This is a genomic window from Stenotrophomonas sp., from assembly GCF_032056425.1.
Lineage (GTDB): Bacteria > Pseudomonadota > Gammaproteobacteria > Xanthomonadales > Xanthomonadaceae > Stenotrophomonas.
Window position 1 is genome coordinate 57,282 of record NZ_DAMBCN010000003.1, and the last position, 55,229, is coordinate 112,510.

Annotated in this window: 50 protein-coding genes and 1 riboswitch (1 of these 51 only partly in view); of the genes, 32 read left to right on the forward strand and 18 right to left on the reverse strand. The window is 67.4% G+C overall.

From position 1 onward, the window contains the following. From mraY to lpxC, 9 genes are all read left to right on the forward strand, one after another. On the forward strand, positions 1 to 171 hold the 3' portion of the coding sequence (mraY, locus tag RTY46_RS03055) for a phospho-N-acetylmuramoyl-pentapeptide-transferase (protein WP_108752178.1). 915 nt of this gene lie to the left of the window's left edge; 171 of the gene's 1,086 nt are visible here — the last part of the coding sequence; its start codon lies beyond the left edge, outside the window; it ends in the stop codon at positions 169 to 171. Between the two features lie 2 nt (positions 172 to 173). After that, positions 174 to 1,514 (forward strand): putative lipid II flippase FtsW, encoded by a 1,341-nt coding sequence (gene ftsW, locus RTY46_RS03060; protein ID WP_312706615.1) that lies wholly within the window; start codon positions 174 to 176, stop codon positions 1,512 to 1,514. Next, positions 1,511 to 2,608 carry an undecaprenyldiphospho-muramoylpentapeptide beta-N-acetylglucosaminyltransferase gene (gene murG, locus RTY46_RS03065; RefSeq protein ID WP_312706616.1) on the forward strand — a complete coding sequence of 366 codons (1,098 nt, stop codon included), beginning with the start codon at positions 1,511 to 1,513 and terminating at the stop codon, positions 2,606 to 2,608. Before ftsW ends, murG begins: the two co-directional genes overlap by 4 nt. A gap of 40 nt (positions 2,609 to 2,648) precedes the next feature. Beyond that, the gene (gene murC, locus RTY46_RS03070) at positions 2,649 to 4,085 is read left to right on the forward strand and encodes a UDP-N-acetylmuramate--L-alanine ligase (protein ID WP_312706617.1); all 1,437 of its coding nucleotides are present in this window, start codon (positions 2,649 to 2,651) and stop codon (positions 4,083 to 4,085) included. Next, positions 4,082 to 5,044: a D-alanine--D-alanine ligase gene (locus RTY46_RS03075; protein WP_312706618.1), complete on the forward strand. Its 963-nt coding sequence runs from the start codon at positions 4,082 to 4,084 to the stop codon at positions 5,042 to 5,044. Before murC ends, RTY46_RS03075 begins: the two co-directional genes overlap by 4 nt. Then, a complete protein-coding gene (locus RTY46_RS03080) occupies positions 5,041 to 5,787 on the forward strand; it encodes a cell division protein FtsQ/DivIB (protein WP_312706619.1) in 747 nt (248 codons plus the stop codon). Before RTY46_RS03075 ends, RTY46_RS03080 begins: the two co-directional genes overlap by 4 nt. Beyond that, a complete protein-coding gene (gene ftsA / locus RTY46_RS03085; protein WP_079220634.1) occupies positions 5,784 to 7,019 on the forward strand; it encodes a cell division protein FtsA in 1,236 nt (411 codons plus the stop codon). Before RTY46_RS03080 ends, ftsA begins: the two co-directional genes overlap by 4 nt. Positions 7,020 to 7,186: 167 nt before the next feature. After that, positions 7,187 to 8,422, forward strand: coding sequence for a cell division protein FtsZ (gene ftsZ, locus RTY46_RS03090; RefSeq protein WP_108748533.1), 1,236 nt, complete (start codon positions 7,187 to 7,189; stop codon positions 8,420 to 8,422). A gap of 182 nt (positions 8,423 to 8,604) precedes the next feature. After that, positions 8,605 to 9,516 carry a UDP-3-O-acyl-N-acetylglucosamine deacetylase gene (gene lpxC / locus RTY46_RS03095; protein ID WP_312706620.1) on the forward strand — a complete coding sequence of 304 codons (912 nt, stop codon included), beginning with the start codon at positions 8,605 to 8,607 and terminating at the stop codon, positions 9,514 to 9,516. Positions 9,517 to 9,797: 281 nt separating this feature from the next. On the opposite strand, the gene RTY46_RS03100 is transcribed toward lpxC, so the two are convergent. Further along, positions 9,798 to 10,247, reverse strand: a complete 450-nt coding sequence (locus tag RTY46_RS03100; protein ID WP_312706621.1) for a DUF721 domain-containing protein — start codon at positions 10,245 to 10,247, stop codon at positions 9,798 to 9,800. Positions 10,248 to 10,259: 12 nt separating this feature from the next. On the opposite strand from RTY46_RS03100, the gene RTY46_RS03105 reads away from it, so the two are divergent. From RTY46_RS03105 to RTY46_RS03115, 3 genes are all read left to right on the forward strand, one after another. Continuing rightward, positions 10,260 to 11,213, forward strand: coding sequence for a M23 family metallopeptidase (locus RTY46_RS03105; RefSeq protein WP_312706622.1), 954 nt, complete (start codon positions 10,260 to 10,262; stop codon positions 11,211 to 11,213). 251 nt (positions 11,214 to 11,464) lie between these two features. Next, complete coding sequence (gene secA / locus RTY46_RS03110) at positions 11,465 to 14,197, forward strand: preprotein translocase subunit SecA (RefSeq protein WP_312706623.1); 2,733 nt, start codon at positions 11,465 to 11,467, stop codon at positions 14,195 to 14,197. 111 nt (positions 14,198 to 14,308) lie between these two features. Then, entirely contained in the window at positions 14,309 to 15,265 is a 957-nt protein-coding gene (locus RTY46_RS03115) for a Nudix family hydrolase (protein WP_312706624.1), read from the forward strand. Between the two features lie 45 nt (positions 15,266 to 15,310). Here RTY46_RS03115 and RTY46_RS03120 read toward each other — a convergent pair whose 3' ends face one another. Together RTY46_RS03120 and metF are read right to left on the reverse strand one after the other, a co-directional pair. After that, a complete protein-coding gene (locus RTY46_RS03120) occupies positions 15,311 to 15,907 on the reverse strand; it encodes a DUF4124 domain-containing protein (RefSeq protein WP_312706625.1) in 597 nt (198 codons plus the stop codon). Positions 15,908 to 15,947: 40 nt separating this feature from the next. Then, positions 15,948 to 16,775, reverse strand: coding sequence for a methylenetetrahydrofolate reductase [NAD(P)H] (metF, locus tag RTY46_RS03125; RefSeq protein WP_312706626.1), 828 nt, complete (start codon positions 16,773 to 16,775; stop codon positions 15,948 to 15,950). A 197-nt stretch (positions 16,776 to 16,972) separates the two neighbouring features. On the opposite strand from metF, the gene RTY46_RS03130 reads away from it, so the two are divergent. Genes RTY46_RS03130 through RTY46_RS03145 form a run of 4 tightly spaced genes read left to right on the forward strand, consistent with a single transcriptional unit; the run spans position 16,973 to position 20,273 of the window. Next, entirely contained in the window at positions 16,973 to 17,869 is an 897-nt protein-coding gene (locus RTY46_RS03130; RefSeq protein WP_312706627.1) for an alpha/beta hydrolase, read from the forward strand. A gap of 24 nt (positions 17,870 to 17,893) precedes the next feature. Beyond that, positions 17,894 to 18,940 carry a histidine kinase gene (locus RTY46_RS03135; RefSeq protein WP_312706628.1) on the forward strand — a complete coding sequence of 349 codons (1,047 nt, stop codon included), beginning with the start codon at positions 17,894 to 17,896 and terminating at the stop codon, positions 18,938 to 18,940. Then, complete coding sequence (locus tag RTY46_RS03140) at positions 18,937 to 19,668, forward strand: LytTR family DNA-binding domain-containing protein (protein WP_312706629.1); 732 nt, start codon at positions 18,937 to 18,939, stop codon at positions 19,666 to 19,668. Before RTY46_RS03135 ends, RTY46_RS03140 begins: the two co-directional genes overlap by 4 nt. Before the next feature lie 47 nt (positions 19,669 to 19,715). After that, the gene (locus tag RTY46_RS03145; RefSeq protein WP_108752191.1) at positions 19,716 to 20,273 is read left to right on the forward strand and encodes a DUF3228 family protein; all 558 of its coding nucleotides are present in this window, start codon (positions 19,716 to 19,718) and stop codon (positions 20,271 to 20,273) included. A gap of 130 nt (positions 20,274 to 20,403) precedes the next feature. On the opposite strand, the gene RTY46_RS03150 is transcribed toward RTY46_RS03145, so the two are convergent. Further along, on the reverse strand, positions 20,404 to 20,895 hold the full coding sequence (locus RTY46_RS03150) for a hypothetical protein (protein WP_312706630.1): 492 nt from the start codon (positions 20,893 to 20,895) through the stop codon (positions 20,404 to 20,406). Further along, positions 20,895 to 21,368: a Cys-tRNA(Pro) deacylase gene (gene ybaK / locus RTY46_RS03155; protein WP_312706631.1), complete on the reverse strand. Its 474-nt coding sequence runs from the start codon at positions 21,366 to 21,368 to the stop codon at positions 20,895 to 20,897. The genes RTY46_RS03150 and ybaK overlap by 1 nt, the downstream gene beginning before the upstream one ends. Before the next feature lie 96 nt (positions 21,369 to 21,464). Here ybaK and RTY46_RS03160 point away from each other — a divergent pair, with 96 nt between their 5' ends. Next, positions 21,465 to 22,307 (forward strand): hypothetical protein, encoded by an 843-nt coding sequence (locus RTY46_RS03160; RefSeq protein ID WP_312706632.1) that lies wholly within the window; start codon positions 21,465 to 21,467, stop codon positions 22,305 to 22,307. A 60-nt stretch (positions 22,308 to 22,367) separates the two neighbouring features. Here RTY46_RS03160 and RTY46_RS03165 read toward each other — a convergent pair whose 3' ends face one another. The 3 genes from RTY46_RS03165 to ahcY form a co-directional block, all read right to left on the reverse strand. Beyond that, positions 22,368 to 23,729 carry a peptidoglycan-binding domain-containing protein gene (locus RTY46_RS03165; RefSeq protein WP_312706633.1) on the reverse strand — a complete coding sequence of 454 codons (1,362 nt, stop codon included), beginning with the start codon at positions 23,727 to 23,729 and terminating at the stop codon, positions 22,368 to 22,370. Positions 23,730 to 23,778: 49 nt separating this feature from the next. After that, a complete protein-coding gene (locus RTY46_RS03170) occupies positions 23,779 to 24,546 on the reverse strand; it encodes a lysozyme inhibitor LprI family protein (protein ID WP_312706634.1) in 768 nt (255 codons plus the stop codon). A 302-nt stretch (positions 24,547 to 24,848) separates the two neighbouring features. Beyond that, positions 24,849 to 26,294, reverse strand: coding sequence for an adenosylhomocysteinase (gene ahcY, locus RTY46_RS03175; RefSeq protein WP_312706635.1), 1,446 nt, complete (start codon positions 26,292 to 26,294; stop codon positions 24,849 to 24,851). 36 nt (positions 26,295 to 26,330) lie between these two features. Continuing rightward, a riboswitch (S-adenosyl-L-homocysteine riboswitch) is annotated at positions 26,331 to 26,414 on the reverse strand. Between the two features lie 101 nt (positions 26,415 to 26,515). Between ahcY and RTY46_RS03180 the strand changes: the two genes are divergently transcribed. The 3 genes from RTY46_RS03180 to RTY46_RS03190 all read left to right on the forward strand — a co-directional run bounded on the left by RTY46_RS03180 (position 26,516) and on the right by RTY46_RS03190 (position 32,441). Then, a complete protein-coding gene (locus tag RTY46_RS03180; protein ID WP_312706636.1) occupies positions 26,516 to 29,026 on the forward strand; it encodes a prolyl oligopeptidase family serine peptidase in 2,511 nt (836 codons plus the stop codon). A 176-nt stretch (positions 29,027 to 29,202) separates the two neighbouring features. Then, a complete protein-coding gene (gene ppc / locus RTY46_RS03185; protein WP_312706637.1) occupies positions 29,203 to 31,914 on the forward strand; it encodes a phosphoenolpyruvate carboxylase in 2,712 nt (903 codons plus the stop codon). Positions 31,915 to 31,979: 65 nt separating this feature from the next. After that, positions 31,980 to 32,441 (forward strand): hypothetical protein, encoded by a 462-nt coding sequence (locus RTY46_RS03190; RefSeq protein WP_312706638.1) that lies wholly within the window; start codon positions 31,980 to 31,982, stop codon positions 32,439 to 32,441. A 26-nt stretch (positions 32,442 to 32,467) separates the two neighbouring features. Here RTY46_RS03190 and RTY46_RS03195 read toward each other — a convergent pair whose 3' ends face one another. Both RTY46_RS03195 and metK read right to left on the reverse strand, forming a co-directional pair. Then, positions 32,468 to 32,974, reverse strand: coding sequence for an acyl-CoA thioesterase (locus tag RTY46_RS03195; protein WP_312706639.1), 507 nt, complete (start codon positions 32,972 to 32,974; stop codon positions 32,468 to 32,470). 159 nt (positions 32,975 to 33,133) lie between these two features. After that, complete coding sequence (metK, locus tag RTY46_RS03200) at positions 33,134 to 34,345, reverse strand: methionine adenosyltransferase (protein WP_312706640.1); 1,212 nt, start codon at positions 34,343 to 34,345, stop codon at positions 33,134 to 33,136. 314 nt (positions 34,346 to 34,659) lie between these two features. Here metK and RTY46_RS03205 point away from each other — a divergent pair, with 314 nt between their 5' ends. From RTY46_RS03205 to RTY46_RS03215, 3 genes are all read left to right on the forward strand, one after another. Beyond that, positions 34,660 to 36,357 carry a GNAT family N-acyltransferase gene (locus RTY46_RS03205; protein ID WP_312706641.1) on the forward strand — a complete coding sequence of 566 codons (1,698 nt, stop codon included), beginning with the start codon at positions 34,660 to 34,662 and terminating at the stop codon, positions 36,355 to 36,357. Continuing rightward, positions 36,354 to 37,154, forward strand: coding sequence for a UDP-2,3-diacylglucosamine diphosphatase (locus RTY46_RS03210; RefSeq protein ID WP_312706642.1), 801 nt, complete (start codon positions 36,354 to 36,356; stop codon positions 37,152 to 37,154). Before RTY46_RS03205 ends, RTY46_RS03210 begins: the two co-directional genes overlap by 4 nt. A 108-nt stretch (positions 37,155 to 37,262) precedes the next feature. Continuing rightward, on the forward strand, positions 37,263 to 38,291 hold the full coding sequence (locus RTY46_RS03215) for a metal-dependent hydrolase (protein WP_312706643.1): 1,029 nt from the start codon (positions 37,263 to 37,265) through the stop codon (positions 38,289 to 38,291). Between the two features lie 25 nt (positions 38,292 to 38,316). On the opposite strand, the gene RTY46_RS03220 is transcribed toward RTY46_RS03215, so the two are convergent. The 4 genes from RTY46_RS03220 to RTY46_RS03235 all read right to left on the reverse strand — a co-directional run bounded on the left by RTY46_RS03220 (position 38,317) and on the right by RTY46_RS03235 (position 42,818). After that, entirely contained in the window at positions 38,317 to 39,144 is an 828-nt protein-coding gene (locus RTY46_RS03220) for a class I SAM-dependent methyltransferase (protein ID WP_108748562.1), read from the reverse strand. 108 nt (positions 39,145 to 39,252) lie between these two features. Then, a complete protein-coding gene (dusB, locus tag RTY46_RS03225) occupies positions 39,253 to 40,248 on the reverse strand; it encodes a tRNA dihydrouridine synthase DusB (protein WP_312706644.1) in 996 nt (331 codons plus the stop codon). A 292-nt stretch (positions 40,249 to 40,540) separates the two neighbouring features. Further along, positions 40,541 to 41,494, reverse strand: a complete 954-nt coding sequence (locus RTY46_RS03230; RefSeq protein ID WP_312706645.1) for a ribokinase — start codon at positions 41,492 to 41,494, stop codon at positions 40,541 to 40,543. A gap of 25 nt (positions 41,495 to 41,519) precedes the next feature. Then, positions 41,520 to 42,818, reverse strand: coding sequence for a nucleoside transporter C-terminal domain-containing protein (locus RTY46_RS03235; protein ID WP_312706646.1), 1,299 nt, complete (start codon positions 42,816 to 42,818; stop codon positions 41,520 to 41,522). A gap of 193 nt (positions 42,819 to 43,011) precedes the next feature. Between RTY46_RS03235 and RTY46_RS03240 the strand changes: the two genes are divergently transcribed. The 7 genes from RTY46_RS03240 (at position 43,012) to RTY46_RS03270 (ending at position 49,549) form a co-directional block, all read left to right on the forward strand. Further along, positions 43,012 to 43,983 (forward strand): aldo/keto reductase, encoded by a 972-nt coding sequence (locus RTY46_RS03240; protein WP_312706647.1) that lies wholly within the window; start codon positions 43,012 to 43,014, stop codon positions 43,981 to 43,983. A gap of 267 nt (positions 43,984 to 44,250) precedes the next feature. Next, positions 44,251 to 44,445: a hemin uptake protein HemP gene (locus RTY46_RS03245; protein WP_108748566.1), complete on the forward strand. Its 195-nt coding sequence runs from the start codon at positions 44,251 to 44,253 to the stop codon at positions 44,443 to 44,445. A gap of 150 nt (positions 44,446 to 44,595) precedes the next feature. Continuing rightward, positions 44,596 to 46,788, forward strand: coding sequence for a TonB-dependent hemoglobin/transferrin/lactoferrin family receptor (locus RTY46_RS03250; protein ID WP_312706648.1), 2,193 nt, complete (start codon positions 44,596 to 44,598; stop codon positions 46,786 to 46,788). A 5-nt stretch (positions 46,789 to 46,793) separates the two neighbouring features. Then, positions 46,794 to 47,396, forward strand: a complete 603-nt coding sequence (locus RTY46_RS03255) for a Hemin transport protein (protein ID WP_108771115.1) — start codon at positions 46,794 to 46,796, stop codon at positions 47,394 to 47,396. A gap of 85 nt (positions 47,397 to 47,481) precedes the next feature. Next, on the forward strand, positions 47,482 to 48,411 hold the full coding sequence (locus RTY46_RS03260) for a DUF6607 family protein (RefSeq protein WP_312706649.1): 930 nt from the start codon (positions 47,482 to 47,484) through the stop codon (positions 48,409 to 48,411). 218 nt (positions 48,412 to 48,629) lie between these two features. Continuing rightward, positions 48,630 to 49,160 (forward strand): hypothetical protein, encoded by a 531-nt coding sequence (locus RTY46_RS03265; protein WP_312706650.1) that lies wholly within the window; start codon positions 48,630 to 48,632, stop codon positions 49,158 to 49,160. After that, the gene (locus RTY46_RS03270) at positions 49,160 to 49,549 is read left to right on the forward strand and encodes a hypothetical protein (protein WP_312706651.1); all 390 of its coding nucleotides are present in this window, start codon (positions 49,160 to 49,162) and stop codon (positions 49,547 to 49,549) included. Before RTY46_RS03265 ends, RTY46_RS03270 begins: the two co-directional genes overlap by 1 nt. Before the next feature lie 28 nt (positions 49,550 to 49,577). Here RTY46_RS03270 and RTY46_RS03275 read toward each other — a convergent pair whose 3' ends face one another. The 4 genes from RTY46_RS03275 to RTY46_RS03290 form a co-directional block, all read right to left on the reverse strand. Continuing rightward, entirely contained in the window at positions 49,578 to 50,063 is a 486-nt protein-coding gene (locus tag RTY46_RS03275) for a hypothetical protein (protein WP_312706652.1), read from the reverse strand. Between the two features lie 2 nt (positions 50,064 to 50,065). Further along, positions 50,066 to 50,416 carry a DMT family protein gene (locus tag RTY46_RS03280; RefSeq protein ID WP_312706653.1) on the reverse strand — a complete coding sequence of 117 codons (351 nt, stop codon included), beginning with the start codon at positions 50,414 to 50,416 and terminating at the stop codon, positions 50,066 to 50,068. A gap of 72 nt (positions 50,417 to 50,488) precedes the next feature. Continuing rightward, complete coding sequence (locus tag RTY46_RS03285; protein WP_312706654.1) at positions 50,489 to 52,999, reverse strand: FtsX-like permease family protein; 2,511 nt, start codon at positions 52,997 to 52,999, stop codon at positions 50,489 to 50,491. Then, positions 52,996 to 53,643: an ATP-binding cassette domain-containing protein gene (locus RTY46_RS03290; RefSeq protein ID WP_312706655.1), complete on the reverse strand. Its 648-nt coding sequence runs from the start codon at positions 53,641 to 53,643 to the stop codon at positions 52,996 to 52,998. The genes RTY46_RS03285 and RTY46_RS03290 overlap by 4 nt, the downstream gene beginning before the upstream one ends. Before the next feature lie 75 nt (positions 53,644 to 53,718). Here RTY46_RS03290 and RTY46_RS03295 point away from each other — a divergent pair, with 75 nt between their 5' ends. Together RTY46_RS03295 and RTY46_RS03300 are read left to right on the forward strand one after the other, a co-directional pair. Continuing rightward, positions 53,719 to 54,363: an arylesterase gene (locus RTY46_RS03295; RefSeq protein WP_312706656.1), complete on the forward strand. Its 645-nt coding sequence runs from the start codon at positions 53,719 to 53,721 to the stop codon at positions 54,361 to 54,363. An 87-nt stretch (positions 54,364 to 54,450) separates the two neighbouring features. Next, a complete protein-coding gene (locus RTY46_RS03300; protein ID WP_002811889.1) occupies positions 54,451 to 55,164 on the forward strand; it encodes a response regulator transcription factor in 714 nt (237 codons plus the stop codon). Positions 55,165 to 55,229: the final 65 nt, after the last annotated feature.

The following is a 55,229-nucleotide window of genomic DNA, read 5'->3' on the forward strand; positions in this document are numbered from 1 at the left end:
ATGATCCAGGTCGCCTCGTTCAAGCTGACCGGCAAGCGCGTGTTCCGCATGGCACCCATCCACCACCACTTCGAGCTGAAGGGCTGGCCCGAACCGCGCGTGATCGTGCGCTTCTGGATCATCTCGGTGGTGCTGGTGCTGATCGGCCTGGCCACGTTGAAGGTGCGCTGAGCATGAACGACCTGTCCCGCCAGGCAACCCGCCTTGAGGCCATCGAAGGCAGCTACGACAAGTGGCTGCTGGGCGCGATCATCGCGCTCACGGGCGTGGGCGTGGTGATGGTGGCGTCCAGTTCGATCGCGCTGATGAGCAGCCCGTTCTACTACCTCAATCGCCACCTGATCTTCCTGGCGGTGGGCATCGTGCTGGCGGTCATCGCCGCGCGCACCGAACTGAAGTCGATCGAGCAGTACAACCAGGTGCTGCTGCTGGGCTGCTTCGCGCTGTTGCTGGTGGTGTTCATTCCCGGCCTGGGCAGCAGCGTGAACGGCGCCCGTCGCTGGATCAACCTGGGCATTTCCAAGTTCCAGACCGTCGAAGCAGTGAAGGTGCTGTACATCGTGTGGCTGTCCAGCTACCTGGTGCGCTTCCGCGACGAAGTGAACGCGACCTGGCCGGCCATGCTGAAGCCACTGGGCGTGGCCGGTGCACTGGTGGTGCTGCTGCTGCTGCAGCCCGACTTCGGTTCGTCCACCCTGCTGCTGGCGATCACCGCCGGCATGCTGGTGCTGGGCGGGGTGAACATGCCGCGCATGTCGATGCCGGTGGTGATCGGCCTGGTGGGCATGAGCGCGCTGGCGATCATCGAGCCGTACCGCATGCGCCGCATCACCTCCTTCCTGGACCCGTGGGCCGACCAGCAGGGCGACGGCTATCAGCTGTCCAACGCGCTGATGGCGGTTGGACGCGGTGAGTGGACCGGCGTGGGCCTGGGCAATTCGGTGCAGAAGCTGTACTACCTGCCCGAAGCACATACCGACTTCATCTTCTCGGTCACCGCCGAGGAATTCGGCTTCCTGGGTACCTGCGTGATCATTGCCCTGTATGCACTGCTGGTGGGCCGTACCTTCTGGCTGGGCATGCGCTGCGTGGAAATGAAGCGCCACTTCTCCGGCTACATCGCCTTCGGCATCGGCCTGTGGATCAGCATGCAGACCTTCGTCTCGATCGGCGTGAACCTGGGCATCCTGCCGACCAAGGGCCTGACCCTGCCGCTCATCTCCTCCGGCGGTTCGTCGGTGCTGATGACCTGCGTGGCGATGGGCCTGCTGCTGCGCGTGTCCTATGAACTCAAACGTGCCGAGCGCCGCCAGGCCGTGCGCATCGGCGCGGCCGACGAAGGCGCACCGGTAGCAGCGGCCAGCGCGCCGGCAGCCGCGACCGCACCGGCCGCGACGCCTTCGATGGCCAACGCTGCGGCCAGCACGGCGGCTGCGGCAGCGCCGGCGGCGGCTGCGCGTGGCACCAGCCGCCTGCAGTCGCGCATTGAACCGACCTTCGGGAGGCTGTCATGAGCGCCGCCCCGACCACCACGGCCAACAACCGCCCGGTGATGATCCTGGCCGGTGGTACTGGCGGTCACATCTTCCCCGGCCTGGCCGTGGCCCGCGTGCTGCGCGAGCGTGGCGTGCCGGTGACCTGGATGGGCGCCGACGGCGCCATGGAAACCCGCCTGGTGCCGCAGCACGGCATTCACATCGACACGCTGGCCATCACCGGACTGCGCGGCAAGGGCAAGCTGGCCCTGCTGGCCGCACCGTGGCGGCTGATGCGCGCATTGCGCGCGGCCGGCATGATCATCCGCCAGCGCCAGCCGCGCGCGGTGGTTGCCTTCGGTGGCTTCGCTTCCGGTCCCGGAGGCATGGCCACGCGCCTGCATGGCCTGCCGCTGATCGTGCACGAGCAGAACCGTGCGCCGGGCCTGACCAACCGCATCCTGTCGCGTTATGCGCGCCGCCTGCTGACCGGCTTCCCCGGCACCTTCGCCAAGGGCGAGGAGTTCGTCGGCAACCCGGTGCGCGCGGACATCGCCGCCATCGCACCGCCGGAGCAGCGCTTCGCCGACCGCCACGGTCCGCTGCGCGTGCTGGTGGTCGGTGGCAGCCAGGGCGCACGTGCGCTGAACACCGGCGTGCCGCAGGCCATTGCCGCGCTGGGTGCCGGCGTGGCGGTGCAGGTGCGCCACCAGAGTGGCGAGAAGATGCATGCCGAAGCGGTCGAGGCGTATGCCAAGGCCGGTGTGCAGGCTGAGATCACACCGTTCATCGCCGACATGGCCGACGCCTTCGCCTGGGCCGACCTGGTGGTGTGCCGTTCCGGCGCATCCACCCTGGCCGAGCTGTGCGCGGTGGGCGTGGGCAGTGTGCTGGTGCCATTCCCCGCCGCCGTGGATGACCACCAGACCCGCAACGCGGAATATCTGGTGGAGCGCAACGCGGCCGTGTTGCTGAAGCAGGACGGAACGCTGGCCGACGGCATTGCCGCACTGCTGCGCGAACTGTCCGAAAATCCCGCCCGCCGCATGCAGATGGCGCAAGCCGCGCGTGCTCTGGCCAAGGTCGATGCCGCCGAGCGCATCGCCGATATCATTCTTGAGGAAGCAGTATGAAGAAGGCCTGCCATAGCGCCTGCCACGCGCGAGGCCACGCATGATCCGCCGCCTGCATGACACCAACGATCTGGTGCGCGCGTTCCCGCGCGTGCATTTCGTCGGCATCGGCGGCACCGGCATGAGCGGCATCGCCGAAGTGATGCTGACCCTGGGCTATGAAGTGTCCGGTTCGGACAACGCCGACAATGCGGCCACCCGCCGCCTGGCCGGGCTGGGGGCGCGCATCATGCGCGGCCACTCCGCCGCCAACGTGCTGGGTACCGACTGCGTGGTGGTGTCCAGCGCCATCCGTGAAGACAACCCGGAACTGATGGAAGCGCGCAGCCAGCGCATTCCGATCATGCCCCGCGCGGCCATGCTGGCCGAGCTGATGCGCTTCCGCCGCGGCATCGCCGTGGCCGGCACCCATGGCAAGACCACCACCACCAGCCTGACCGCGGCGGTGCTGAGCGAAGGCGGCCTGGACCCGACGTTCGTGATCGGTGGCCAGCTGCTGGCCGCCGGTGCCAACGCCAAGCTGGGCGGTGGCCAGTGGCTGGTGGCCGAGGCCGACGAAAGCGATGGCAGCTTCCTGCGCCTGAACCCGCTGATGTCGATCATCACGAACATTGATGCCGACCATCTGGAAAACTACGGCAACGACTTTGCCCGCGTGCAGGCCGCGTTCGCCGAATTCCTGCAGCGCCTGCCGTTCTATGGCCTGGCCGTGCTGTGCATCGACGACCCGGAAGTGGCCGCGCTGGCCGCCAAGACCCCGCGCCACGTGATGAGCTACGGCATGAGCCCGCAGGCCGACGTGCGTGCGGAAAACGTGGTGCAGGAAGGTTCGCGCATGCGCTTCACCCTGCGCCTGCCGCAGGGCACCAGCCAGGAAGTGGTGCTGGCCCTGCCGGGCAAGCACAACGTGCTGAACGCACTGGCCGCTGCGGCGGTGGGCTGGCAGCTGGGCGTGGCCCCGGATGCGATCGCCCGCGCGCTGGAAAGCTTCGCCGGCGTGGGCCGCCGCTTCAACGACCTGGGCGAAGTGACCACCGCAAGTGGCGCCAAGGTGCGCATCATCGACGACTACGGTCATCACCCCAGCGAGCTGGAGGCAGTGTTCGCCGCGGCGCGCGGCGGCTGGACCGACAAGCGCCTGGTGGTGGCCTTCCAGCCGCATCGCTACAGCCGCACCCGCGACCAGTTCGACAAGTTCGCGGCGGTGCTGTCCAGCGTGGATGCGCTGGTGCTGAGCGAGGTCTACCCCGCCGGCGAGGAACCGATTGCCGGTGCCGATTCGCATGCGCTGGCCCGCGCCATCCGTGCGCGCGGCCGCAGCGAGCCGGTAGTGGTGGGCAAGGCCGCCGAGCTGGCCAGCGTGCTGCCGGACGTGCTGCAGGACGGTGACCTGCTGCTGATGATGGGTGCCGGCGACATTGGCGCCGTGGCCAGCCAGATCGCGGTGGACGGTTTCAAGGTGGAGGGCCAGGCGTGAGCACGCTGACCTTCCCGCCGCTGCGCAGCACCGACCCGGCCGTGTTCGGCCGCGTGGCCGTGCTGCTGGGCGGCACGTCCAGTGAGCGCGAGGTCTCGCTCGATTCCGGCCGCAACGTGCTCGAAGCGCTGCAGGCACGCGGTGTCGATGCGTTCGCCGTCGATGGCATTCCGGCGCTGGCCAAGGCGCTGGCCGCCGGTGGCATCGACCGCGTGTTCAACATCCTGCATGGCCACAACGGTGGCGGTGAGGACGGCATCGTGCAGGGCCTGATGGACGCCTTCGGCGTGCCGTACACCGGCTCCAGCGTGCTGGGTTCGGCGCTGAGCATGGACAAGATCCGCACCAAGCAGGTGTGGCTGTCGCTGGGCCTGCCGACCCCGCAGTACCGCAAGGTGACCGCAGAAAACGTGCATGCCAACGCGGCCGAGCTGGGCTTGCCGGTGGTGGTGAAGCCGGCCAACGAAGGTTCCAGCGTGGGCATCAGCCGGGTGACCGACGACGCCGGCCTGGACGAAGCGGTGGCCCTGGCCGCGCGCTACGACGGCCAGCTGCTGATGGAACAGATGGTGCTGGGCGACGAACTGACCGTGGCCATCCTGGGCGATGTGGCACTGCCGTCGATCCGCATCGTGCCCAAGGGCCAGTGGTACGACTACAACGCCAAGTACATCGCCGAAGACACCCAGTACCTGTGCCCGGGCCTGGAAGGCGCCGACGAGGAAGAGATCGGCCGCGTCGCGCTGGCCGCATTCCGCGCGGCGGGCTGCCGTGGCTGGGGCCGGGTGGACGTGATGCGTGACCGCGCCAGCGGCCGCTTCTTCCTGCTGGAAGTAAACACCGCCCCGGGCATGACCAGCCATTCGCTGGTGCCCAAGGCCGCCGCACAGGCCGGTATCGGTTTCGAGGAACTGGTGTGGCGCGTGCTGGAACAGACCCTGGAGGCATCGCACGCATGAACGCGGTGCTGCGCATCTTCGTCTGGCTGTTGGCGCTGTCGGTGGTCGCACTGCCGGTGGTGGCCGTGGTCAATGGCTGGGTCGGCGCCGAGCGCTGGCCGCTGGCGAAGCTGCGCGTGCACGGTGAGTTCAAGCGCGTGCCGCCGGAACAGCTGCAGCAGGTGCTGCTGCCGTATGCACACGCTGGTTTCTTCGCGGTGAAGCTGCAGGATGCACAGGACGCGCTGGAAAAGCTGCCTTGGGTGGAAAGCGCGCGCGTGCGCAAGCAGTGGCCGGATGTGCTGGAAGTGACCGTGGTCGAGCACAAGCCGTTCGCACGCTGGGGCAACGACCGCCTGCTGTCCGAGCAGGGCAAGCTGTTCCCCACGCCGAAGAAGCTGGCCGACCTGCAGCTGCCCGAGCTGGACGGCCCGGACAGCCAGACCGAAGAAGTGGTGAAGCTCTACAACGATTCGCGCGCACTGTTCGCACCGGCCGGCGTGGACGTGCGCCGGTTGAGCATGGATGCGCGCGGCAGCTGGTCGCTGCTGCTGAGCAATGGCACCGAAGTGGTGGTGGGCCGCGACGATGCCCGCTCGCGCCTGCAGCGCTTCGTGCGCGTGCTGCCGCAGCTGGCCAACCAGGCCGCACCGATTGAACGGGCGGACCTCCGCTATACCAATGGTTTCACGTTGAGCTGGGGCACCCCGCCCCCGGCCGACGCGCCGGCCACCCCGGCACGAAGGACGCAGGAAAGGACATGAATCGCAAGGGTGACAAATCGCTGATCGTCGGCCTGGATATCGGCACCTCCAAGGTGGTGGCGCTGGTGGGCGAGTATTCGCCGGGCAACCCGATCGAAGTGATCGGCATCGGCTCGCATGAATCGCGCGGCCTGAAGCGCGGCGTGGTGGTGGACATCGAATCGACCGTGCAGTCGATCCAGCGCGCGGTGGAAGAGGCCGAGCTGATGGCCGGCTGCGAGATCCGTTCGGTCTACGCCTCCATTTCCGGCAACCACGTGCAGTGCAAGAACTCGCCGGGCATCGTGCCGATCCGCGACGGTGAAGTGACCTGGGGCGACCTGGATCGCGTGCTGGACGCGGCCAAGGCCGTGGCCATTCCGGCCGACCAGAAGATTCTGCATGCCATTCCGCGCGAGTACGTGCTGGACGATTCGCAGGAAGGCATCCGCAACCCGGTGGGCATGACCGGCGTGCGCCTGGAAGTGCATGCGCACCTGGTGGTGTGCGCACAGTCGGCGGCGGCCAACATCAGCAAGTGCGTGCAGCGCTGCGGCCTGCAGGTGGACGACCTGGTGCTGTCCTCGCTGGCCTCCAGCGTGGCCGTGCTGACCGCCGACGAGAAGGAGCTGGGCGTGGTGCTGGTGGACATGGGCGCGGGCACCACCGATATCGCGGTGTTCGTGCAGGGCGCGATCTGCCACACCGCTTCGCTGCCGATTGCCGGCGACCACGTGACCAACGACATCGCGCACATGCTGCGCACGCCCACCCCGGAAGCCGAGCAGATCAAGGTGCGCTATGCCTGCGCGCTGGCCCAGCTGGCCACAGCCGAGGAAAGCATCCAGGTGCCGTCGGTGGGCGACCGCCCGCCGCGCCGCATGCCGCGCCATTCGCTGGCGCAGGCAGTGCAGGGCCGCTACGAGGAAATCTTCGAGATGGTGCAGGCCGAACTGCGCCGCTCCGGCTTCGAGGAACTGGTGCGCGCCGGCCTGGTGCTGACCGGTGGTGCATCGAAGATGGAAGGCGTGGTCGAACTGGCCGAGGAAATGCTGCAGATGCCGGTACGGGTGGGCATTCCGCAGCACGTGACCGGGCTGGGCGAAGTGGTGGGCAACCCGGTGCATGCCACCGGCGTGGGCCTGCTGCTGATGGGCAGCCAGAACGAACACCCGCGTCGCCCGTCGCTGCCCACCGGGCGCGCCGGCAGCATGTTCAAGAAATTGAAGACCTGGTTCCGCGGCGAGTTCTGACGCGCAACCTGCAGTACCCGGGCATGCCCGGTCGCAACACCCGCAACACCCGCACTACCGCTTCAAGGCAACACACAACCCACACAGCCGCAACGGCAACATGACGCGCAAAGGCAGGAGGCCTGAACGCCCATGCCACCGAAAGCGGATACAACGAGGACACGGACATGGCGCATTTTGAACTGATCGAAAAGATGGCACCCAATGCGGTGATCAAGGTGGTTGGCGTGGGCGGCGGCGGCGGCAATGCCGTGGCGCACATGGTCAACTCGGCAGTGGACGGCGTGGAATTCATCACCGCCAACACCGACTCGCAGGCCATCAAGAATTGCGGTGCCAAGCTGCAGCTGCAGCTGGGTACCAACGTCACCAAGGGCCTGGGCGCAGGCGCGAATCCGGAAGTGGGCCGCCAGGCCGCGCTGGAAGACCGCGAGCGCATCATGGATGCCCTGCAGGGCGCGGACATGGTGTTCATCACCGCCGGCATGGGCGGTGGCACCGGCACCGGCGCAGCACCGGTGGTGGCCCAGCTGGCCAAGGAAATGGGCATCCTGACCGTGGCCGTGGTCACCAAGCCGTTCCCGTTCGAAGGCCGTCGCCGCATGCAGGTGGCGCTGAAGGGCATCGAGGAACTGAGCCAGCACTGCGACTCGCTGATCACCATTCCCAATGAAAAGCTGATCACCGTGCTGGGCCGCAACGCCACCATGATCCAGGCGTTCCGCGCGGCCAACGACGTGCTGCAGGGCGCCGTGCAGGGCATCGCCGACCTGATCGTGCGCCCGGGCCTGATCAACGTCGACTTCGCCGACGTGCGCACCGTCATGTCCGAAATGGGCCTGGCGATGATGGGTACCGGCACCGCCCGTGGCGATGACCGCGCCCAGGCCGCCGCCGAATCGGCGATCCAGAACCCGCTGCTGGACGATGTGAACCTGGCCGGTGCCAATGGCATCCTGGTCAACATCACCGCCGGCGCCGACTTCACCATGGCCGAGTTCGACGAGATCGGCCGCACCATCGATGGCTTCGCTTCCGAAGACGCCACCGTGGTGGTCGGCACCGTGCTGGACCCGGACATGCAGGACGAAGTGCGCGTGACCGTGGTCGCCACCGGCCTGAACCGCGTTTCGGCCAGCAAGAGCCAGCGCCCGGGCGAGCGTGCACCGATCAAGCTGGTGCGCAACGCGACCACCGGCCAGCCGGAATTCGGCGACTTCGACAACGGCGGCGATGCCGTGTCCAAGGCGGTGGGTGGCATGGGCCTGGGCCTGCGTCGTGCCAGCAGCGACAGCGTGGCCGCGTCGACCCCGTCGGCGCCGAGCGCTTCGTCGCCGGCGGCGGCAGAACTGCCGAACGATTACCTGGACATCCCGGCGTTCCTGCGCCGCCAGGCGGACTGAGCGGGGTCGCCCGGGGCTTGTCCCCCCCGGGTTGCGCCACCATGTCCTGAAATGCGGGCGCCGGGCCAGGATGGGCCCGGCCGCCTTGCTTCACGCGGTCCCACCGGCGTCTGTACAGACGTTTCAGCCGGGGTACGGGACCCTGCGTGTTAATCTAGTGTGTCACTTCCGGTCTGCCCCCCATGATCCAGCAACGCACTCTCAAGAACACGATCCGCGCCACCGGCGTTGGCCTGCACAGCGGCGACAAGGTCTACATGACCCTGCGCCCGGCTCCGGTCAACCATGGCATCGTGTTCCGTCGCGTCGATCTGGACCCGGTGGTGGAAGTGCCCGCCAAGGCCGAACTGGTCACCGAAGTGACCCTGTGCACCGGCCTGACCTGCAACGACGCCAAGATCCAGACCGTCGAACACCTGATGTCGGCCCTGGCCGGTCTGGGTGTGGACAACATCATTGTCGAACTGTCCTCGCCGGAACTGCCGATCATGGACGGTTCCTCCGGCCCGTTCGTGTTCCTGCTGCAGTCGGCCGGCATCGTGGAGCAGAACGCGCCCAAGCGTTTCATCCGCGTGCTGAAGACCGTGGAAGTGACCGAGGGTGACAAGGTGGCCCGCTTCAGCCCGTACGAGGGCTACAAGCTGGGCTTCACCATCCAGTTCGACCACCCGATGATTCCGGCCAAGCAGTCGCGCCAGGAAATCGAATTCTCCACGCAGGCCTATACCAAGGAAATTTCCCGCGCGCGCACCTTTGGTTTCATGCGCGATCTGGAATACATGCGCGAGCGCAACCTGGGCCTCGGCGGCTCGATGGACAACGCGATCGTGCTGGACGAGTTCCGCGTGTTGAACGAAGACGGCCTGCGCTACGCCGACGAATTCGTGCGCCACAAGATTCTTGATGCGATTGGCGATCTGTATCTGGCCGGCGGCCAGGTGCTGGGGGCCTATGAAGGCTTCAAGTCGGGCCACGCGCTCAACAACAAGCTGGTGCGGGCGTTGATGGCCGATGCCACCGCCTGGGAATGGGCGACCTACGAATCGCCCAGCGTGGAAGCCCCGGTGGTGTACGCCATGCCGGCCTACGCCTGACTTTTCAAGTTGTTGAATTTCAACGAAAAGACGCCGCCCTGTGGGGCGGCGTTGTCGTTTCTGCAAGCCTGATGGCGCGCGCGGCCACGCGTGACGTGAATGCGCTCACCGGGTCACGGTTTTGTGAACCTCGCCGATCGAAAGCCTGAATTTAACGTTGTTTTAACAACAATCTAACGACTCGACCACGGGGTGCCGCTAGGATGCGACCCGGCCCCCGAAAATGTTTCACGCTGCGGTGACACGCGCGACGGGGAGTGGAGCTGGATGCTCCGCTGCCATCAGGACCCTTTTCCCGCTTTACCGGGGACATCCTGCAAGGCTGCCAAGGCGTCGCGTAGCCCTTTGTGCGTGGCGGCTGAAACTGCGTGGGGGCCATTCCGGTTGTCGTGCGCTGGGGAGCGCGAGGGAGTGGGAGACGCAGTTTTGATGGTCACCTTGGTGGCCTTCAGCCCGATGGACCGGGCCGCGTCGAGCAACTGGGCTTCGGCAAGCCGCAACCTGGCATGCCAGACCGGGGATTCGACGAGAAAAACGAGGTGTTCGCCGTCCACATTGGCCAACCGGCAACGGTTGCGCAGCGGGGGCGGCAGTTGGGGGCGCAACTGACGGTCCAGCGCGTCGAGCCACAAGGCACGCCGCAGCGGGTTCCCGCTTTTGTCCGCCATCACTGCATCCAGGGCCGGTTTCGGCTTGGACGCAGGGCGAACGCTGGATTTCGGCTCAGACATGAAAACTCACTGATGGCATTCAAAAAGATCGTAATCAAAACGCGTGAACGTCAGGCCAAATCGCCGCTCACGCGTCTGCGGTTCTACTTCGAGGACCGCCCCCGCGCCCTGCTGGGCAGCGTGCTCGGGGTAGGCTGCATTATCGGCCTTGCCGGTGGCTTCGGCGCCAGCGCGCTGAACGACTCGCGCCTGCAGGCCAAGGTCGACCGCCAGGAGGCCGAGCTGGCCAAGGTCCAGCGCGATGCGCAGACCCAGGTCAACGCACTGGCCGCACGCCTGGGCGAGCTGCAGGCCCAGGCCACGCGCCTGAACGCGCTGGGCGAACGGCTGACCCAGATGGGCAAGCTGGAAGACGGCGAATTCGACTTCAACGAGACCCCCGGTCTGGGTGACGGCGATGCCGGCGGCCCGACCGCGGACATCCCGGTGAAGGACGTCAACGCCGACTTACAGATGCTGGAGCAGCGCTTCGCTGCTGCCGGCCGCCAGTTGTCGGTGATGGACTCGCTGATGTTCGACCACCAGCTGCAGCAGAACGCCGTGCCCTCGCGCATGCCGATCCGCAACACCTACATCACGTCCAATTTCGGTACCCGTGCCGACCCGTTCGGTCGCGGTGCCGCCACCCACAAGGGCATGGACTTCCACGCCCGCGTCGGTGACCCGGTGATGTCGGTGGCCGATGGCGTGGTCAGCTTCTCCGGGGTGAAGGGCGGCTACGGCAACGTGGTCGACGTGGACCATGGCAACGGCTACGTGACCCGCTATGCGCACAATTCGCGGCTGGTGGTGAAGGTGGGCGACCTGGTGCGCGCCGGCCAGGAAGTGGCCAAGGCCGGTTCCACCGGCCGCTCGACCGGTGCCCACGTGCACTTCGAAGTCTGGGAAAACGGCAACGTGGTCAACCCGCGCAAGTTCCTGGGTGACGGCGGCAACACGCCGGTGGGACGTATCAGCCGCGGTTGAACCCGGTTGGGGGTCAGAGCCCTTTCGCTGTCGCGAAAGGGATCCGACCCCGATCCTGCGCAGGGTCGGATCCCTTCCGCAGTGCGGAAGGGCTCTGACCCCATCGGCAAAGGGTTGAAACCCCTGCCGCCCGTCCCAAGCTACAATGGGTGTTGCCATCGACAGGGCGCCAGGCGCCCTGTTTCGTTTGCGGCGGACGGATCCCCAGGGGGACGACCGGGCCGCTGTGTCCATCCAACCCGGTTCCTTCAATGATCAACAGCCTGCTTACCCGCGTATTTGGCAGTCGTAACGAACGACAGCTGCGCCAGCTCAACCGCATCGTCGCCAAGATCAATGCGCTGGAGCCGGAGATCGAGAAGCTTTCCGACGAGCAGCTGCAGGCCAAGACGCCGGAGTTCAAGCAGCGCATCGCCGGCGGTGAAGCCCTGGACAAGGTGCTGCCCGAAGCCTTCGCGGTCTGCCGCGAAGCGGGCCGCCGCGTGCTGGGCATGCGCCACTACGACGTGCAGCTGATCGGCGGCATGGTGCTTCACCTGGGCAAGATCGCAGAAATGCGCACCGGTGAAGGCAAGACCCTGGTGGCGACCCTGCCGGTGTACCTGAACGCGCTGGAAGGCAAGGGCGTGCACGTGGTCACCGTGAACGACTACCTGGCCCGCCGCGACGCCGCGCAGATGGGCAAGCTGTACAACTGGCTGGGCCTGAGCGTGGGCGTGGTCTACCCGGGCATGCCGCACAGCGACAAGCGCGAAGCCTACGCCGCCGACATCACCTACGGCACCAACAACGAATTCGGTTTCGACTACCTGCGCGACAACATGGCGCTGTCCAAGGCCGACCGCTACCAGCGCGGCCTGCACTACGCCATCGTCGACGAAGTCGACTCCATCCTGATCGACGAAGCGCGTACCCCGCTGATCATCTCCGGCCCGGCCGACGATTCCCCGGAGCTGTACATCCGCGTCAACCGTGTCGTGCCGAACCTGGTCAAGCAGGAAGCGGAAGACGGCGAGGGCGACTTCTGGGTCGACGAAAAGGGCAAGCAGGTGCACCTGTCCGAAGCGGGCATGGAGCACGCCGAGCAGCTGCTGGTCGACGCCGGCATCCTCGACGGCCAGACCGAAGGCCTGTACGCGGCGCAGAATCTGACCGTGGTCCATCACCTGAACGCCGCACTGCGCGCGCACGCCATCTACCAGCGTGACGTGGACTACATCGTGCGCGACGGCGAAGTGGTCATCGTCGATGAGTTCACCGGCCGTACCCTGTCCGGCCGCCGCTGGTCCGACGGCCTGCACCAGGCCGTGGAAGCGAAGGAAGGCGTGCCGGTGCAGCGCGAGAACCAGACGCTTGCCAGCATCACCTTCCAGAACCTGTTCCGCATGTACAAGAAGCTGTCCGGCATGACCGGTACGGCCGATACCGAAGCATTCGAATTCCAGAGCATCTACGGCCTGGAAGTGGTGGTCATTCCGACCAACCGCCCGACCATCCGCAAGGACAGCCCGGACCAGGTGTTCCTGAACCGCAAGGGCAAGTTCAATGCGGTCCTGGCCGACATCGAAGAGTGCGCCAAGCGCGGCCAGCCGGTGCTGGTCGGTACCACCTCGATCGAAACATCGGAAATGCTGTCCGAGCACCTTCGCAAGGCCGGTGTGAAGCACGAGGTGCTGAACGCCAAGCAGCATGACCGCGAAGCGACCATCGTGGCCAATGCCGGTCGCCCGGCCGCCGTGACCATCGCCACCAACATGGCCGGCCGTGGTACCGACATCGTGCTGGGCGGTTCGCTGGAAGCGGAAATCCACGAGCTGGGCGAGGGCGCGACCGACGAGCAGAAGGCCGCGATCAAGGCCGAATGGCAGAAGCGCCACGATGCCGTGAAGGCCGCGGGCGGCCTGCACATCGTCGGTACCGAGCGCCACGAATCGCGCCGTATCGACAACCAGCTGCGCGGTCGTTCCGGCCGCCAGGGTGACCCGGGTTCGTCCCGCTTCTACCTGTCGCTGGAAGACAACCTGATGCGCATCTTCGCCTCTGACTGGGTGCAGAAGGCCATGCGCATGATGGGCATGAAGGAAGACGACGTCATCGAGGACCGCCTGGTCAGCCGCCAGATCGAAAAGGCGCAGCGCAAGGTCGAAGCGCACAACTTCGATATCCGCAAGAACCTGCTCGACTTCGACGACGTCAACAACGACCAGCGCAAGGTGATCTACGCCCAGCGCGATGAACTGCTGGACGCCGAATCGGTGAAGGACAACGTCGACGGCATCCGCGACGACGTGATCTTCGACGTGGTGGCGCGCTTCGTGCCGCCGAACTCGATCGATGAACAGTGGGACCTGCGCGGCCTGGAAGCCACCCTGGAATCGGATTTCGGCCTGCAGATGTCGCTGGTCGACATGGTCAAGTCGCACGAAGAACTGGACGCCGAAGCCATCGCCGCCAAGGTGCTGGAGCGTGTGAACCAGCACTTCGCCGAGAAGGAAGCCGGCGTGGGCGAAGAGACCATGCGTGCGCTGGAAAAGCACGTGATGCTGACCGTGCTGGACCAGAGCTGGAAGGAGCACCTGGCCCGCATGGACTACCTGCGCCAGGGCATCTACCTGCGCGGCTATGCGCAGAAGCAGCCCAAGCAGGAGTACAAGAAGGAAGCCTTCGAGCTGTTCTCGGACATGCTGGAAAACGTGAAGCGCGAAGTGGTGACCCTGCTGGCCCGCGTGCGTATCCGCAGCGACGAGGAAGTGCAGGCACTGGAAGCGGCCGAACGCCAGCAGGCGCAGGCACGCCTGAGCCAGTCGCAGTTCCAGCACCAGGATGCCGGTGGCTACAGCGCCGACGAAGAAGCCGCCCAGGTGCAGGCCGCCCAGCAGGGCGTGGCGCAGCGCCAGCGCGACGAGCCCAAGGTCGGCCGCAACGATCCGTGCCCCTGCGGCAGTGGCAAGAAGTTCAAGCACTGCCACGGCCAGCTGAGCTGACTCAGGAAGCCCCGCGAAAGCGGGGCTTTCTCGTTACGGCCGCGGCGACGTCCCGCTGCCTGCCGGCCGCCGGCATTGCGCGAAGCCCTGCCGATTCGGCATCCTGCCCCCATGCCATCCCCGAAACGATCCATTCATGTGGTGGCCGCCGTCATCACCGATGCCCGCGGCCGCCTGCTGCTGAACCGCCGCACCGAGAACCGCGACATGGCCGGGCTGTGGGAATTCCCCGGCGGCAAGCGCGAAACGGGCGAGACGTCCGAACAGGCGCTGGTACGCGAGCTGCGCGAAGAGCTGGGCATCGAGGCCGACATCGGCGACTGGCTGATGGAGGTGCCGCAGCAGTACCCCGACAAGCACCTGACCCTGGAAGTGCGCCATGTGCGCAGCTGGAAGGGCAGCCCGCGCGGTCGCGAGGGCCAGGCGATCACCTGGGTGGCCCCGGACAAACTGGGCCGCTATTCCATGCCGCCGGCCGATCTGCCGGTGGTGGCCGCGCTGCGCCAGCCCGACCAGTATCTGATCACGCCGGCGCCGGCCGATGACGATGCGCTGGCGCAGCAGTGGCAGCAGCAGCTGCAGCAGGCGGTCGCGCTGGGCCACGCGCGCATCCAGCTGCGCGTGCCGCCGCAGCACCCGCAGCGGCAGGCCTTGATTGAAAGCGCCGTGCGGTCGCACGGGCGGGGCGGCCCGCAGTGGCTGCTGAACCGCGATATCGAACTGGCCCGTGCATTGGGGGTGGGCGTGCACCTGGGCAGCGAACAGCTGCTGGCGCTGGCCGAACGCCCCTTGCCCGTGGGGCAGCTGGTGGCCGCATCCTGCCATGATCTGGCGCAGCTGCAGGCCGCGCAGCGCCTGGGCTGCGATTTCGCGGTGCTGGGCCCGGTGCAGGCGACCGCCAGCCATCCTGGGGCGAGCCCGCTGGGCTGGGAGGGCTTCGCCGCGCTGCGCGCGCAGGTGTCGCTGCCGATCTACGCACTGGGGGGCATGGGCCCGCAGCACGTGGCCGACGCCCGCCGCCATGGCGCGCAGGGCATCGCCGCCATCCGCGGCCTGTGGCCGGTGTGACGTGGCGGGGTCAGAGCCGCGCTGCGCGCGGATCCGACCCCGTCCTCACAGCGTGATCCAGAAACACCCGTACTGCCGCCGCAGGCCCACCACCGTGGCCGCGCGCGTGGCGCTGCCCGGCAGCGTCTGTTCCAGCCGCAGGCCGACCGGATGACGGCGCGCCGGCGCCTCAGGGTCCGGCGCCTCAGTGCCTTCAGCGTCGGATCCCTGCTGCGCAGGGCTCTGACCCGCATCCACCACCTCCTGTGGGTACACCGGAACCACATCCACCAGCGGCCTGCGCACCACCGATTCCAACTGCCCCAGGATGCGCTGCGCCCCCGCGTCCGACACGGCGCCCCACAGGTACAGCGTCGACAGCCGATTCACGTCCCGGGTCGCCACGGCGGTCTGCACGGCCTGCACCAGTTCACTCAGCCGACGCGGGCACTGCGCACCGAGCGTGTCGCGCTGCGCGATGGCACCGGCCGGCGCGGGCGGCGGTTGTCGCGATCGTGCGCCCAGGCTGTCGCAGGGGCGGTCGGTGTACACGCTCTGGCCCTGCGCATCGGCGCATCGGTTAACGCGTGTGGCCTGGGCGTGGGCCAGCACCGGCAGGCTGGCCAGCACAACGGCCAGCACGGCGGGAAATGCGAGGTTCATGGGACCAGCGTAACGCCGATGCCGACACAGTTGTGCGTAATCAGCCCTGCAACAGCTTCAATACCGACACGGTCGGCTTGGCCAGGTTCAGGGTGTAGAAGTGCAGCCCCGGTGCACCGCCTTCGACCAGGCGCTGGCACATTCGGGCCACCACTTCGGCACCGAACGCCCGCACCGATTCCGCATCATCGCCGTAGGCCTGCATCCTGCGCCCGATCCAGCGCGGGATCTCGGCGCCGCATTGTTCGGAAAACCGGCGAAGCTGGCTGAAGTTGGCAATGGGCATGATGCCCGGCACGATCGGCACGGTCACGCCCAGCTTGCGCACGGCGTCCACGAAGTGGAAATACGCATCGGCATTGAAGAAGTACTGGGTGATGGCAGCATCGGCACCGGCATCGATCTTGGCCTTGAAGTGCTTCAGGTCCGCCAATGCGTCCGGCGCCTGCGGATGGGTTTCCGGGTAGGCACCCACTTCGATGCGGAAGGCATCGCCGTGCTCGGCGCGGATGAAGGCGATCAGTTCAGCGGCGTAGCGCATGTCGCCGGGGAAACCCATGCCCGACGGCAGGTCGCCGCGCAACGCGACCAGGCGGCGGCAGCCGATGGCGCGATACAGCTTCAGCAGTTCGCGGATCTCCTGGCGGGTCCCGCCCACGCAGGACAGATGAGGCGCCGCTTCGAAGCCATGGTGCTGGTTGAGATGGCGCACCGTTTCAGAGGTGTAGCTGAGCGTGGAGCCCCCGGCGCCGAAGGTACAGGACACATACTCGGGCGCGTAGATCTTCAGCCTGGCGGCGGCACGGTCCAGCTGGCCACGCTGCTCGTCGGTCTTGGGCGGGTAGAACTCGAAGCTGATGGCGGTCATGGCACGGGCGGCGGCGGCGGGTAGGGGCTAGTATATCGCTTCATCAAGATGGATGTGAATTTGTGTGGGCGAGAAGTGGCCCCTGGCGGGCGACCGTTCATCCCGCTGCGCGGCCGTTGCTCCTGAAGGGCAACCCTGGGCCATGGACCGCCGGCACGCTGCGCGCATGGCACTTTCGCCGATGATGGAGCACAACCATGAAGACACTGTTGGCACGACTGGCGATGATCGGCGTGGCGATGACGCTGGGGGCGGGGGGGCCGGTGCATGCTGCCGCGACACCCAGTGGCGCCCTCCAGGTCGAGGTTGTCGGCACGGGGCGGCCGCTGCTGATGATTCCCGGCCTGAACAGCAGTGCAGAGGTCTGGCGCCAGACCTGCCTGGCGCTGAAGGATGTGCAGTGCCATCTGGTCCAGCTGCCTGGTTTCGCCGGCGCTGCGCCTGCGGATCCGCTGCCGGACGATTTCCTGCCGGCCATGCGCGATCAGCTGCTGGCCTATGTGCATGAGCAGAAGCTGGACCATCCGGCGGTGATCGGCCACAGCCTGGGCGGCGTGGTGACCCTGGACATGGCAGTGCAGGAGCCGGATGCGCTGGGGCCGTTGGTCATTGTCGATGCCGTGCCGTTCTATGCCGGCATGCAGAATCCACAGGCCACCGCGCAGAGCGTGCGCACGCTGGCCGGGCAGATGCGCGCCTCCATGCTGGCGGCGGACGCGGCCAGCTACCAGGCGCAGGCCGAGGCGGGGCTGGCACCGTTGACCAACGTCGCCGAGCGGCTGCCGGAACTGAAACGCTGGGGCCGCGACAGTGACCGGGCCACCACGGCCGCCGCAATGTATTCGATGCTGGTGCATGATCTGCGGCAGGCCGTGTCCGGCATCCGTTCGCCCACGCTGGTGCTCGGGGCGTGGGCCTCTTACCAGTCCTTCGGTGCCACCGAGGCCTCGGCGCGCACGATCTTCCAGACGCAGTACGCGGCACTGCCGGGTGTGCGCATCGAACTGAGCGCCGACGGCCACCATTTCCTGATGTGGGATGATCCGCACTGGCTGCAGACGCAGGTGCAGGCGTTTCTGGACAGCCACCGCTGATGCTTGTTGCCCTGGGTTGCCGCCATGCCTGATACCTCCTCCACGCCGCGCTTCTGGTTGATCAACGGCATCGGCTGGGCGCTGTTCTGCGCGCTCAGTCTGGCGATGAGCGGTGTCTTCGGTGCCGGCGCCAGCAGCGGCGGAACGTTGATCAGCGTGGGTTTGGCCCTTGCACTGTGCGGTGTCAGCGGGGGAGTTCGCGCGCTGGCATTGGCGCGCCAGTGGTGGCAGCTGGAGGTCGGCGCGCTGGCCGTGCGGCTGGCGCTGGCGGTGTTGCTGGGCGCGGCGCTGGCGCAGCTGCTGCTGACGGCCGTGCTGCAGCCGGCACTGGCGCTGGGCTGGGTGGATTTCGCTGGCCGGCCGGCCGATTTCCGCCCGCTTGCACGCGTGGTCTACTGGCTCAATACCGTGCTGGTGCTGGGACTGTGGACGGCGGTGTGGGCCGGCCTGCACAGCGTGCGCCGTGCGCGCCATGCCGAACTGGCCCGCCTGCGCGCCGAGGCCGAACGCAACGCTTTGGAGCGCGATGCCCTGCGTGCGCGGCTCAATCCGCACTTCGTGTTCAATGCACTGAACAACCTGCGCGCGCTGATCCTGGAAGACCCCGAGCGCGCCCGCGACATGGTCACCCGGCTGTCGCGTACGTTGCGCCAGGCATTGGCGCACAACCGCAGCGAGCAGGTCACCCTGGCCGAGGAGCTGGCCGTGGTCGATGACTATCTGGCCATCGAAAGCATTCACTTCGAACAGCGCCTGCAGGTGCACCGCCACATCAATGCCGACGCTCTGCAGGCACTGCTGCCTGCGATGGCGCTGCAACTGCTGGTGGAAAACGCGATCAAGCACGGCATTGCCCAGCGCCCGGGTGGTGGGGAGGTGCGGATCCATGCCGCGCTGGACCATGGCGTGCTGCGCCTGCGGGTGGACAACCCGCGGGCTGGCGGCAGCGGCCCCCCCCATGGCCATGGCGTCGGCCTGGCCTACCTGCGTGCGCAGCTCGGCAGCCAGGGGCAATTCACCCTGCGGCCAGCGGGCGAGAACATGCAGGCGCTGCTGGAGATTCCGCAATGAATGACCTGCTGCGTGTGTTGATCGTCGATGATGCGCGCCTGGCGCGGCAGGAACTGCGCACGCTGTTGTCGGCCTGGCCGTGGGTGCAGTGCGTGGGCGAGGCCGATGATGTACCCGCCGCCCGCGCGTCGATCACCACGCTGGCACCGGACCTGGTGCTGCTGGATGTGCAGATGCCGACCGGCAGCGGATTCGATGTGCTGGACGGGCTGGAGACCGTGCCGGCGGTGGTGTTTGTCACCGCGTATGACACCTATGCGGTGCGCGCCTTCCAGGCCAACGCGCTGGATTACCTGGTCAAGCCGGTGGAGGCACCGCGGTTGCTGGACGCGTTGCAGCGGGCACGCCAGCGTGAGGTGCCTGCCGCGCCGCCGCTGGCCAGCGGCAATCGCTTGAACCCGCAGGACCAGGTGTTCGTGCGCGACGGCGAACGGTGCTGGTTCGTGGCGGTGGGCGAGATCCGCCGGCTGGTGGTGGATGGCAATTACACGCGCCTGTGGTTCCGCGACCAGAACGCACTGCTGGCGCGCAGTCTGAGTGCACTGGAGGCGCGACTGCCAGCGGACATGTTTTTCCGTGCCAACCGCAACACGCTGGTGAACCTGCGCCGCATCCGCTCGGTGACCCCCAGTGTGGGTGATGGCTACGATCTGGCGTTGGATGATGGCAGCGAGGTGGAAGTGTCGAGGCGGCAGGCACGGGAGCTGCGCGAACGGATGGCGCTGTAGGTCCATGCAGGGGTTACCCTGTGCAGAGACCCCTGCCTGCACTGACCATGTCCATCGTCCTCACCGAATTCGCCCGTCCCCGCCTGTTCCCGCGCGTGCCGCGTGGCAACACCATCCAGGACGTCAGCGCCGAGCAGTTCCAGGCGCACTTGAACGCGCATGCGCCGTTCAAGGTGCTGGATGGCTATGCGCCGTTCTGCAAACTGTTCGTCTATGAGAACTGGACCAGCACGCGCTGCCTGACCGTGCCGGTCACTGATGCCAACCGGCACCTGCTGCGCAGCGGCTATGAAGCGCGCAACCGCGAGGAGCTGCCGGTACTGGTGCGGTGGTTCGAGGGCGTGGAATCGCCGCGCGCGAACTACCTGGTGGTGATCCTGTACAGCGCCGAGCAGCTGGCGAAGGAAGGCTCGCCGATCGAAGCCGACTGGGGCATCGTCGGCTGCATCTACACCGCCGAGCCGGAAGAAGTGCCGATGGCCCCGATCACCATGATGCGCAATGCGCTGGGCGTGGAGGAGGGCGGTTCCGGCGTGCCGCTGGACCGCGAGGCGTACCGGCGTTCGGTGGAATTCTGGGAAAACAACGCCAACTGGCGGCCGTAGGGGCAGGGCGGGTCATGCGCATCCACGCATGGCGTGGATCTACTCGTGGTGTTGATGGCGGGGGAGACGTATCCACGCATGGCGTGGATCTACCCGTGTTGTCAGTAGAGCCACGCCATGCGTGGCTGCTTCACCGTTCGATGGTTTTCCACTCCCACCACGGGTAGTGATACTCGCGGTCGATGGCCTGCCAGTGCTGGCCGCAGTGGGTGCAGGCGACGCTGTGGCAGTCGCCCCAGCCATCCTCCGCTGCGTCGAGCGACAGCAGCTGCATCTGCCCGTGTTCGATCAGCCGACGAGGGTCGAAGAACGGATAGCCGGGGTTGAGTGCACACAGGCAGCCGGCGCCCGCCTGCCAGTAACGCAGCCGCTGCAGCGCAGCCTTCAGGTGTGCCTGGTTGCTGACCAGCATGCCGCCCAGCGCAATGCCTGCGCTGCGCTGCTCGATCAACGCCGCATGCGGCGCCAGCGCATCCAGTGGCGCGGCATCGAACAGGCAGGCGAGCGTGCGTGCAGCGTCGGTGATGCGCCCGCCGTCGCCTGACAGCAGGTCCTGCAGCAGCGCCTGGGCCTGGGCATCGCGCAGCATGGGGGCTGGCGCCGCAGACCAGGGCCAGCGCATCAGCGCGCCTTGCCGATGGTCGCGAACTGGCCGCCGGTCAGCCGCAGCAGGTCAGCCGGTGCCAGTTCCACCTCCAGGCCGCGACGACCCGCACTGACGTGCAGCGTGTGCAGGGATTCCGCACTGGCGTCGAGGAAGGTACGCAGGCGCTTTTTCTGGCCCAGCGGGCTGATGCCACCGACCAGATAGCCGGTCGCGCGCTGTGCTGCATCGGCAGCGGCCATCTCGCATTTCCTGCAGTGGGCGGCTTCGGCCAGCGCCTTCAGGTCCAGCTGACCGGCGACCGGCACGATGGCCACCAGCAGTTCGTGGGTGTCGGTGCTGGCCAGCAGGGTCTTGAACACCTGTGCCGGATCCAGGCCGAGCTTCTCCACGGCTTCGCCACCATAGGAGGCGGCCTGGGCATCGTGCACGTAGCTGCGCACGCTGTGGGCGATGTTCTCGCGCTTGAGCAGATTGATGGCGGGGGTCATGCGTGCATCGTAGCGCGCAGGCGCGGGCCTGCCTTGACCGAGGCTACTGGCGGGCCCCTGCGATAATGCGCGCTGCACACCGTCTGGAATTTCATCATGCGCGCACCGCCCCTGCTTCATGGCCTGACCCTGGATAGCGAGCCGTGTGCGGGCCCGTACCCACCGCAGGGCTTCTGGCCGCTCGCCGAAGGTGCACTGGGCAACGGTGATCAGTTCGGTCTGTACTGGCCGCTGGGTCGCGAGGCGGAGCCGCCCGTGGTCTGCGAAATGTTCCATGACGAAGGGCGCATGGTCTTCCGCCATTCCTCGCTGGATGTCTTCGCGCAGTGGCTGGATGCCGGTGGCGCGGAACAGGACGACGATGACGGCTGCGAGCCGCGTGAGCACGCGGTACCGGATGCGGGATCGCCGTTGCCCTTGATCGAGCGCGCGCAGCGGCATGTACAGGCCGCTGAACCGGCCCAGGCAATCGGGTTGCTGGAGGATGCCTGCAGCCACTTTCCGGAACTGCAGCGCGCGTGGGCCATGCTGGCAGGGCAGCAGATGCGCCTGGGCCAGCATGCGGCGGCCGTGGCGGCGGCACGTGCGGCGATCCTGGCCAACTGGGCTTTCGGCATTCCCGAGCCCGGGGTGCTGCGCATGCTGCGGGCCACCGATGCGGCCGGCGATCCTGTGCTGGCGATGGCCCAGCAGATGGGGTTCGCCTTCGGCGGCGCCAAGACCAACCCGGACTATGCGCTGATGCAGGCGTGCATTGATCAGTGCTGGGAGGCGGGAGACACGCTGGCGGCACTGCGCGTGAGCCAGAACCGCTGCTACGCCTTGAGCAGCGAGACGGTTTCCTTCCGGCAGCGCGAGGGCTTCGACCTGGAGGCCTGGCGCCGCGACTTCGCCGCACAGTGCCAGCGTGCCCTGCACGATGACCGGCAGCGCATGTAGATCCTGGCCATGGGGTCGGAGCCCTTTCCGGTGAAAGGGATCCGACCCCGCGACGCGGGATCAGCGCGACATCGACTGCTGCGTCTGTATCTGTTCCTGGGTCTGCCGCTGCGACAGCTCGTTGTCCAGCGCCTGGCTCTGCCGCGTGCTGTCCTGCAGCTTCTGGTTCACCGCCTGCGACAGGTCGACGTAGGTGCGGTGCATGGCGGGATCGCCGAGCTGGCCCTGCACCGCGAACACGCCCTGGTTGTCCGGCCGCGCCAGCACGGTATCGACCTGGCTCATGCCGGCCACCTTGGACTCGTAAGCCACCTGGCCCGCGGCGTTCTCGAGCTGGCTGCGGTCATTGAACAGCGGCGACAGACCGCCCTGGCGGCGCTGTTCTTCCAGCGCTTCCAGCTTTTCCACGACCTGCTGGTAACGCGGGTTGTCGGCGTGGCCCGGGGTGGCCATGGTCGGTTCGGCCGCTGCGCGTTCCTGTTCGGACGCCTGCGCGCGCTGCTGGGTGGCTGCATCCAGCGCCCCCAGGGTTGCGCCGCCGGCCTTGCCGTCAACGGTGAGCTGGTGGTCACGCTGGAACTGCTTGACCGCTTCCAGGGTGCCGGGGCCGAAATCACCATCGGCCACCAGCGGCTTGCCGTCCTTGCCCAGGTAGCCCAGGTCCGACAGCTTCTGCTGCATGGCCTGCACCTCATCGCCCTTGCTGCCGTTCACCAGCACGCCGTTGCCGGCAGGCGTGCCGGGCGAACCATGCGAGGGGGCATGGGTGGGAGTGATGCCGAGCTGGGTCATGGCCCGGTCGAAGCGCTCATCGCGGCTGGCCACGGCGCCCGGCGCCTGGATGCCGTACTTGGTGGCATCGACGAAGTTCTGCACGTCGCCGCGGGTTGGCGGATTGCCGGCCTGTATGGTGCCGCCCTGCAGCTTTTCCGCGTTGCCGGCCAGATAGTTGATGAACTGCGGGCCCATGCTGCCGAACTGGTTGTCGTAGTCGGCCATGGCCAGCTGCAGTTCCGGGTTGGCCGCGATGGCATCGGCCGCGGCCGGGTTGGTTGCACGCACCTTGGCGATGGCTTCGTCTACGCGTTCGATGGCGCTGTCCAGCTTTGCGTTGGTGAGCTCGTCCATCTTCGCCTGCGGAATGGCCTGCAGCTTGGCGTCGAGCGCCGCCAGCTGCTGGGTGTTCAGCCCGCCCTGCTGGGAAAGCAGTTCGATGTCACCGGCGGTGAAGCCGTTGTCGCGCAGGAAGCGCCGGGCCTGCGGATTGCCGCCGACGTCGAACTGCACCAGCCCGAACGAGTAGGTGCTGGCACCCTTCTGCGCGTATGCAAAGTGGTCCAGGTGGCGGGTATTGCCACCCAGCTCAGTGTTGAGGAACAGCGTGGACAGCTGTTCACGGGTAATCGTGGAATCCGTTGCCATGGTCATCGTCCTTCAATGAGAGAAAGGAGGCGGGTGCGCCCGGCGAAGGTCAGCCGGCGCAGTGCTGCTGGGTGAAGCCGAGCAGTTGCCGGGTGGCCTGGGGGCCATACGCGGCCGGTGCCGGTTCCAGCGCGAACTGGCCGACCATCTGGTTGCTGCACAGCTGCACGTTGCGCTTGCCGGCGGCGGTTTCCTGGGTGCAGTTGGCCGCCAGCAGGGCATTCGGTCCGCCGCCCATGTTGGTGGCGGCAGTGCAGCCCAGCAGGCGGCCTTCCTGGCCGTTTTCACCCAGCAGCGTGTTGAAGGCAGCCAGCTGGCTGTTGGGATCGCGCAGAACCAGCGTGTCCACGCATTGCTGCTGGCCGTCGGGCGTTTCGCAGGCATCCTGGTCGACCAGGCCGCCACGGGTGGCGGTCAGCACCTTGATGCGGTCGGCGAACACCTGCTGCAGGCACTGTGCGTCGCCGCACAGGTCGCGCGTGTGCTGGGTCCAGCGCTGCTGCTCGGCCTGCAGCCGGGTCTGGCCTGCACTGTCCAGGGTGGCCTGTGCGGCCGCCACCGCCTTGCCCAGGTCCGCGTCCAGCCCGGTCAGGGCCGGGTCTTTGCAGATCAGGGCCTGCGCCGGCGATGCGCCGTCGGCGCAGGCCGTGCTGCCTGCGGGGGCGGCGACCGGGGCGTTGGCGCTGCTGCCGCCGGTGCCGGCCGGTTCGCTGGCTGCTGCCGGCGCGGTGGCCTGGGCGTCGCCGGACGTCGGGGCGCAGGCGGCCAGCAGGGCCACCCAGCACAGGGTCATCAGGGGCTTCAGGGTCCGGGTCATACGTTCACTCTTGCGCTGCATGTCGATCCTTTGATGTCTGCGTCCTGGCGCATGGCCTGCGGGCGGCAGGCATGGGGCGAACCATGGAACGGGGGGCGCCGTGGCGGCCGCACGAAGCGGGCTGGGCACTGGAACACCTGCGGCGGGGGCCGCAGGGGGGAGAGCGTAGCAAGCGACTTCGTAGGGCTCTGTGACAGGGCGCGCGGAACGCGGAACGGGCGCCCGAAGGCGCCCGTTCTGTGTGTAGCCGTTGCGGGGGTCAGCGCCCTTTCCTGCGGAAAAGGATCCGACCCCGGGCACGATCAGTAGCGGTAGTGGTCCGGCTTGAACGGGCCTTCCACCGGCACGCCGATGTAGTCGGCCTGTTCCTGGGTCAGGGTGGTCAGCTTCACGCCGATCTTTTCCAGGTGCAGGCGGGCCACTTCTTCGTCCAGGTGCTTGGGCAGCAGGTAGACCTTCTTCTCGTAGCTGTCCTTGTTGGCCCACAGGTCGATCTGGGCCAGGGTCTGGTTGGCGAACGAGTTGGACATGACGAAGCTCGGGTGGCCGGTGGCGCAGCCCAGGTTCACCAGGCGGCCTTCGGCCAGCAGGAAGATCGCATTGCCGTTGGGGAAGATGTACTTGTCCACCTGCGGCTTGATGTTCACGTGCTGCACGCCCGGGAACGCCACCAGCGCATCGACCTGGATTTCGTTGTCGAAGTGGCCGATGTTGCAGACGATGGCCTGGTCCTTCATCGCGCTCAGGTGCTCGATGCGGATGATGTCCTTGTTGCCGGTGGTGGTGACGTACAGGTCGGCACGGCCCAGGGTCGATTCGATGGTGTTGACTTCGTAGCCTTCCATCGCCGCCTGCAGGGCGCAGATCGGGTCGATCTCGGTGACGATCACGCGCGCGCCGTAGGCACGCAGCGAGGCGGCGCAGCCCTTGCCCACGTCGCCGTAGCCGCAGACCACGGCCACCTTGCCGGCCAGCATCACGTCCATCGCGCGCTTCAGGCCGTCGGCCAGCGATTCACGGCAGCCGTACAGGTTGTCGAACTTGCTCTTGGTGACCGAGTCGTTGACGTTGATCGCCGGGATCAGCAGGGTGCCGGCCTGGGCCAGCTGGTACAGGCGGTGCACGCCGGTGGTGGTCTCTTCGGAGACGCCCTTCCAGTCCTTCACCACGCGGCCCCAGTAACCCGGGCGCTCGCTGGCAACGCGCTTGAGCAGGTTCTTGATGACCTGTTCTTCGTGCGAGGACGAAGCGGTGTTGACCCAGTCGCTGCCGTTTTCCAGCTCGTAGCCCTTGTGGATCAGCAGGGTCACGTCACCGCCGTCGTCCACCACCAGCTCCGGGCCGGTCAGGGTGCCGTCGGCCAGGGTGAAGGTCAGCGCGTCCAGGGTGCAGTCCCAGTACTCTTCCAGGGTTTCCCCCTTCCAGGCGAACACCGGGGTGCCGGTGGCGGCGATGGCCGCGGCGGCGTGGTCCTGGGTGGAGAAGATGTTGCACGAGGCCCAGCGCACGTCGGCGCCGATGTCCTTCAGGGTTTCGATCAGCACCGCGGTCTGGATGGTCATGTGCAGCGAACCGGTCACGCGCACGCCCTTCAGCGGCAGGCTGGTAGCGTGCTTGCGGCGGATCGACATCAGGCCCGGCATTTCATGCTCGGCGATGTCCAGTTCCTTGCGGCCCCAGTCGGCCAGGGTGATGTCGCGGATCTTGTAGTCGCCTTCGGTGGAGAAGGACTTGGCAACAGCGTTCATGCAGTAGCTCCGGTTGTGGACGAGCAGATGCTCGTATCTAGCCGGGCGCCGTTGTTACAAAGCCACCTTACCGAGCCTGGCCGGGCCTCATGGGTTCCGGTCGCAGCGCCCCTCGGCAGGGGAGAACGCCCAGTATATCGCGGCCCCCAACCATCGGCAGATGGGGGCCGTGGCGCTGCCTGTTAAGGTCGGGGTCTTCACGCACCGAAACAGGAAGAATGATGAGCAAGCACGCGCGCCGCCAGCGGCGCTGGACCGGTCTGGTCCTGTCGATGGCCCTGCTGGCCGTAGCGCCGCTGGCCTGGTCGGCCGGTACCGCCCCGGCCGCCGCCGCCCAGGCCGCCGCCGGCTACGAACTGCCGTCGGCCGCGCTCCAGGCGGTGGTGGACGCGCCGCGTGCGCCCACGCTGTCCCTGTCGCCGCGCCGCGACGTGGCCGCGTTGATGCAGATGCCGTCGCTGCCGTCGATCCAGGTGGTGGCGCAGCCGGAACTGAAGCTGGCCGGCGTGCGCATCAACCCGCGCACCTTCTCCGACAGCCGTTTCAGCTTCGGCCAGAAGCTGTGGCTGATGAACGTGGCCGATGGCAAGGAGCGGCAGATCAGTGGCCTGCCGGCGCAGTTGTCGATTGCCGGCCTGTCCTGGTCGCCCGACCAGAAGTGGCTGGCCTTCAACCAGGTGGACGCGGCCAGCGGTGCCAACGAACTGTGGCTGGTGGACGTGGCCGCTGGCAGCGCCCGCCGCCTGCAGGCCGGTCTGAACACGGTGTTTGGCGAGGGCTACCAGTGGCTGCCGGACAGCCGTGGGCTGATCGTCATGACCCGCGTGGCAGGCGCAGGTGATCCGCCGCCGGCCGATGGCGTGCCCACCGGTCCGGCCGTGCAGCAGACCGGCAAGAGCAGCGGCGTGGTCTCCATCCGCACCTACCAGGACCTGCTGAAGAACGAGGCCGACGCGCGCCTGTTCGACTACTACGCCAAGGCCCAGCCGATGCAGGTCGGCCTGGACGGGCAAGCCCGTGCGCTGGGTGCGGCGGGCATCTATCTGGACTTCAGCGTATCGCCCGACGGCAACTACGTGCTCAGCCAGCGCGTGCAGCGTCCGTATTCCTACGTGGTGCCGGTGGGCAGCTTCCCGCGCCGCATTGAAGTGCTGGACCGCAACGGCCAGTTGGCCCATACCGTGGCCGTGCGGCCGCTGGTGGAAGGGTTGCCGACCGGCAACGATGCCGAAGTGACCGGCGTGCGTGACATCAGCTGGCGCGCCGATGCACCGGCCACCCTGGTCTGGGCCGAGGCGCAGGATGGCGGCGATCCGAGCCGCGACGCCAAGGTGCGCGATGCGGTGTTCATGCAGGCCGCGCCGTTCGAGAAGCCGCCGGTGACCCTGGCCCAGCTGGGCAGCCGTTTCGCCGGCATCACCTGGGGCCGCGGCGATCTGGCCCTGCTCAATGAGTCGTGGTGGAAGACCCGCAACAGCAAGACCTGGCGCATTGCCCCGGACGACGCCGCGCAGGCGCCGCAGCTGCTGTGGGACCGCGATGCGCAGGACCGCTACAACGACCCGGGCCGCGCCGGTGTGGTGCGCGATGTGAATGGTCGCGCGCGCCTGCAGACCACCGCCGATGGCCGCAGCATCTTCCTGTACGGGCAGGGCGCTTCGCCGGAAGGCGACCGTCCGTTCGTGGACCGCTTCGACATCGAAAGCCGCAAGGCCACCCGTTTGTTCCATTCGCAGGCACCGGCCTATTCGCTGCCGGTCGCGCTGCTGGACCAGGAAGGCACCTCGTTGCTGCTGACCCGCGAGAGCCCGGACGAGCCGGCCAACTACCAGGTGCAGTCGCTGGCCGATGCCAGTGCCGCGCCGCGCGCGCTGACCCACTTCGCTCATCCGTTGCCGCAGTTGAAGGGCGTGCAGAAGGAGCAGATCCGCTACAAGCGTGCCGACGGCGTGGACCTGACCGCCACGCTGCTGCTGCCGCCGGGCTACGATCCCAAGCGCGATGGCCCGCGCCCGCTGCTGATGTGGGCCTACCCGGGTGAGTTCAAGAGTGCCGCCGCCGCCAGCCAGGTGACCGATTCGCCGTACCGCTTCAACGCGGTCAGCTACTGGGGGCCGCAGGCATTCCTGGCCAAGGGCTACGTGGTGCTGGCCAGCCCAACCATGCCGATCATCGGCGAGGGCGACAAGGAACCCAACGACACCTACATCGAACAGCTGGTGGCCAATGCGCAGGCCGCGGTGGACGAAGTGGTGCGCCGTGGCGTGACCGATCGTGACCACATCGCCATCGGCGGCCATTCCTACGGTGCGTTCATGACCGCCAACCTGCTGGCGCACACGCGCCTGTTCAAGGCCGGCATCGCCCGCAGCGGCGCCTACAACCGCACGCTCACCCCGTTTGGTTTCCAGGCCGAGGAACGCAACTACTGGCAGGCGCAGGACGTCTACCAGAAGATGTCGCCATTCAACTACGCCGGTGACATCAAGGATCCGATCCTGTTCATCCACGGCGTGGACGACAACAACTCCGGCACGTTCCCGATCCAGAGCGAGCGCATGTTCGCGGCAGTGAAGGGCCTGGGCGGTACCGCGCGGCTGGTGATGCTGCCCAACGAGTCGCATGCCTACCGCGCACGCGAATCGATCATGACCATGCTGGCCGAAAGTGAGCGCTGGCTGGAACAGACCCTGGGCCCAGTGCCGCAGGGCAAGGCGAAGAAGAAGCGCTGAGGCGTGTGTGGCGGCGGCCCCTGCAACGGGGGCCGCCGCAGCCGATGTAGCGTCGAGCCATGCTCGACGGCTTTCATCGCGATACGTGCAGATGAAACCATTTTCGCGCCGCAGCAACGGCGGCGAACTGGGGTAGGCTTGGCGACGGATCATGCCCAGAGGTTCGTGCGTCGCCGATGAACGAGTACCGCAGCAGCATCGAATTCGCTTCCCCCGATCTTCCGCTTCGCGATGACGTGCGCCGACTGGGCGCACTGGTCGGCGACCTGCTGGTCGAACAGGTTTCCGCCGCGTTCCTCGACGACGTCGAGGACGTGCGTACCCGCGCGATCGCGCGCCGCGAGAACCACGCACCGCTGTCCGAGCTGTCCGATGGCCTGGCCGGTCGCACGCCGCAGCAGGCGGAAACCATGGTGCGTGCGTTCAGCACGTACTTCCAGGTGGTCAACATCGCCGAGCGCGTGCACCGCATCCGCCGCCGCCGCGATTACCAGCGTGCCGGCACCGCCGCACCGCAGCCCGATGGCCTGCAGGACGCACTGCAGCACCTGCAGGCGCAGGGCGTGGGCCTGGAGGAACTTGCGCAGTGGTTGCCGCGCATCGATATCGAGCCGGTCTTCACGGCCCATCCCACCGAAGCGGTGCGCCGCGCGCTGCTGGAAAAAGAACAGTTGATGGTGGCCAGCCTGGTGGACAACCTGGATGGCCAGCGCACGCCCGGTGAAGCGGCGGCCGATGCCGCACGCTTCCGCATGGCGCTGACCGCGTCGTGGCAGACCACCGACTCATCGCCGGTACGGCCCACGGTGGATGACGAACGCGAACACGTGGGTTTCTACCTGGTGCAGGTGCTGTACCGGGTGATTCCGGTGCTGTACGAATCGCTGCAGCAGGCGCTGCGCGATACCTACGGCGAGGAGCTGCCGCTGCCGCGGCTGCTGCGCTTCGGCACGTGGGTCGGCGGCGACATGGACGGCAACCCGAACGTGGATGCCGGCACCATCCGCAACACGTTGGATGCACAGCGGCAGGCCGTGCTCGGGCGCTACCAGAAGGAGCTGCTGCAGCTGGCCAGCCTGCTCAGCCAGTCCACCGAACGGGTGGGCGTGAGCGATGCGCTGCAGGCGCGCGTGGCGCACTACCAGCAGCTTCTGCCAAAGGTGCAGTCGCGCCCGCGCCACGCCGACATGCCATACCGCCTGCTCAACGACCGCATGCGCGCGCGCCTGCAGGCCACGCTGGATGATGGCCAAGGCGCCTACGCTGGCCCCGATGAACTGATCGAGGATCTGCAGCTGATCCTGGACAGCCTGAGCGCCAACCGCGGTGAGCACGCCGGTGGCTTTGCCGTGCAGCGACTGCTGTGGCGGGTGAAGACCTTCGGTTTCCATCTGGCGCGCCTGGATGTGCGCCAGGAATCGAGCGTGCATGCGCGCGCGCTGGCCTCGGTGCTGGGCGGCGAGGATGCATGGCAGGCGCTGGATGCGCTGGGCCGGGCGCGGCTGCTGGGCCCGCATGCCAGCGGCGAAAAGCCGCTGCCCAAGGCCGATGACGAGGGCAACCAGCGCCTGGATGCGGTGTTCGCGGCGTTGGCCGATGCACGTGCACGCCATGGCGGCGATGCACTGGGCAGCTACATCATTTCCATGGCGCACGATCGCGGCGACGTGCTGGCCGTGCTGGCGCTGGCGCGGCGCGGTGGCCTGGTCGATGCCGATGGCGGCGTGCCGCTCGACATCGCGCCGCTGTTTGAAACCGTGGACGACCTCAAGCGTGGTACCGCCACCCTGCGAGATCTGCTGGAGGATCCGGTGTACCGCGCGCATCTGCGTGCACGCGATGACGTGCAGATGGTGATGCTTGGGTACTCGGACAGCAGCAAGGACGGCGGCATCGCCGCGTCGCGCTGGGGCCTGCAGCGTGCGCAGGTGGAACTGCTGGATGTCGCGGCCGAGGCTGGCATCCGCCTGACCTTCTTCCATGGCCGTGGTGGTTCGATCAGCCGCGGCGGTGGCAAGACCACCCACGCGGTGGATGCATCGCCGCGCGGCAGCATCGATGGGCGCCTGCGGGTAACCGAGCAGGGCGAGGTGATCCACCGCAAGTACGGCATCCGAGCGCTGGCGCTGCGGTCGCTGGAACAGGCCACCGGCGCCGTGCTGCGCGCCAGCCTGCGGCCGCGTGCGGCCGAACCGCGCGAAGACGACTGGCGGCCGGTGATGGACCAGGTGGCTGCAGCGAGCAGTGAGGTCTATCGGGCGTTCGTGGGCCAACCGCAGTTCATGGACTACTTCCGCACCGCCACGCCGATCGATGTGATCGAGCGGATGACCCTGGGCTCGCGGCCGTCGCGTCGGCTGGGCCAGGACGCGGCGCTGGGCAATCTGCGGGCGATTCCGTGGGTGTTCGCCTGGAGCCAGGCGCGTGCGGTCATTCCCGGCTGGTACGGCGTGGGCAGCGGCCTGCAGGCGGCAGTCGATGCGGGCCATGAAGCGACGCTGCGCACGATGGCGCGTGACTGGCCCTTTTTCCGCACGTTCCTGGACGACATCGCCATGGTGTTGTCCAAGGGCGATATCACCATTGCCGAGCAGTTCTCGCTGCTGTCCGGCGACCTGCACGCGCGCTTCTTCCCGCAGGTGCAGCGCGAACTTGAACTGACCCGGCACTGGTTGCTGGCGCTGCTGGACCAGCAGACCCTGCTGGACCACGACGCGCGCCTGGCGCTGTCGATCCGCCTGCGCAATCCCTACGTGGACCCGATCAGCGTGCTGCAGGTCGATCTGCTGCGGCGCTGGCGGGCCAGCGGGCGCGAAGACGACGATCTGCTGCGTGCGCTGGTGGCCTGCGTGAACGGCGTTTCGCAGGGCGTGCAGAACACCGGTTGAAGTTGCGGTAGTGCCGGCCGCTGGCCGGCTACACCGCGAAGTCGGTTCCGTTATCCTCTCGCCCCATGGAGCATTCCTGGCGTATCACCAAATACTGGCAGCGGATGCCCGAGGGGTACCTCTGCTCACCGCCCGAAGAGTGGACGGACTTCGGCGATGTCGGCAGCCTGGTAAGCCTTGAGGATTACCTCGTTGTCGAGCAAGCCTATCTGGATGCGATCAGGCGTTTCTGCGTCGGCATCGGCGTCGAGTCACTGCGTATCCAGTCGCTTGAACGGCGTGACTCACGCAATTACCACGAGGGCCAGCTGCTGGATCTGGATGGGATCGAGCGGGTGGCGCGTGACGTGCTGCGCAATGTCATCTGGTGCAAGCTGGTGGGCGACAGCGCCGAAGTTCACTTCGGTTACGACTACTACATGTACGTGTTGTCCTCGGTGGACGCGTCGGCCGCACTCGCGCAGGCCGATCCACTGTTGAACATCGAGCCTTTCCTGTCGCCCTATCTGCCCGAACAGGAAGGGTAGCGCCGGGCCGTGCCCGGCGAGCGCGGTCAACCCTCCGGCGACGGCGGGTTCGAGGCCAGCAGTTCCAGATGCCGCTGTTCCATTTCCTGGCGCAGCTGGCGGCGGATCAGGGCTGCGGCATGGCGGCGGCGCTCGTCGCTGGTTTCCAGCTGCAGCGGCGGCACGGCGGTCGGCTTGCCGGCCTCGTCCACCGCCACCATCGTGAAGAAGCAGCTGTTGGCATGGCGCACGCTGCGCTTGAGGATGTCCTCGGCCACCACCTTCACCCCGATCTCCATCGATGAGGTGCCGGTGTAGTTCACCGAGGCCAGGAAGGTGACCAGTTCACCCACCGCAATGGGCTGGCGGAACATCACCTGGTCCACCGACAGGGTGACCACGTAGCTGCCGGCGTAGCGGCTGGCGCAGGCATAGGCCACCTGGTCGAGCAGGCGCAGGACGGCGCCGCCGTGGACCTTGCCGGAGAAATTGGCCATGTCCGGCGACATCAGCACGGTCATGGACAGCTGGTGGGTTTTCAGTTCGGTCGACATGCGCCGATTGTATCGGGCACGGGCCGCGTAGAGTCGAGCTTGCTCGACTGAGGTTGCCAGGAGCAGTCGAGCAAGCTCGACTCTACGCAAAGCAGAAGGGCCGCTTTCGCGGCCCTTCTGCAAGGTCAGCCGACTAACAGTCGGCTCTACCCGTCGGTCTTACTTCAGCTTGGCGTCGGCGCGCAGGGCGGCGGCGCGGTCGGTCTTCTCCCAGGAGAAGGCCGTGGCGTTGACGGTCTCGCCTTCGCCGTTGAGGTAGCTGAATTCCTTCGGCTTGCGGCCGAAGTGACCGTAGGCGGCGGTCTGCTGGTACATCGGGTGGATCAGGTCCAGCATCTTGATGATGCCGTACGGGCGCAGGTCGAAGTGCTTGCGGATCAGCTTCTCGATCTTGTCGTCGCTGATCTTGCCGGTGCCGAAGGTGGTGACCGAGATCGAGGTCGGCTCAGCCACGCCGATGGCGTAGGAGACCTGCACTTCGCAACGGTCGGCCAGGCCGGCGGCAACCACGTTCTTGGCAACGTAGCGGGCGGCGTAAGCGGCCGAACGGTCGACCTTGGACGGGTCCTTGCCGGAGAAGGCGCCACCACCGTGACGGGCCCAACCGCCGTAGGTGTCGACGATGATCTTGCGGCCGGTCAGGCCGCAATCGCCCACCGGGCCGCCGATCTCGAACTTGCCGGTCGGGTTGATGTGGAACTTGGTGCCCTTGTGCAGCCACTTGGCCGGCAGCACCGGCTTGATGATATCTTCGCGGACGGCCTCGATCAGGTCCTTCTGCTTGATGCCCGGGGCATGCTGGGTCGACAGCACCACCGCGTCGATGGCCGAGACTTCGCCGTTTTCATAGCGCAGGGTGACCTGGCTCTTGGCGTCCGGGCGCAGCCAGGACAGCGGCGAGTTGCGCTTCTTGCGGATCTTGGCCTGCTGTTCCACCAGGCGGTGCGACAGGTGGATCGCCGCCGGCATGAAGCTGTCGGTTTCGTTGGTGGCGTAGCCGAACATCAGGCCCTGGTCGCCAGCGCCCATTTCTTCGGGCTTCTTGCGGTCCACGCCCTGGGCGATGTGCGGCGACTGCTTGCCGATCAGGTTCAGCACGCCGCAGGTGGCGCCGTCGAAGCCGACGTCGGAGCTGTCATAGCCGATGTCCGTGATGACCTTGCGGGTCAGCGCTTCCAGGTCGATCCAGGCGCTGGTGGTGATTTCACCGGCGACAATGGCAACACCGGTCTTGACCATGGTCTCGCAGGCCACGCGGGCGCGCTGGTCCTGGGTCAGGATCGCGTCCAGCACCGCATCGGAGATCTGGTCGGCAACCTTGTCCGGATGGCCTTCGGAGACCGACTCGGAGGTGAAGAGATAGCTGGACATCAGGCGGTATATCCCTTGATTCGGATGGAAAGATGGGCGCGCATGATACACGGGGTGCGCCGCCTGTGCATTGTGAACCCGGACAGGTTGCCGGTGGTTAAGGCGGTGTGCCCGTCTTCACAGGCCCTGTAGGGCGCAAGTGCCTGATGTTGCAGGGGCAGTGTTCCACTGGCGTGACCATTGAGGGCCCGGCCGGGCCGCCCGGTGCGCGGGGGCGGCGCCGTCATCGTTCTGCCGCCAAACCGCCATCTGCCTGCCTTGGCGGGGGTGCAGGCTCTGCGCCAATCCGGCCGCCGGGCACCCGCGAGCACGCCATGCAGGAACTGCAGCAGCGCCTCCAGCAACGCTTTCCCGAGTGGTTCCATGGCCGCCGGGGGCATCTGGCCCGGCCCCTGCTGCGCGGTATCGGTCGCTGGTCGCGGCTGGACCGCATCGAGGCCTTCCTGCGGCGCAGCGAGGGCCTGCGCGGCTTCGACTTCGTCGCCGCCAGCCTCGATTTCCTCGGCAGCCCCTACCAGCTGGAAGCCGGTGCGCTGGAGCGGATTCCGGCCCAGGGGCGCCTGCTGATCGTGGCCAACCATCCGTCCGGCGCACTGGACGCGCTGGCCCTGCTGGATGCGGTGGGCCGGGTGCGGCGCGACGTGCGCATCGTGGCCAATGATCTGCTGGGCGCGCTGGCGCCGCTGCAGGAGCTGCTGCTGCCGGTGCGCATGCTGGGCGGCAAGGTGCAGCGCGCCAGCCTGCAGGCGGTGGAACAGGCGCTGGCCGCCGAACAGTGCGTGATCGTGTTCCCGGCCGGTGAAGTGTCGCGGCTGTCGGTGCACGGCATCCGCGATGGGCGCTGGCAGCGAGGATTCGTCCGCTTCGCCAGCGCGTCGTCGGCGCCGGTGCTGCCGGTGCGGGTGCAGGCGCGCAATTCACTGCTGTTCTACAGCGCCTCGGCGTTGTTCAAGCCGGCCGGCACGGCCCTGCTGGCGCGCGAGATGTTCGCCCGCCGCGGCCGCCCGCTGCGGCTGCAGATCGGCCAGCCGATGCAGCTCGCCCACGGTGATGCCAGCGCCCAGCTGCTGGCGGTGCGGCGCGCGCTTTACGCCCTGCGCTGCAGCGAATCGGCCGCGTTGGCGCAGGCGCCGCTGGCCGCACCGCTGCCGCCGGCCGAGGTGGCCAGGGCCGTTGCGGCCGCCGAGCGGCTGGGCCAGACCGGTGACGGCAAGCAGATCCTGCTGGCGCGCTGCGCGGCGGGCTGCCCGCTGCTGCTGGAACTGGGGCGCCTGCGCGAGCTGACTTTCCGCCGCGTGGGCCAGGGCACCGGTCGCGCGCGTGACCTGGATGCGTTCGACCTGGACTACCAGCACATCGTGATCTGGGACGCAGCGGCGCAACGCATTGCCGGCGCCTACCGCATCATGCGTGGCGCCCAGGCGCTGGCCCGCCGCGGCCTGGGCGGCCTCTACAGCGCCTCGTTGTTCCGCTATTCCGACGATGCCATTGCGCGCATCGCCGAAGGTCTGGAACTGGGCCGCAGCTTCGTGGTGCCCGACTACTGGGGCAGCCGCAGCCTGGACTACCTGTGGCAGGGCATCGGTGCCTATCTGCAGCGCCAACCGGGCGTGCGCTACCTGTTTGGTGCGGTGTCGATCAGTGCCGCGCTGCCGCGCGATGCGCGCGAACAACTGGTTGCCTACTACCAGCGCTACCACGGCGGTGCGCAGGGGCTGGTCGAATCGCAGCGTCCATTCCAGTACGTCGCTGCGCCGCCAAGCTTTGGCGAACTGGATGCCTCGGCCGCCTTCGAGGTGCTGAAGGCCAACCTGGCCGCATTGGGTACGGCCGTGCCGACGCTGTACCGGCAGTACACCGAGCTGTGCGAACCCGGCGGCGCGCGCTTCCTGGCTTTCGGTGTCGATCCGGATTTCAGCGATTCCATCGATGGCCTGATTGAATTGGACCTGCAGGCGATCCGGCCGCACAAGCGCAAACGCTACCTGCGCGATGCGGAGGCGGTGGCATGAGCACGGTAGCGCCGTTGCCGCCGCGCCATCGGGCTGTCTTTGTTTCCGATGTGCATCTGGGCTCGCCCCATTGCCATGCCGCCGAACTGGCGGGCTTCCTGGGCCGGCTGCGCTGCGAGCGGCTGTACCTGGTGGGGGACATCATCGATCTGTGGTGGATGGCCCACCGCGGCGCGCGCTGGCGGCAGTCACACAGCGATGTCGTGCAGGCCCTGCATGCGCTGCGCAGGGCAGGCACCGATATCATCTACATTCCCGGCAACCACGATGCCTCGCTGCGCCAGGTCTGCGGCATGATGCTGCCGGCCATGCAGGTGCGCCGGCGCGCCATCCATGTCACCGCCGACGGCCGTCGCCTGCTGGTGGTGCACGGTGACGACTACGACGGCGTGACCCACTTCGGCGGCCTGCAGGAGCGCTTCGGCGACTGGTTGTACTACCGCATCCTGACCGGCAACCGCCTGTTCAACGCGGTGCGCCGTCCGCTGGGGTTGCGTTACTGGTCACTGTCCGAATTCCTGAAACGGCGCAGCGGTGCCGCCGAACGCTACATCGCGCGATTCGTGCAGGCCGGCCTGGACGATGTGCGCCGGCGCGGGCTGGATGGGATCGTCTGCGGGCACATCCATCGCGCGGCATTGATTGAACGCGATGGGCTGGTCTATGCCAACGATGGTGACTGGGTGGAAAGCCTGAGTGCGCTGGCCGAGGGCCACGATGGCAGCCTGCGCCTGCTGGACCACACCGGCCGGACGCTGGTGGAGCTGCCAGGCGCACGCATCCGACAGGCCGCCTGACCGGCACCGCTCCGCCCCTGTGTAGAGTCGAGCCATGCTCGACTGCCCCTAAACAGTCGAGCATGGCTCGACTCTACAAACCGGTGGGCGGCGCGCTAGCATCGACCGATGGACTCCTTGACCCAGATCGTACTTGGTGGCGCGGTAGCCGCTGCCATCGCTCCGCCCGGCCATCGCCGTGCGGCTCTGCTGGCCGGCGCGGCGCTGGGCACCCTGCCAGACCTGGACGCGCTCTGGCTTGGCTTTACCGCCAGCGACCCGGTGGCGAACATGGTCGAGCACCGCAGCTTCAGCCATTCGCTGCTGGTGCTGCCGTGGGTGGCGGCGCTGATCTGGTGGTTGTTCAAACGCTTCGGCCATGGGCGCGTGGCGCAGTCGCCGGTGCGCTGGTTCTGGGCGATCCAGCTGGCACTGGTCACCCATCCGCTGCTGGACGCATTCACCGTTTACGGCACGCAGTTGTGGTGGCCGCTGCAGCCGCATCCTGCGATGGGCTCCAGTGTGTTCATCATCGATCCGGCCTACACGGTGTGGCTGCTGCTGGGCTGCGTGCTGGCCTGGTTCGGTCGCGCGCGGCCGTGGGCCGGCAAGGTGCTGGGCGTGGCGCTGCTGGTCAGCAGTGCGTACCTGGGCTGGGGGCTGGTGGCCAAGGCGCAGGTGGACAAGGCCGCGCAACAGAGCCTGGCTGCGATGGGGCTGGGCGATGCGCCGCGCTTCTCGGTACCGATGCCCTTCAACACCCTGTTGTGGCGGGTGGTAGCGATGACGCCCAGCGGCTATGTGGTGGGTGACCGTTCGCTGCTGGCCGATAGCGGTCCGATGCAGTTCGAAGGGCATGCGTCGAACGTGCAGGCGCTGCGCGAGGCGGCGGATGTGCCTGCGGTGCAGCGCCTGCAATGGTTCAATCGCGGCTTCATGCGCGCGCAGGTGGTGGACGGCGCACTGGTGCTGAGCGACCTGCGCATGGGCCTGGAACCGGACTACACCTTCAACTTCGCCGTGGCCCGGCAGGTGGATGGGCAGTGGCAGCCGATGGTGCCCGAGCAGCGGCGTACCGACTACAGCAGCCCGCAGGCGCGGGCCGAGATGAAGGGCCGGCTGGCGGCCATGTGGCAGCGCATCTGGCACCCACAGTAGATCCACGCCACGCGTGGATGGGGGCTCAATAGACTGTGGCGCGGCCCTGCACGAACGAATAGAAGAACACCGCGTTGGGGTCGTTCTGCACCAGCCGGAACTCGCGGCGCATGCCTTCCACGGTGTCCTCGTCCACCGCACCGGCCTGCAGCAGCTGGTCGGCGGCCGACAGCAGCAACTGTTCCCAGAACGCGATCATGGTCTTGCGGCGCGCCGGTTCGCGGTTGTCCAGGTGGATGGTCTTGATCTCGGTATGCACGTCGCGGAAACCGCCGGCCAGCAGCAGGTTGCCCAGCTTGGCGCCCACGAACGGGTCGCCGCCGTGGTCGTACTGGAAATCATTGAAGGCCATCCAGTAGCGCCAGATGTGCGGCGAATACGGATCGAGCAGGAACGAGGCGTTCATCACTTCGGTGATGTACACCGGTGAGCCCGGCGCCAGCACGCGGCGCACTTCGCTCAGCACGCGGGCAGGCGAGGGCACGTGCTCAAGCACCCAGCACAGGAACGCCGAATCGAAGCTGCGTGCCTCGAACGGCAATTCGCCGGCATCGGCCTGCTGCAGGGTGTAGCGGTCGCTGCACCATGGCGTGCGTGCCAGGTTTTCGCGCGCCGTGGCCAGCTGGGCCTCGCTCAGGTCCACGCCGGTCACGTGCAGGTCGGGGAAGCGGCGCAGCAGGATCTCGGTCTGCGCACCTACGCCGCTGCCCACTTCCAGCAGGCGGCGGGCACCGCTGTAGTCGATCTGGCCGAAGATGCTCGATTCCAGCAGGCGCGCCTGGGTCATCAGGCGCTGTTGTTCGGTGCCGGAAAAACCGTGCAGATAGGTGGGGGAAGAGATCGGCGGGGTCATGGTGTGCTCTTGTAGAGTCGAGCTTGCTCGACTATTCGGGAAAGCCAGTCGAGCAAGCTCGACTCTACGGGGTGGGGCCGTCACCCGCTAACGACGGGGCTGGCGCGGTCAGGCGGCTGTGGGCATGGCCGGCTCCCCGGCGATCAGGCGGTCGAAGTATTCGGCCGTCAGTGCGATCTGGCTGTCCGGGTCCTCGGCGCGGTTCACCACGGCGCGGAACGCCGCGTTCTCCGGACGATCCTTGGCATACCAGCCCAGGTGCTTGCGGGCGATGCGCACGCCCTGCGGTTCGCCGTAGAACGCGTGCAGCGCATGCAGGTGGCCCAGCAGGATGTCGCGCACTTCGGCCAACGACGGCGGCGGCAGCTCCTGGCCGGTGGCCAGATAGTGCGCCACTTCGCGGAAGATCCACGGCCGGCCCTGCGCGGAACGGCCGATCATCACCGCGTCCACGCCGGTCTGCTGCAGCACCTGCGCGGCCTTCTGCGGCGAATCGATATCGCCATTGGCGATCACCGGAATGCGCAGCGCGGCCTTGATCTCGGCAATGGTGCTGTACTCGGCCTGGCCGGTGTAATGCTGGTCGCGGGTGCGGCCGTGCACCGCCAGCGCGGCAATGCCACTGTCCTCGGCAATGCGCGCAATCAGCGGGCCATTGCGATGGTCGCAGTCCCAGCCGGTGCGGATCTTCAGGGTGACCGGCACTGGCACCGCATTCACCACCGCCTCCAGGATGCGCGCCACCAACGCCTCGTCGCGCATCAGCGCCGAGCCGGCCCAGGCATTGCATACCTTCTTGGCCGGGCAGCCCATGTTGATGTCGATGATCTGCGCGCCGTGGTCGACGTTGTAGCGGGCGGCCTCGGCCAGCTGCTGCGGCTCGGTGCCGGCAATCTGCACGCTGATCGGCGCCGGCTCACCGTCGTGGTCCATGCGGTGGATCGATTTGCGCGTGTTCCAGAAGCGCGGGTCGCTGATGGTCATTTCCGAGGCAGCCAGACCCGCGCCCAGCCGTTTGCACAGCAGGCGGAAAGGCTTGTCGGTGACGCCGGCCATGGGCGCCAGCACGACGTTGGGGGCAATGGTGTACGGGCCGATCTGCATGTGCCCATTGTAGGGCGCGGGCGGGACGAAGACCCGGCGATACGGGCGCCCATTCAGGCCGATCCGGACCGAGGTCATGCCGGACGGGAATCAGCAGATGCTTGACGGTTGCTTCCGCCGCCCCAAGGGCTGGGGCATGGTGGGCGGCTGGGCCAGGCGCCAACGCCCATCCACGCCCATCCACGCATGGCGTGGATCTACTGCCCCTGCAGCCCGATCAGGGTGGGCGGCGGGACACAAAAAACCCCGGGCATTGGCACGCCCGGGGTTCTCATCCACGCATCGCGTGGATCTACAGGTCTGCCGGAGTGAAGCGCGGCATGGCCGCTGCGGCGCCTTCCTTTTCGGTGGAACGGCCGGCGAACTGGTTGGCGAAACGCACGTGGCGGGCGAACGCGGCTTCCGGTGCCTGGGCCATCGAGGCGGCCAGGGCACCGTTGAAGGCATCACCGGCACCGGTGGTGTCGATGGCCTGCACCTGCTCGGCACCGACGCGGTAATACGGCTGGGTATCACCGCGCAGGTTCTCGTCGGCATGCGATACGAACACGCCCACCGCACCCAGGGTGACCACCACGGTGCCGTTGCCCACCAGCTTGCGGCACAGCGCATGCAGGCTCGCACCATCCAGCGCGGCCACGTCGTCGGCGTCCACGCGTTCGCCCACGTGCCGGCCGAGCAGGGCGGCGAACTCGGTTTCGTTCGGGGTGATCACATCGGCCAGCTTCAGCAGGCCGATGGTGGACGGTGCATCCGCCGGGGCAGCATTGAGCACCGTGGTCACACCGGCTTCGCGGGCCGCGGCCAAGGCTGCTTCGATGGTCTGCACCGGCGATTCCAGCTGCACCAGCACCACCTTGGCGTTGGCCAGCACCGATTGCTGCTGCAGGAACCCGGTGCTCAGGGCGGCATTGGCGCCGGGGCCGATGACGATGGTGTTGCGGCCACGGGCATCCACATAGATGCCGGCGGTACCGGTCGGCTCGGCGCTGGCTTCGGCAATCAGGGCGAAGCCGTCCTGCGCGGCCAGGTCACGGGCCATGGCGCCACCGGCGTCGTCGCCCAGCGCGCACAGGAAGTGCGTGTCGGCACCGGCACGGCTGGCGGCTACGGCCTGGTTGAAGCCCTTGCCACCGGGGCCGGTGCTGTAACGGCCGGCAATGGTCGCACCCGGTGCCGGCAGTGCTTCGCACCGCCACACGTGATCGACATTGAAGGAACCGACGACAACGACACTGCTGCTCATAGGGAATCTTTTCTCAAACAGGGGTTCAGCTGAAATGGGTCAGCACGCCGGCGATGGTGGCCGTCATGAAGGTAGCGATGGTACCGCCCAGCACCGCGCGCAGGCCGAACTTGGCCAGGTCGTGGCGACGTTCCGGGGCCAGGCCACCGATGCCACCGATCTGGATGGCGATCGAGCTGAAGTTGGCAAAGCCACACAGCGCATAGGTCGCGATCAGGCGGCCTTCGTCGGACAGGCTCACGCCGGCCACCTGGCCGTTCACGATCTGCGACAGCTCGGTGTAGGCCACGAACTCGTTGATCACGACTTTCTGGCCGATCAGCGAGCCCACCGTGGTGGCGTCGGCCCACGGGGTGCCGATCACCCAGGCAATCGGGGCCAGCACGTAACCGAAGATGGTGGACAGGTTGGTCGGCTTGCCGATGGCGGCAGCCAGGCCGGTCACATCACCGATCCAGGTCAGCGGGGCATTCAGCAGGGCGATCAGGGCGATGAAGGCCAGCAGCATGGCGCCGATGTTCAGGGCCAGCTTCAGGCCATCACCGGCGCCTGCGGCCGCCGCGTCGATGATGTTGCTGGAGGTCTTTTCGACTTCCATCTTCACCGTGCCGCGGGTCAGCGGGGTGCCGGTTTCCGGAATCAGCAGCTTGGCCACCACCAGGGTGGCCGGGGCGGCCATGATGCTGGCGGCCAGCAGGTGCTTGGCGTAGAACGCCTGCTGCACCGGGTCGCCACCGCCGAGCATGCCCACGTAGGCGGCCAGCACGCCGCCGGCGATGTGGGCCATGCCGCCGATCATCATGGTCAGCAGCTCGGACTGGGTCATCTTCGGAATATACGGGCGCACGGTCAGCGGCGCCTCGGTCTGGCCAATGAACACGCTGGCGCAGACGCTGGTGGTTTCAGCGCCGGACACGCGCATCACCTTGGTGATCGACCACGCCATCACGCGCACGATGCCCTGCATGATGTTCAGGTGGTACATCACGCCCATCAGCGCCGAGAAGAAGATGATGGTCGGCAGCACCTGGAAGGCGAAGATGAAGCCGTAATTCTGGGTGTCCATCAACGAGCCGAAGATGAAGCCCGAGCCTTCATTGACGAAGCTCAGCACCTTCACGAAGCCCTTGCCCAGCGCATCGAACACGTCACGGCCGCCCGGTACCAGGATCACCAGCGCCGCAAACGCGATCTGCAGGGTGATACCGGTGACGACCAGCTTCCAGTCCACCGCGCGCTTGTTGTTGGAAAACAGCCAGGTGATGCCGATCAGCACCGCCAACCCGAACAGGCCGAAGCCGATCCTGCCCAAACCTTCGACCATGTGGTGACTCCCCTGGGGCGTCGCGAAAAACGGGAAGCCTAGTGCAGGGCAGGGGCCGGAGCAAGGAAAAGCCGCCTGCCGGTTCCCATCGGCACCGAACAAGCCAGCAACGGCAAGGGCTTGGCCGTTGGCAGGGCAGGTAGAATGGGGGCTCGATCCCGGCCCGGATGCGGGCCTGCAGCAGGAGATTGTCATGCTCTACCGTCGCCTGGGCTCCACCGGCCTGCCGATTTCCGCCCTGTCCTTTGGCGCCTGGGTGACCTTCGGCGATCAGGTTGCCCGTGACGAGTCGCGCAACCTGGTGGCCGCCGCCTGGGACCATGGCATCAACTTCTTCGACAATGCCGAGGGCTATGCCAACGGCCGTGCCGAGCAGGTGATGGGTGATGTGATCGCCGACCTGCGGCTGCCGCGCGACGGCTTCTGTGTGTCCAGCAAGGTGTTCTTCGGCAGCGCCAAGGACCCGCGGCCGACCCAGCGTGGCCTGTCACGCAAGCATGTGACCGATGCCTGCCATGCAGCGCTGAAGCGCCTGCGGGTGGACTATCTGGACCTTTATTACTGCCACCGGCCGGATCCGGATGCGCCCATCGCCGAGACCGTGCACGCCATGGATACCCTGGTGCGGCAGGGCAAGGTGCTGTACTGGGGCACATCGGAATGGTCGGCGGCGCAGATCCAGCAGGCGCTGGAGGTGGCGGCGCGGCACAACCTGCAGGGGCCGTCGATGGAGCAGCCGCAGTACAACCTGCTGCACCGTGAGCGGGTCGAAGTGGAATACGCCCCGCTGTACGACGCGCCGGGGCTGGGCACCACCATCTTCTCGCCGCTGGCCTCCGGGTTGCTGAGCGGCAAGTACGACGAGGGCATTCCGGCCGACGCGCGCCTGGGCCGTGACGGCATGGGCTGGCTGCAGGACCTGGTGCTGGGCGACAACGCCGCCGCGCGCATGGCCCAGGTACGCCGTTTCAGCCAGGTCGCCCGCGAGCTGGGGCATGCCCCGGCCAGCTTGGCCATTGCCTGGTGCCTGCGCAACCCGAACGTGTCCAGCGTGATCCTCGGCGCCAGCCGGGTGCCGCAGCTGCTGCAGAACCTGCAGGCGCTGGATGTACTGGCGCAGATGGACGAGGCCGGCTGGGCACGGGTGGAAGCCGCGTTCGTCTGACCGCCCGGGTGGCGCCGAACCTGCGCGCCATGCCTTTGGTAGCGTCGAGCTTGCTCGACGGCTCCCGGCTTTTCGTAGCGTCAAGCTTGCTCGACTGCTCCTGAGCAAAAGCAGTCGAGCAAGCTCGGCCCTGCTAGTTCGATAGCTCATATCTATTGATTTTCGCAATTCAATAGATAATCGCATTGCCCGAAATGAGAATGGTTGTTGATTGTTAACTGAGAAGCATTATCATCTATCGCGTCCCTCGCACGAGTCCAGACGCTCATGAATGCTCAACCTGTACTGCTGCGCCCCGAAACGCTGACCCTCCGCGACCGCCCGGTGCGTGCCGTTCCCGCCGAAGAGGTCATCGACAGCGAAGCCCTGCTCAAGGGCCGTCGTGAAATCCTGATCCAGCACGGCGACCGCTTCTATCGGCTGCGCCACACGAGCAACGACAAGCTGATCCTGACCAAGTAACGCGGCCCGGTCGCCCGCACCCCTCCCACCTGCCGCCCGCTGGCAGGGTGGGCGACCTGTCCGCACCTGCTCTCTCACCCTCGGCTGTCCGTGCACGTTCTGCGTGCCGGTGGCCGGGGGTTCCCCTGTGTGCCCGACGACCCAAGACCGATGACCCGCCAGACCGCCCTGTCGATCGCCCTGTGGATGGCCCTGCCGCTGTCCGCCCATGCCGCCGCCGAAGCCGATGCCGCGCACGATGCGCGCGAATTCGACCGCGTGCAGGTTACCGCCACGCGCACCGAACGCGCGGTGAGCGATGTGGCCGCCACGGTGGATGTGATCGACCGCGAGCAGATGGACCGCCACCTGGTGCAGGACCTGCAGGACCTGATCCGCTACGAACCTGGCCTGTCGGCCAGCCGCAGCGCCACCCGCTTCGGCCTGGGCAGCATCCGCATCCGTGGCCTGGACGGCAACCGCGTGCGCATCCAGACCGACGGCATCGCCATGCCGACCAGTTTCAGCATCGGCTCGTTCTCCAACGCCAACCGCAACTTCACCGATCTGGACACGCTCAAGCGCGTGGAGATCGTGCGTGGGCCGGCCAGCTCGCTGTACGGCTCGGACGCGCTGGGCGGCGTGGTGGCCTTCGTCACCAAGGACCCCACCGACTACCTGAAGGACGGCAAGAACAGCTACGTGGGCCTGAAGTTCGGCTACGACGGTGAGTGGCAGGGCCTGCTGGGCGGGATCACCATGGCGTTCGGCGGCGACCGCTGGAGCGGCATGGTCAACATCAACCATCGCCAGGGCCAGGAAGCGGACAACCAGGGCGACGTGCGCAGCAGCAACAACACCCGCACCGCAGCCAACCCGCAGGACCGCGATGGCCGCAGCGGCCTGGCCAAGCTGGTGTTCGCGCCCAGCGCGGACCAGCGCTTCCGCCTGACCGTGGAAGGCAATGAAGACAGCACCGATACCGATGTGCTGTCGCTGATCGACCGCACCACGACCACCGGTATGAAGGCGCGCGACACGCAGGAACGTACGCGCGTGTCCTTCGCCCATGAAATGGATGCGCTGGACAAGGCCTTCGCCGACAGCCTGCACTGGCAGGTCTACAGCCAGCACAGCGAAACCACCCAGATCACCGACGAAGACCGGGCCAACCGCACGCGCCGCCACCGCGAGTTCAACTTCGACCAGCAGGTGTACGGCCTGCAGGCGCAGTTCAACAAGGCCTTCAGCACCGGCAGCGTCGAACACGCGCTGACCTACGGCTTCGACGGCGCGCGCACCGAGATCCGGCAGAAGCGCGATGGCTACCAGGTGCTGGCCAACGGCCAGATGACCAGCACGCTGCTGCCCGATGTGTTCCCGGTGCGTGATTTCCCGATCAGCAGGACCACCGAACTGGGCCTGTACGCACAGGATGAAATGCGCATGGCCGGGGGCAAGCTGTCGCTGGTGCCGGGCGTGCGCGTGGACCGCTACGAGCTGAAGCCGGACGTGGATACGATCTTCGCCGAGGATAATCCCGGCGTTGCGGTCACCACGCTGGAAAAGACCAGCGTCTCGCCCAAGCTGGGCATGGTCTATCGCTTCACCGATGCCTGGTCGTTGTTTGCCGGCTACTCGCGCGGTTTCCGCTCGCCGCCCTACAACGACGTCAACCTGGGCTTCACCAACTTCGCCTTCGGCTACACCGCCATTCCCAACCCGGATCTGAAGCCGGAAACCAGTGATGGCGTGGAACTGGGCCTGCGCTTCCTGTCGCCGGCGGCGTACGTCAGCCTGAGCGGCTACTACAACGATTACAAGGATTTCATCGAATCGCAGTCGCTGGTCGGTACCAATGCGCAGGGCCTGATGGTGTTCCAGTCGCGCAACATCGCCGACGCGCGCATCTACGGCGCCGAACTGAAGGCCGGCGTGGACTTCGGCCAGATCAGTCCGGCGCTGCAGGGCTGGGCGCTGCGCAGCGCGGTGGCCTGGTCGCGCGGTGACAACAAGACCGAAGACACCCCGCTGGATTCGGTGGACCCGATGCGCGGCACGGTCGGCCTGATGTACGACACCGATACCTGGGGCGTGGAACTGGCCGGTACCTTCGTCAAGCGCAAGGACCGGGTCGCCTCGGCCACGGTCTATCGCCCGGCCGGCTACGGCGTGGCCGACCTGATGGCGCACTGGAACTTCGCCCCGGGCGCCACCTTCAACGTGGGCGTGTTCAACCTGGGCGACAAGCGCTACATCGACTGGTCCAACGTTGGCTCGACCCTGTCGGCCAGCAGCAGCGTGCTGGACCGCTATACCAGCCCCGGCCGCACGCTGTCGGCCAGCCTTGCCGTTTCCTGGTGAATCCCATGAGCCGAGCCCTGTCTGCACGTCGTCTGTCGTCGTCCCTGCCGCGGGTGCCGCTGCAGGTCTGGCCCACGCCGGCGCAGCTGGCTGCGCTCGGCACCGTGCTGTGCCTGTACCACGCCGATGGCAGCGAGATCGGTGGCTGGCGCCAGGCCGTTTCAGTGCACGCCTGCCAGGGCGTGGACAGCGAAGGCCTGCGCGAAAGTCTGTGTTTCCTCGACGCCCGTGGCCGCTGCGTATGGCGCCTGTACCTGCTGCCGGACAGTGATTTCCTGGCCTGGGACCGGCTGGTGGCGGCGTTGCCGTCAGCGCCGCCGCGCGATGCCGATGGCAGCGTCGGTGAACGGCTGTGGCGACGCCTGGCCGGCCACCTCGGCGGCCAGCGCTGGCGCCTGTGCGCACTGCGCCTGCATGCGGCCGAAGAGGGCCGCACGTTGGCCGCCAGCCTGTCCACGCTGTCCTCGCTGGGGGCGGCCACCGCGCGCCGCATCGCCCGCCTGGAAGGTGCCGAGGGCGAACTGGCCATCGACGACTGCTGCTGCGCCGACGCCGCCCGTCGCCCGGCCCCGCGTGCGCCGGACGATCTGCCGCTGGTGCGCCTGTAAGCGCTCCACCCGCACCGCTCCTGATGGAACGACTGCTGGCCACGGACGGCCTCTCCAAGACCCTGTAGAGCCCAAGGACCCTTCAATGAAGTTGCAGACAGCCAGTGCGATGCTGCTGCTCGCCGCCAACGGCGCAGCCCACGCCCAGCCCTCCGACATTGCCCGCGACCGCGCCAGCATCCTGGTCATGCAGGGTGAGTACACGGTTGATTTCGCCTTCGATGAAACCGTCTTGCTGAAGCCCGGCTACGAGCGGGCACCGGCCATGCGCAGCGGCGGCAATGAAGTGGTGGTGGTGGTGGAAGACAGCCCCCGGCGCGTGGTGCTGCAGCACCTGCTGCTGGATGAAAAGAGCGGCCACGTCACCAAGCACTGGCGGCAGGACTGGGTGTACGAAGCGCCGAACCGCTTCGAGTTCAGTGCCGAACAGACCTGGCAGGTGCGTGCCATTCCGGCCGCGCAGAACCAGGGCGCCTGGACCCAGTGCGTGTACGAAGTGAGCGATGCCCCGCGTTACTGCGGCACCGGCCGCTGGAGCTACGACAACAACGTGCCGACCTGGACCAGCGATCTGAGCTGGCGCCCATTGCCGCGCCGCGAGTACACCAAGCGCAGCGACTACAACGCGCTGGCGGTGATCAACCGCCACACCCTGGCCCCGAACGGCTGGACCCACGAGCAGTTCAACACCAAGGTGCAGCGCAACGCCGACGGCAGCCAGGTGGAGATCGCCCGCGAGTTCGGTTTCAACGACTACATCAAGACCACCGAGGTCGACTTCACCCCGGCCCGCGACTACTGGAAGGCCACCGCCGGTTACTGGGGCAAGGTCCGCCAGCGCTGGGACGGCTTCCTTGGCCAGGCCCCCGGCGTGCACCTGAAGACCAAGCTGGACGGCATGGCGATGATCATCCCGCTGTTCACCCAGGCCCAGGACATCCAGGACGGGAAGAAGGTGAAGGACGCGCAGATTGACGAGGTCTTCGCCAAGTACGTGGAAAAAGCGCCCTTGTAGAGTCGAGCCATGCTCGACTGCCTCGGCCAGGCACCGCATCCACGCATGGCGTGGATCTACCTGCGCTTCTGGTGGGTGCCGAGCTTGCTCGGCACGCTTCCCTTGCGGTCGTGCGAGATGCGAAATGGCATGACGCATCTCGCCACAATGTGTCGGAAAACCCGCTGCGGCCTTCGCCATGCGATAGGGTGGCTGCCCACCCACCGCCTGTTCATTCGATGAAGCTCTCTGCCCTTTGCAGCCAGCTGTTGTCTGACGAAGCCTGCGATGACATCGACAGTTTCTTCCTGGATATCGATGATTTCGAAGAAGTGCCGCTCGTTTCGCGCGAGAGCCGGATCGAGGGGGGGCTGGAGCGTCTGGGGCCGCGAGGGACGTCGGCCTATCTGCTCAGCCTCTGCACCCACGTGCTTTCAACCGTCCGAATTGCCTGCACCGTGCGCAATCCCGCCGGTGCGGAGCTGTTCCTCGCGCTGAGCTTTACCGTCTTCGATCTGCACGCGGAATCGGGGGTGCTCCTGCCCAACGTTTTCTACTATCCGGGTTCGGACGGCGTGGCCTTCGGTAGCCGCCGCTGGCGCGACTGTGGAAGGATGGCTTCGGCTGAAATCGAAGTGGTGCGCTCCACGTTCGAAGATGCTGGCCTGCGTGCAGGCTTCCGCTTCTGCGAAAGCCGGAGCGAGGGCCCCGCGGGCAGCGACGTGGTTCGCGTCTTCGCGCTTCCCGTGTTTGAGAATGAGGTCCGCTGATGCCGTTGGCAGTACATCGCAGCTTCGAAGCCTATCTGTCTGATCCCCAGGTCTACGATCGTTTCGAACAGCATGTCCTCGACCACTTCATGGCGGCAATCGGCGCTGCCGGGCTGCGCGCGGAAGACTTCCGCAGCCCGCATTACAACGTGTTCTTCGCCGATGGTACGAAAGACCGCGAAGCCAACCCCATCTTCTCCGCCAAGCACCTGCCCAGCGGCAACATCGTCCGCATCGTCATTTTCGAAAGCCACCCGGAGTACACCGAAGTCCACAACCGGGTAGGGGATGACAATGCCAACGACGAGCTCTGCGTGTTCACCACCCTGTCGGGCATGGAGCGGGCGATGGACCGGACCGTGGCGTGGGCCACCGCAGCCAATAGGTAGATCCACGCCACGCGTGGATGCCCCGCACTCAGGATACCGGCCCGCCCAACGTGCTCAGGTCCAACCCCGCGTCCTGGAACGCACGCAGGGTGGCCTGCAGGCTCGCCTGGTCATCGCGCGTGCGCACGCCCTTGATGGCTTCGCGGCAGCGCACGCGGTCGGTGCTGCACGCGGTGCGGTCGGGCAGCAGCAGTGCGGTCTGCGCGACCAGGATCGCCATGTGCGCCACTTCCTTCCGCGGTTTCGGTTGGCCCTGGTAGAACCGGTCGAACTCCACACGCAGCCCGGCCAGGACCTCGGCATCGCTGCGCGTGCGCGCCCCGTCGGTGGTGACCAGGTAGGTCGGGTGGCCCTCGTGGAAGGCGCGCACCTCATCGGCCAGCACCGTTTCCAGCACGAAGGCCTGTACCGGGTCCGGGACCAGGCCCGGCGCAGTGCGGGCAGATGCGGCCGGCATCGCCAGCAGCAGTGGCACGCCGACCAGAAGGACGCGCAGGCAGAAGCCGTAGTTCATTCCTATTCCTTGAACATCAGAAACGCGGCTACCACGATCAACCCGAACGCGGCCCAGTGGTTCCACTTCAGCGGCTGGTCCAGGTAGAACGCGGAAAACACTGCGAACACCAGCAGGGTGATCACTTCCTGCATGCCTTTCAGCTGCGGCGCCGAGTACACCGCGCTGCCGAGGCGGTTGCCCGGCACCTGCAGGCAGTATTCGAAGAAGGCGATGCCCCAGCTGACCATGATGACCAGCATCAGCGGCGCGCTCTTGTACTTCAGATGGCCGTACCAGGCAAAGGTCATGAATACGTTGCTGGCGACCAGCAACAGCACCGGGTACAGGTAAGCGGTGAACGGCATCGGCATACGACCTGGGGGAAAGGCGACAAGCATACGCAGCGCGGCGTGGACTGCACATCCACGCCGCGCGGCCGCCGCTCAGGCCTCGCGCAGGGCCAGTGCCGGCGGCGTGTGCAGGATGCGCCGGGTGCCCCACCAGCCCGCCAGCAGACTCAGGCCGATGCCCAGCACGCCGCCCAGCAGCAGGCCCGGCCACGGCGGCAGCAGCGGCAGTTCGAACACCTTCTGCGAGACCAGCAGGCCGATGGCCGCCGCCGCGCCCACCGCCAGCGTGGCGGCCAGGGTGCCCAGCGCACCGAATTCCACCAGCACCGCACCGCGCAGCTGGCGGCGGGTGGCGCCCAGGGTGCGCAGCACCGCGCTGTCGTACCGCCGCTCGCCGGCGGTGGCCTGCAGGGCTGCCAGCAGTACCAGCACGCCGGCCAGCAGGCTGAACACCATCACCAGCTGCACCGCCTGCGCGACGCGGTTCATCACATCGCGGACCTGCGAAATCACCGCGTCCACATCCAGCAGGGACAGGTTGGGCTGCGCCCGGACCAGCTCACCCAGACCCGCGGCCTGGCCGGCGGGCAGATGGAAGGCCGACAGCAGGTTGTGCGGGGTATCGCCCACCGCGTTGGGGTTCAGCAGCACGAAGAAGTTGGGCCGGAACGTGTTCCAGTCGGCCTTGCGGATGCTGGTGACGGTGAACTCGCGCCGCTGCTCACCGACGGCAATGGTGATGCGATCGCCCAGATGCGCGCCATAGCGCCGCGCCCAGCCGATCTCCACCGAGGCCTCCGGCGTGGTGCTGTCGGCTTTCCAGAACGTGCCGCCGAGCAGGGTGTTGGCCGGTGGGAAGGTGCTGCGCCAACTGAAGTTCAGCGGGCGGTTCTCGTCGTCGTCCTCACGCGGGCCATTGTTGGCTCCGTTGCCTCCGGCAGCGGCCTGGTCCACGCGCAGCGGCGGCTTGCCGTTGATCGCGATCAGGCGGCCGGTGGCCATCGGCTCGATGCTGGCGTCGTGCGCGCCCAGGCCACGCAGCGAGGCCAGCACGCCGTCACGCTGTTCGGGCTGGATGTTGATCAGGAAATAGTTGGGGGTGTCGGCCGGCAGGCGCTCGCGCCATTGCTGCAGCAGGCCCGGTCCGGTTACCGCCAGCAACAGCAGCGCGCACAGTGACAGCGACAGGCCCACCAGCTGCATCACGGCCAACAGGCGGCGCCGGGTCAGTGCGGCCAGGCCCAGCCGCCAGTTGCCGTGCAGGCGGTGCTGCAGGCCGCGCAGCACCTGCAGCAGGGCAAAGCCGAGCACGCCGGCAGCCAGGGCCAGCGCGGCCAGCCCGCCCAGCACCCACAGCGCCAGTTTCAGATCGCCGGTGACCTGCACCGCCAGCAACAGGCTGGCGCCCAGCGCGGCCACATAGGCCAGCAGCGAGGTCGGTGGCAGTGCGGCGAACGAGCGGTTCAGCACGCGCATCGGCGGCACCCCGCGCAGGCGCAGCAGCGGCGGCAGGCCGAAGCCGAACAGCAGCAGCAGGCCAATGCCGGCGCCGGTCAGTGCCGGGGTGGCTTCGGGCAGGGGCAGGCGCTGTGGCACCAGACTGCCCAGTGCCTGCACCAGGCCTTCCTGCGCGGCCATGCCCAGGGCAATGCCGACGGCACAGGCCGGCACCGCCAGCATCAGCAACTGCAGGGCCAGGCCCAGCAGGATGTCGCGCTGGCGTGCGCCCAGGCAGCGCAGCACGGCCACCTGGTCGATGCGGCGAAGGGCGAAGCGGTTGGCGGCCAGCGCAGTGGCCACGCCGGCCAGCAGCACCGCCAGCAGCGCGCTCAGGCCAAGGAAACGGCCCGCCAGATCGAAGGCCTGGCGCACTCCGCGCTGGGTGTCATCCACGCTCAGCACGCGCATGCCCTTGGTCTGTGGCAGCAGCCACTGCCGGAACGCATCGATCTGCGCCGGTTCACCGGCGAACATCAACCGGTAGTTGATGCGGCTGCCCGGACCGAGCAGGCCCGTACCGTCCACGTCGGCGCGGTTCACCAGCAGGGTAGGGGACAGCGTCAGCAGGTCGCCGCCGGTATCGGGCTCGGCCTCGATGATGCCGGCGATGCGCAGCGTGCCCGCACCGAATTCCAGATCGTCGCCGGCCTTCAGGCCCAGCGCCTGCAGCAGCCGTGGGTCGGCGTAGGCCTGGCCCTTCGGCGGCATGCCGGCGCGCTCGATCGGGGCCCCGCCGGGGGTGGCGCGCACGCGCAGGCTGCCGCGCAGCGGGTAGCCCGCTTCCACTGCCTTGATGCTGGCCATCTGGCTGGCATCGCCCTGGAACAGCACGCTGCCGAAGCCGGCAATACGGGTATGGGCCAGACCGCGCCGCTGCGCTTCCTCGGCGAAGGCGGCCGGCGGTTCGTTGCGGCTGCCCACGCCCAGGTCGCCGCCCAGCATTTCCGCCGCACTGCCGGTCAGGGCCAGATTCACCCGGTTCACCAGCGTGCCCACCGCGGTCATCACCGCCACGCCCAGTACCAGCGCGGCGAACACGGTCAGCAGGTCGCCGGCCAGCGCCTCGCGGCGCAGCGCACGCCAGGCATGGCGCAGCAGGTTCATGCGTGCGCCTCGTGGGCGACATCCTGCAGGCGGCCGTTGTCGATGCGGTGGATGTGCTGGCAGCGCTGCGCCAGGCGCAGGTCGTGGGTCACCAGCACCAGGGTGGTGCCACTGCTCGCATTGAGTTCGAACAACAGGTCGCTGATGTGCTGGCCGGTGGCCTGGTCCAGCGAGCCGGTGGGCTCATCGGCGAACAGGATGCGCGGCCGGCTGACGAAGGCGCGGGCCAGGGCCACGCGCTGCTGCTCGCCGCCGGACAGCTGGCGCGGGTAGTGGCGGGCACGATGGGCCAGGCCCACTGCCTGCAGTACCTGCTGCACGCGGGCCGGGTCTTCGCGGCCGGCCAGTTCCAGCGGCAGGGCCACGTTCTCGGCGGCGGTCAGCGCCGGCAGCAGGTGGAAGCTCTGGAACACGAAGCCCACCTCGCGCGCGCGCAGCTGCGCCCGGGCCTCTTCGTCCAGCGCGCCCAGATCCTGCCCGGCTACGCTGATACGGCCGTGGCTGGGCAGGTCCAGCCCAGCAAGCAGTCCCAACAGGGTGGTCTTGCCGGAACCGGAGGCGCCGACAATGGCCACGCTGGTGCCTTCATGGACGGTCAGGGTGATGTTGTCCAGTATGTGGACTTCACCCTCCGGGCCCTGCACGGTTTTGCCGACCTGGTTGACGGCGATGGCGACGGGCGCGCTGCGGGGGGACAGGCTGTCGATGAGGAGACTCCAATGCGCGTTACAGGATGGAGCCGGCAAGCCGGCACGATGATGGTGCTGCTGCTAGGGTTGCTGCTGTGGTCCGGGCTGGCGTGTGCCAAAGGTCCGGGCGGCACGGTGCTGGTGCTGGGTGACAGCCTCAGTGCTGCCCACAATATCCCGGCCGATGCCGGCTGGGTCAGCCTGCTGGACAAGCGGGTCAGGCAGCAGTCGAAAACCCCACCGCGCATTGTCAACGCCAGCATGAGCGGGGAAACCACCGCCGGCGCGCTGACCCGCCTGCCGGGCCTGTTGGCCAGGGAGGAACCCAGCGTGGTGGTGATCGCGCTGGGCGGCAACGATGCCCTGCGTGGGCTGACCCCGGTGCAGGTGCGTGGCAACCTGGAAAAAATGGTGCAGGCCAGCCAGAAGGCCGGTGCCAAGGTGCTGCTGCTGGGCATTGATGTGCCGCCCAACTACGGGCCGGGCTACCGCCAGCGTCTGGCCGCCGTCTACCGCGGCCTGGCCGACCAGTACAAAGTGCCACTGCTGCCGTTCCTCCTGGAAGGCGTGGCCCTGCAGCCGGGGCTGATGCAGGCCGACGGCCTGCACCCCACCGCGCAGGCGCAGCCGAAGGTGCTGGACAACGTCTGGCCACTGCTCAAACCGTTGCTGTGAATCTTTTTTCGGCGACTTGACGGAACTTCACATCGCGTCCACCGTCGATCGGGCATGTTTCACAAAGCTGAAGACAGAGGTACTCACATGCGTCAGACGAAGGAGACTTCCGGCTTGGTGCTGGTGGTCGAGGACAACCGCAACATCTCCGAAATGATCGGCGAATACCTGGAAGGCCGCGGCTTCGAGGTGGACTATGCGCAGGATGGCCTGGACGGCTACCGTCTGGCGGCTGAAAACAGCTACGACGTGGTCGTGCTGGACCTGATGCTGCCGCGCCTGGATGGCATCGAAGTGTGCCGCCGCCTGCGTAACGATGCACGCAAGTCCACGCCGGTGCTGATGCTGACCGCGCGCGACACGCTGGACGACAAGCTCACCGGCCTGGGCTTTGGCGCCGATGACTACCTGACCAAGCCGTTCGCGATCCAGGAACTGGAAGCCCGGTTGCGCGCGCTGATCCGCCGCGAGCGCCGCCAGGTGGGTTCGGAAGTGCTCAAGGTCGCCGACCTGGTGCTCGACCCGGTCAGCATGCGGGCCACCCGCGCCGGTACCGAACTGCAGCTGTCGCCGATTGGCCTGCGCCTGCTGACCATCCTGATGCGCGAATCGCCCCGCGTGGTCACCCGCCAGGAAATCGAGCGCGAGATCTGGGGCAACGGCCTGCCGGACTCGGACACGCTGCGCAGCCACCTGTACAACCTGCGCAAGATCATCGACAAGCCGTTCGACCGCCCGCTGCTGCATACCGTGCAGAGCGCCGGTTACCGCATCGCTGATATCGCCCAGCCGATGGCCTGATCGGTGCAGGCGCAGGCACAGACCCGCCCTGGCCAGGGCCCGGGGCAGGGGGCGCGTAGCCTGTT

What these genes read in the sequence shown, in the direction of transcription:
- ftsW (WP_312706615.1), top strand. Translation starts at nt 174, where the DNA reads ATGAACGACCTGTCCCGCCAGGCAACCCGCCTTGAGGCCATCGAAGGC.
- murG (WP_312706616.1), top strand. Translation starts at nt 1,511, where the DNA reads ATGAGCGCCGCCCCGACCACCACGGCCAACAACCGCCCGGTGATGATC.
- murC (WP_312706617.1), top strand. Translation starts at nt 2,649, where the DNA reads ATGATCCGCCGCCTGCATGACACCAACGATCTGGTGCGCGCGTTCCCG.
- RTY46_RS03080 (WP_312706619.1), top strand. Translation starts at nt 5,041, where the DNA reads ATGAACGCGGTGCTGCGCATCTTCGTCTGGCTGTTGGCGCTGTCGGTG.
- ftsA (WP_079220634.1), top strand. Translation starts at nt 5,784, where the DNA reads ATGAATCGCAAGGGTGACAAATCGCTGATCGTCGGCCTGGATATCGGC.
- ftsZ (WP_108748533.1), top strand. Translation starts at nt 7,187, where the DNA reads ATGGCGCATTTTGAACTGATCGAAAAGATGGCACCCAATGCGGTGATC.
- lpxC (WP_312706620.1), top strand. Translation starts at nt 8,605, where the DNA reads ATGATCCAGCAACGCACTCTCAAGAACACGATCCGCGCCACCGGCGTT.
- RTY46_RS03100 (WP_312706621.1), bottom strand. Translation starts at nt 10,247, where the DNA reads ATGTCTGAGCCGAAATCCAGCGTTCGCCCTGCGTCCAAGCCGAAACCG.
- RTY46_RS03105 (WP_312706622.1), top strand. Translation starts at nt 10,260, where the DNA reads ATGGCATTCAAAAAGATCGTAATCAAAACGCGTGAACGTCAGGCCAAA.
- secA (WP_312706623.1), top strand. Translation starts at nt 11,465, where the DNA reads ATGATCAACAGCCTGCTTACCCGCGTATTTGGCAGTCGTAACGAACGA.
- RTY46_RS03115 (WP_312706624.1), top strand. Translation starts at nt 14,309, where the DNA reads ATGCCATCCCCGAAACGATCCATTCATGTGGTGGCCGCCGTCATCACC.
- RTY46_RS03120 (WP_312706625.1), bottom strand. Translation starts at nt 15,907, where the DNA reads ATGAACCTCGCATTTCCCGCCGTGCTGGCCGTTGTGCTGGCCAGCCTG.
- metF (WP_312706626.1), bottom strand. Translation starts at nt 16,775, where the DNA reads ATGACCGCCATCAGCTTCGAGTTCTACCCGCCCAAGACCGACGAGCAG.
- RTY46_RS03130 (WP_312706627.1), top strand. Translation starts at nt 16,973, where the DNA reads ATGAAGACACTGTTGGCACGACTGGCGATGATCGGCGTGGCGATGACG.
- RTY46_RS03135 (WP_312706628.1), top strand. Translation starts at nt 17,894, where the DNA reads ATGCCTGATACCTCCTCCACGCCGCGCTTCTGGTTGATCAACGGCATC.
- RTY46_RS03140 (WP_312706629.1), top strand. Translation starts at nt 18,937, where the DNA reads ATGAATGACCTGCTGCGTGTGTTGATCGTCGATGATGCGCGCCTGGCG.
- RTY46_RS03145 (WP_108752191.1), top strand. Translation starts at nt 19,716, where the DNA reads ATGTCCATCGTCCTCACCGAATTCGCCCGTCCCCGCCTGTTCCCGCGC.
- RTY46_RS03150 (WP_312706630.1), bottom strand. Translation starts at nt 20,895, where the DNA reads ATGCGCTGGCCCTGGTCTGCGGCGCCAGCCCCCATGCTGCGCGATGCC.
- ybaK (WP_312706631.1), bottom strand. Translation starts at nt 21,368, where the DNA reads ATGACCCCCGCCATCAATCTGCTCAAGCGCGAGAACATCGCCCACAGC.
- RTY46_RS03160 (WP_312706632.1), top strand. Translation starts at nt 21,465, where the DNA reads ATGCGCGCACCGCCCCTGCTTCATGGCCTGACCCTGGATAGCGAGCCG.
- RTY46_RS03165 (WP_312706633.1), bottom strand. Translation starts at nt 23,729, where the DNA reads ATGGCAACGGATTCCACGATTACCCGTGAACAGCTGTCCACGCTGTTC.
- RTY46_RS03170 (WP_312706634.1), bottom strand. Translation starts at nt 24,546, where the DNA reads ATGACCCGGACCCTGAAGCCCCTGATGACCCTGTGCTGGGTGGCCCTG.
- ahcY (WP_312706635.1), bottom strand. Translation starts at nt 26,294, where the DNA reads ATGAACGCTGTTGCCAAGTCCTTCTCCACCGAAGGCGACTACAAGATC.
- RTY46_RS03180 (WP_312706636.1), top strand. Translation starts at nt 26,516, where the DNA reads ATGAGCAAGCACGCGCGCCGCCAGCGGCGCTGGACCGGTCTGGTCCTG.
- ppc (WP_312706637.1), top strand. Translation starts at nt 29,203, where the DNA reads ATGAACGAGTACCGCAGCAGCATCGAATTCGCTTCCCCCGATCTTCCG.
- RTY46_RS03190 (WP_312706638.1), top strand. Translation starts at nt 31,980, where the DNA reads ATGGAGCATTCCTGGCGTATCACCAAATACTGGCAGCGGATGCCCGAG.
- RTY46_RS03195 (WP_312706639.1), bottom strand. Translation starts at nt 32,974, where the DNA reads ATGTCGACCGAACTGAAAACCCACCAGCTGTCCATGACCGTGCTGATG.
- metK (WP_312706640.1), bottom strand. Translation starts at nt 34,345, where the DNA reads ATGTCCAGCTATCTCTTCACCTCCGAGTCGGTCTCCGAAGGCCATCCG.
- RTY46_RS03205 (WP_312706641.1), top strand. Translation starts at nt 34,660, where the DNA reads ATGCAGGAACTGCAGCAGCGCCTCCAGCAACGCTTTCCCGAGTGGTTC.
- RTY46_RS03210 (WP_312706642.1), top strand. Translation starts at nt 36,354, where the DNA reads ATGAGCACGGTAGCGCCGTTGCCGCCGCGCCATCGGGCTGTCTTTGTT.
- RTY46_RS03215 (WP_312706643.1), top strand. Translation starts at nt 37,263, where the DNA reads ATGGACTCCTTGACCCAGATCGTACTTGGTGGCGCGGTAGCCGCTGCC.
- RTY46_RS03220 (WP_108748562.1), bottom strand. Translation starts at nt 39,144, where the DNA reads ATGACCCCGCCGATCTCTTCCCCCACCTATCTGCACGGTTTTTCCGGC.
- dusB (WP_312706644.1), bottom strand. Translation starts at nt 40,248, where the DNA reads ATGCAGATCGGCCCGTACACCATTGCCCCCAACGTCGTGCTGGCGCCC.
- RTY46_RS03230 (WP_312706645.1), bottom strand. Translation starts at nt 41,494, where the DNA reads ATGAGCAGCAGTGTCGTTGTCGTCGGTTCCTTCAATGTCGATCACGTG.
- RTY46_RS03235 (WP_312706646.1), bottom strand. Translation starts at nt 42,818, where the DNA reads ATGGTCGAAGGTTTGGGCAGGATCGGCTTCGGCCTGTTCGGGTTGGCG.
- RTY46_RS03240 (WP_312706647.1), top strand. Translation starts at nt 43,012, where the DNA reads ATGCTCTACCGTCGCCTGGGCTCCACCGGCCTGCCGATTTCCGCCCTG.
- RTY46_RS03245 (WP_108748566.1), top strand. Translation starts at nt 44,251, where the DNA reads ATGAATGCTCAACCTGTACTGCTGCGCCCCGAAACGCTGACCCTCCGC.
- RTY46_RS03250 (WP_312706648.1), top strand. Translation starts at nt 44,596, where the DNA reads ATGACCCGCCAGACCGCCCTGTCGATCGCCCTGTGGATGGCCCTGCCG.
- RTY46_RS03255 (WP_108771115.1), top strand. Translation starts at nt 46,794, where the DNA reads ATGAGCCGAGCCCTGTCTGCACGTCGTCTGTCGTCGTCCCTGCCGCGG.
- RTY46_RS03260 (WP_312706649.1), top strand. Translation starts at nt 47,482, where the DNA reads ATGAAGTTGCAGACAGCCAGTGCGATGCTGCTGCTCGCCGCCAACGGC.
- RTY46_RS03265 (WP_312706650.1), top strand. Translation starts at nt 48,630, where the DNA reads ATGAAGCTCTCTGCCCTTTGCAGCCAGCTGTTGTCTGACGAAGCCTGC.
- RTY46_RS03270 (WP_312706651.1), top strand. Translation starts at nt 49,160, where the DNA reads ATGCCGTTGGCAGTACATCGCAGCTTCGAAGCCTATCTGTCTGATCCC.
- RTY46_RS03275 (WP_312706652.1), bottom strand. Translation starts at nt 50,063, where the DNA reads ATGAACTACGGCTTCTGCCTGCGCGTCCTTCTGGTCGGCGTGCCACTG.
- RTY46_RS03280 (WP_312706653.1), bottom strand. Translation starts at nt 50,416, where the DNA reads ATGCCGATGCCGTTCACCGCTTACCTGTACCCGGTGCTGTTGCTGGTC.
- RTY46_RS03285 (WP_312706654.1), bottom strand. Translation starts at nt 52,999, where the DNA reads ATGAACCTGCTGCGCCATGCCTGGCGTGCGCTGCGCCGCGAGGCGCTG.
- RTY46_RS03295 (WP_312706656.1), top strand. Translation starts at nt 53,719, where the DNA reads ATGCGCGTTACAGGATGGAGCCGGCAAGCCGGCACGATGATGGTGCTG.
- RTY46_RS03300 (WP_002811889.1), top strand. Translation starts at nt 54,451, where the DNA reads ATGCGTCAGACGAAGGAGACTTCCGGCTTGGTGCTGGTGGTCGAGGAC.